At 61.6% G+C, this 55891-nt stretch carries 46 protein-coding genes and 1 tRNA gene; 23 read left to right on the top strand and 24 right to left on the bottom strand.

The window, feature by feature from the left end:
- Positions 1 to 67: 67 nt before the first annotated feature.
- Entirely contained in the window at positions 68 to 853 is a 786-nt protein-coding gene (locus WD767_03245; protein MEX2615091.1) for a glucose 1-dehydrogenase, read from the bottom strand.
- Between the two features lie 138 nt (positions 854 to 991).
- On the opposite strand from WD767_03245, the gene WD767_03250 reads away from it, so the two are divergent.
- The 3 genes from WD767_03250 to WD767_03260 are packed head-to-tail and all read left to right on the top strand — an operon-like array spanning position 992 to position 3633.
- Complete coding sequence (locus WD767_03250) at positions 992 to 1990, top strand: TauD/TfdA family dioxygenase (protein MEX2615092.1); 999 nt, start codon at positions 992 to 994, stop codon at positions 1988 to 1990.
- Between the two features lie 21 nt (positions 1991 to 2011).
- Positions 2012 to 2797: an alpha/beta fold hydrolase gene (locus WD767_03255; GenBank protein MEX2615093.1), complete on the top strand. Its 786-nt coding sequence runs from the start codon at positions 2012 to 2014 to the stop codon at positions 2795 to 2797.
- Between the two features lie 2 nt (positions 2798 to 2799).
- Positions 2800 to 3633, top strand: a complete 834-nt coding sequence (locus WD767_03260; GenBank protein ID MEX2615094.1) for an alpha/beta hydrolase — start codon at positions 2800 to 2802, stop codon at positions 3631 to 3633.
- Positions 3634 to 3641: 8 nt separating this feature from the next.
- On the opposite strand, the gene WD767_03265 is transcribed toward WD767_03260, so the two are convergent.
- The 4 genes from WD767_03265 to WD767_03280 form a co-directional block, all read right to left on the bottom strand.
- Complete coding sequence (locus WD767_03265; protein ID MEX2615095.1) at positions 3642 to 3896, bottom strand: Rap1a/Tai family immunity protein; 255 nt, start codon at positions 3894 to 3896, stop codon at positions 3642 to 3644.
- Positions 3897 to 4014: 118 nt separating this feature from the next.
- Positions 4015 to 4374 (bottom strand): DUF952 domain-containing protein, encoded by a 360-nt coding sequence (locus WD767_03270; GenBank protein MEX2615096.1) that lies wholly within the window; start codon positions 4372 to 4374, stop codon positions 4015 to 4017.
- A gap of 10 nt (positions 4375 to 4384) precedes the next feature.
- On the bottom strand, positions 4385 to 5725 hold the full coding sequence (locus tag WD767_03275; GenBank protein ID MEX2615097.1) for an FAD-binding oxidoreductase: 1341 nt from the start codon (positions 5723 to 5725) through the stop codon (positions 4385 to 4387).
- 55 nt (positions 5726 to 5780) lie between these two features.
- Entirely contained in the window at positions 5781 to 6419 is a 639-nt protein-coding gene (locus WD767_03280) for a YjbE family putative metal transport protein (GenBank protein MEX2615098.1), read from the bottom strand.
- A gap of 197 nt (positions 6420 to 6616) precedes the next feature.
- Between WD767_03280 and WD767_03285 the strand changes: the two genes are divergently transcribed.
- The 3 genes from WD767_03285 to WD767_03295 all read left to right on the top strand — a co-directional run bounded on the left by WD767_03285 (position 6617) and on the right by WD767_03295 (position 10236).
- Positions 6617 to 7315 carry a dienelactone hydrolase family protein gene (locus WD767_03285; GenBank protein ID MEX2615099.1) on the top strand — a complete coding sequence of 233 codons (699 nt, stop codon included), beginning with the start codon at positions 6617 to 6619 and terminating at the stop codon, positions 7313 to 7315.
- Positions 7316 to 7467: 152 nt separating this feature from the next.
- Positions 7468 to 8634, top strand: a complete 1167-nt coding sequence (locus WD767_03290) for a caspase family protein (GenBank protein ID MEX2615100.1) — start codon at positions 7468 to 7470, stop codon at positions 8632 to 8634.
- Between the two features lie 24 nt (positions 8635 to 8658).
- A complete protein-coding gene (locus tag WD767_03295) occupies positions 8659 to 10236 on the top strand; it encodes an AMP-binding protein (GenBank protein MEX2615101.1) in 1578 nt (525 codons plus the stop codon).
- Positions 10237 to 10239: 3 nt separating this feature from the next.
- Here the strand turns inward: WD767_03295 and WD767_03300 are convergent, their stop codons facing one another.
- From WD767_03300 to WD767_03310, 3 genes are read right to left on the bottom strand one after another with little or no spacing between them, the layout of a single operon-like run.
- Complete coding sequence (locus WD767_03300; GenBank protein MEX2615102.1) at positions 10240 to 10995, bottom strand: enoyl-CoA hydratase/isomerase family protein; 756 nt, start codon at positions 10993 to 10995, stop codon at positions 10240 to 10242.
- Between the two features lie 17 nt (positions 10996 to 11012).
- The gene (locus WD767_03305) at positions 11013 to 11984 is read right to left on the bottom strand and encodes an NADPH:quinone oxidoreductase family protein (GenBank protein MEX2615103.1); all 972 of its coding nucleotides are present in this window, start codon (positions 11982 to 11984) and stop codon (positions 11013 to 11015) included.
- Positions 11985 to 12015: 31 nt separating this feature from the next.
- The gene (locus WD767_03310; protein ID MEX2615104.1) at positions 12016 to 13236 is read right to left on the bottom strand and encodes an MFS transporter; all 1221 of its coding nucleotides are present in this window, start codon (positions 13234 to 13236) and stop codon (positions 12016 to 12018) included.
- Between the two features lie 207 nt (positions 13237 to 13443).
- Here WD767_03310 and otsB point away from each other — a divergent pair, with 207 nt between their 5' ends.
- From otsB to WD767_03330, 4 genes are read left to right on the top strand one after another with little or no spacing between them, the layout of a single operon-like run.
- Positions 13444 to 14271 carry a trehalose-phosphatase gene (gene otsB / locus WD767_03315; protein MEX2615105.1) on the top strand — a complete coding sequence of 276 codons (828 nt, stop codon included), beginning with the start codon at positions 13444 to 13446 and terminating at the stop codon, positions 14269 to 14271.
- Entirely contained in the window at positions 14264 to 16075 is a 1812-nt protein-coding gene (locus WD767_03320) for a glycoside hydrolase family 15 protein (protein MEX2615106.1), read from the top strand. Before otsB ends, WD767_03320 begins: the two co-directional genes overlap by 8 nt.
- Complete coding sequence (gene otsA / locus WD767_03325) at positions 16072 to 17463, top strand: alpha,alpha-trehalose-phosphate synthase (UDP-forming) (protein MEX2615107.1); 1392 nt, start codon at positions 16072 to 16074, stop codon at positions 17461 to 17463. Before WD767_03320 ends, otsA begins: the two co-directional genes overlap by 4 nt.
- Positions 17464 to 17467: 4 nt before the next feature.
- A complete protein-coding gene (locus tag WD767_03330) occupies positions 17468 to 18385 on the top strand; it encodes a glucokinase (GenBank protein ID MEX2615108.1) in 918 nt (305 codons plus the stop codon).
- Here the strand turns inward: WD767_03330 and WD767_03335 are convergent.
- Positions 18375 to 19577, bottom strand: coding sequence for an MFS transporter (locus WD767_03335; protein ID MEX2615109.1), 1203 nt, complete (start codon positions 19575 to 19577; stop codon positions 18375 to 18377). The two genes, WD767_03330 and WD767_03335, sit on opposite strands and share 11 nt — an antisense overlap.
- A 6-nt stretch (positions 19578 to 19583) precedes the next feature.
- Positions 19584 to 20864 carry an aspartate aminotransferase family protein gene (locus tag WD767_03340; protein ID MEX2615110.1) on the bottom strand — a complete coding sequence of 427 codons (1281 nt, stop codon included), beginning with the start codon at positions 20862 to 20864 and terminating at the stop codon, positions 19584 to 19586.
- Between the two features lie 215 nt (positions 20865 to 21079).
- Between WD767_03340 and WD767_03345 the strand changes: the two genes are divergently transcribed.
- Genes WD767_03345 through WD767_03370 form a run of 6 tightly spaced genes read left to right on the top strand, consistent with a single transcriptional unit; the run spans position 21080 to position 27360 of the window.
- Positions 21080 to 22795 (top strand): amidohydrolase family protein, encoded by a 1716-nt coding sequence (locus WD767_03345; GenBank protein ID MEX2615111.1) that lies wholly within the window; start codon positions 21080 to 21082, stop codon positions 22793 to 22795.
- 16 nt (positions 22796 to 22811) lie between these two features.
- Positions 22812 to 23822, top strand: coding sequence for a hydroxyacid dehydrogenase (locus WD767_03350; protein ID MEX2615112.1), 1011 nt, complete (start codon positions 22812 to 22814; stop codon positions 23820 to 23822).
- On the top strand, positions 23819 to 24580 hold the full coding sequence (locus WD767_03355) for an enoyl-CoA hydratase/isomerase family protein (GenBank protein MEX2615113.1): 762 nt from the start codon (positions 23819 to 23821) through the stop codon (positions 24578 to 24580). The genes WD767_03350 and WD767_03355 overlap by 4 nt, the downstream gene beginning before the upstream one ends.
- A gap of 9 nt (positions 24581 to 24589) precedes the next feature.
- On the top strand, positions 24590 to 24931 hold the full coding sequence (locus WD767_03360; GenBank protein ID MEX2615114.1) for a hypothetical protein: 342 nt from the start codon (positions 24590 to 24592) through the stop codon (positions 24929 to 24931).
- A 51-nt stretch (positions 24932 to 24982) separates the two neighbouring features.
- Positions 24983 to 26146: an acyl-CoA dehydrogenase family protein gene (locus WD767_03365; protein MEX2615115.1), complete on the top strand. Its 1164-nt coding sequence runs from the start codon at positions 24983 to 24985 to the stop codon at positions 26144 to 26146.
- A gap of 2 nt (positions 26147 to 26148) precedes the next feature.
- Entirely contained in the window at positions 26149 to 27360 is a 1212-nt protein-coding gene (locus tag WD767_03370; GenBank protein MEX2615116.1) for a CaiB/BaiF CoA-transferase family protein, read from the top strand.
- Position 27361: 1 nt separating this feature from the next.
- Here the strand turns inward: WD767_03370 and WD767_03375 are convergent, their stop codons facing one another.
- The 12 genes from WD767_03375 to WD767_03430 all read right to left on the bottom strand — a co-directional run bounded on the left by WD767_03375 (position 27362) and on the right by WD767_03430 (position 48599).
- The gene (locus WD767_03375) at positions 27362 to 28246 is read right to left on the bottom strand and encodes an LLM class F420-dependent oxidoreductase (protein ID MEX2615117.1); all 885 of its coding nucleotides are present in this window, start codon (positions 28244 to 28246) and stop codon (positions 27362 to 27364) included.
- Positions 28247 to 28266: 20 nt separating this feature from the next.
- Complete coding sequence (locus tag WD767_03380) at positions 28267 to 28527, bottom strand: hypothetical protein (protein ID MEX2615118.1); 261 nt, start codon at positions 28525 to 28527, stop codon at positions 28267 to 28269.
- A gap of 523 nt (positions 28528 to 29050) precedes the next feature.
- Positions 29051 to 30421 carry an ATP-binding protein gene (locus WD767_03385; protein ID MEX2615119.1) on the bottom strand — a complete coding sequence of 457 codons (1371 nt, stop codon included), beginning with the start codon at positions 30419 to 30421 and terminating at the stop codon, positions 29051 to 29053.
- Positions 30411 to 31085 (bottom strand): response regulator transcription factor, encoded by a 675-nt coding sequence (locus tag WD767_03390; GenBank protein MEX2615120.1) that lies wholly within the window; start codon positions 31083 to 31085, stop codon positions 30411 to 30413. Before WD767_03390 ends, WD767_03385 begins: the two co-directional genes overlap by 11 nt.
- 201 nt (positions 31086 to 31286) lie before the next feature.
- Positions 31287 to 32924, bottom strand: a complete 1638-nt coding sequence (locus WD767_03395) for a DegQ family serine endoprotease (GenBank protein MEX2615121.1) — start codon at positions 32922 to 32924, stop codon at positions 31287 to 31289.
- Positions 32925 to 32928: 4 nt separating this feature from the next.
- Complete coding sequence (gene treY, locus WD767_03400; protein ID MEX2615122.1) at positions 32929 to 35478, bottom strand: malto-oligosyltrehalose synthase; 2550 nt, start codon at positions 35476 to 35478, stop codon at positions 32929 to 32931.
- Entirely contained in the window at positions 35475 to 37268 is a 1794-nt protein-coding gene (gene malQ / locus WD767_03405; protein MEX2615123.1) for a 4-alpha-glucanotransferase, read from the bottom strand. The genes treY and malQ overlap by 4 nt, the downstream gene beginning before the upstream one ends.
- Positions 37265 to 39052 (bottom strand): malto-oligosyltrehalose trehalohydrolase, encoded by a 1788-nt coding sequence (gene treZ / locus WD767_03410; protein MEX2615124.1) that lies wholly within the window; start codon positions 39050 to 39052, stop codon positions 37265 to 37267. The genes malQ and treZ overlap by 4 nt, the downstream gene beginning before the upstream one ends.
- Positions 39049 to 41136, bottom strand: coding sequence for a glycogen debranching protein GlgX (glgX, locus tag WD767_03415; GenBank protein MEX2615125.1), 2088 nt, complete (start codon positions 41134 to 41136; stop codon positions 39049 to 39051). Before glgX ends, treZ begins: the two co-directional genes overlap by 4 nt.
- A gap of 13 nt (positions 41137 to 41149) precedes the next feature.
- Positions 41150 to 43369 carry a 1,4-alpha-glucan branching protein GlgB gene (gene glgB, locus WD767_03420; GenBank protein ID MEX2615126.1) on the bottom strand — a complete coding sequence of 740 codons (2220 nt, stop codon included), beginning with the start codon at positions 43367 to 43369 and terminating at the stop codon, positions 41150 to 41152.
- Positions 43369 to 46641 (bottom strand): maltose alpha-D-glucosyltransferase, encoded by a 3273-nt coding sequence (gene treS / locus WD767_03425; GenBank protein ID MEX2615127.1) that lies wholly within the window; start codon positions 46639 to 46641, stop codon positions 43369 to 43371. The genes glgB and treS overlap by 1 nt, the downstream gene beginning before the upstream one ends.
- Complete coding sequence (locus tag WD767_03430) at positions 46638 to 48599, bottom strand: alpha-1,4-glucan--maltose-1-phosphate maltosyltransferase (protein ID MEX2615128.1); 1962 nt, start codon at positions 48597 to 48599, stop codon at positions 46638 to 46640. The genes treS and WD767_03430 overlap by 4 nt, the downstream gene beginning before the upstream one ends.
- Between WD767_03430 and WD767_03435 the strand changes: the two genes are divergently transcribed.
- Positions 48492 to 48770 carry a hypothetical protein gene (locus WD767_03435; GenBank protein ID MEX2615129.1) on the top strand — a complete coding sequence of 93 codons (279 nt, stop codon included), beginning with the start codon at positions 48492 to 48494 and terminating at the stop codon, positions 48768 to 48770. The genes WD767_03430 and WD767_03435 overlap by 108 nt on opposite strands.
- 238 nt (positions 48771 to 49008) lie before the next feature.
- Here the strand turns inward: WD767_03435 and WD767_03440 are convergent.
- Positions 49009 to 49082, bottom strand: a tRNA-Gln gene (locus WD767_03440).
- A 267-nt stretch (positions 49083 to 49349) separates the two neighbouring features.
- Here WD767_03440 and WD767_03445 point away from each other — a divergent pair.
- The 5 genes from WD767_03445 (at position 49350) to guaA (ending at position 54890) form a co-directional block, all read left to right on the top strand.
- Positions 49350 to 50426 carry a Ppx/GppA phosphatase family protein gene (locus tag WD767_03445; protein ID MEX2615130.1) on the top strand — a complete coding sequence of 359 codons (1077 nt, stop codon included), beginning with the start codon at positions 49350 to 49352 and terminating at the stop codon, positions 50424 to 50426.
- Positions 50413 to 51147: an RlmE family RNA methyltransferase gene (locus WD767_03450; protein MEX2615131.1), complete on the top strand. Its 735-nt coding sequence runs from the start codon at positions 50413 to 50415 to the stop codon at positions 51145 to 51147. Before WD767_03445 ends, WD767_03450 begins: the two co-directional genes overlap by 14 nt.
- A 151-nt stretch (positions 51148 to 51298) precedes the next feature.
- Positions 51299 to 52762, top strand: coding sequence for an IMP dehydrogenase (guaB, locus tag WD767_03455; protein ID MEX2615132.1), 1464 nt, complete (start codon positions 51299 to 51301; stop codon positions 52760 to 52762).
- On the top strand, positions 52759 to 53343 hold the full coding sequence (locus tag WD767_03460; GenBank protein MEX2615133.1) for a GNAT family N-acetyltransferase: 585 nt from the start codon (positions 52759 to 52761) through the stop codon (positions 53341 to 53343). Before guaB ends, WD767_03460 begins: the two co-directional genes overlap by 4 nt.
- Positions 53340 to 54890, top strand: coding sequence for a glutamine-hydrolyzing GMP synthase (gene guaA / locus WD767_03465; GenBank protein ID MEX2615134.1), 1551 nt, complete (start codon positions 53340 to 53342; stop codon positions 54888 to 54890). The genes WD767_03460 and guaA overlap by 4 nt, the downstream gene beginning before the upstream one ends.
- A gap of 127 nt (positions 54891 to 55017) precedes the next feature.
- Here guaA and WD767_03470 read toward each other — a convergent pair whose 3' ends face one another.
- Positions 55018 to 55521, bottom strand: coding sequence for a helix-turn-helix domain-containing protein (locus tag WD767_03470; protein MEX2615135.1), 504 nt, complete (start codon positions 55519 to 55521; stop codon positions 55018 to 55020).
- Between the two features lie 86 nt (positions 55522 to 55607).
- On the opposite strand from WD767_03470, the gene WD767_03475 reads away from it, so the two are divergent.
- A partial coding sequence (locus WD767_03475; protein MEX2615136.1) for a YciI family protein occupies positions 55608 to 55891 on the top strand: 284 nt, incomplete at its 3' end.

Here is a 55891-nt window from a genome sequence, read left to right on the forward strand (position 1 = left end):
GAGAATTGAATCACGACCGCGCGACGCTGGGAAGGGTTTTTCCGCAGCCTGTTAAATCTGATGTGCACTAATGAGTGATGTACCCGCCGTCGATCACGATATCGGTGCCCTGCAAATAGGTCGCGTCGGTCGCGGCCATGAAATAGGCCAGTTCGGCGATCTCGGTCGCTTCGCCCAGCCGGCCGGCGCGGACATACTGCTTGCGTCCGGCTTCGTAATTCGGATCGGCGGCGATGCGGTCCAGGATCGGCTGGGTGCGGATCGGGCCGGGGCTGATCGCGTTGACGATGATGCCTTCCGGGCCCAGTTCAAAGGCCATCGATTTGGTCAGGTGGATCAGCGCCGCCTTGGTCAGTCCATAGACGGCGCGCTTGTCGGCGGCGACATGCCCCATCTGGCTGGCGATATGGATGATACGGCCACCGCCCTGTTTGCGCATTGCCGGTAATACCGCCTGGCTGGCGAAGAATGCGGCGGTCAGGTTGACGGAGACAATGCGGTCGAATTCCGCGCGGGAAAACGTGCCGAAATCCTTGTTGTCGCGGATGCCCGCGTTGTTCACCAGCACGTCGATCCTGCCGAAGGCGTCCAGCGCCGCGGCGGTCATGGCTTCGGGCTGGTCCGGCTGGCCGAGGTCAAACTGCCCGTATGCCACGCTCGCCCCCGCCTGCGCCAGTTCCCGGCATTCCGTCGCAGCCGCCTGCAACTGTTCCGGCGTGCCTTCGGCAACGAGGAAAAGCGATGCCCCCTCCGCTGCGAAGCGCCGGGCGATGGCGAGTCCGATGCCTTTCGGCGTCGACGCGCCGGTAATGACCGCAACCTTGCCCCTTAGCCCGTCCTTCAGCCCGCTCATGACGATCCTCCTGATTTTCCTGTTCCCGGACAGGTTACGCCGTGCCGGCTGAAATTCGAAGCGGCAATGCGCAGGAGTTGGATGGAGAGGCCGGATTCGCTACTATCCGGTCAGGTGACGATTTTGAGGGTCAGGAAAATGCCGGATACCGGATCGAGAAAACCGATTGGCGGCGCCGCGACATGGCGCGGATCTGACCTCGCAGCATCGACGCACTGGATTCATCCGCTGTCGCCTTCGGCCATCGCGGAAATCGATGCGGCGCTGCCCGGTGCGAGGGGCCGTCCGTGGGAGACGCTGACCGCCGCCGATTTTCCACTGCCGGAGCTTGGTGCGGAACTGCGGGATATCGCGGACGAGCTGGAGGACGGCTGCGGCGTGATGAAGCTGACGGGGCTGCCGGTGGATCGCTATTCGGAAGCGGAACTGCGCGCGCTGTATTTCGCCATCGGATCGCATCTCGGCACGCCGGTGCCGCAGAATGGCGGTCGCGGCCTGATGCGCGACATACGCGACAACAGCCGTAACGGCGGCAAACGCGTCGATTCGGCGGAAGGATTGCCCTGGCATAACGACCGGGCCGATGTGGTGGCGCTGCTCTGTGTCCGGCAGGCGCATAACGGGGGAATCAGCCGCATCGTCAGCGCGACGGCGATCCACGACACGATGCTCGACCGCCGCCCGGACCTGGTCGATACGCTGTTCGAGGATTTCCAGCGTTACTCCCCGGGCGACGAGGTCGGCGCGGTGACGGGCAGCTATCCGCTGTCTGTATTCGGGATGCGGGACGGTTATTTCACCAGCCATTATTCGCGGACCTATATCGAGCAGGCGCAGACCCTGCCGGGGGTGCCGCCGCTGACCGACCGGCAGCGGGAAGCGCTCGACATGCTGATCGATGTCGCCGAGGAACTCTGCTTCGAAATGCCGCTGGCGCCAGGCGATATCCAGTTCCTCAACAACCATATCGTCTATCACGGCCGGACCCCGTTTACCGATGATGCGGGATCGGGCGAGGAAAGGTTGTTGTATCGGCTGTGGCTGTCGATGCCGAACAGCCGCCCGCTGCCGCAAAGCCATGCGGTGCTCTGGGGCAATGTCGATGCCGGCGGATTGCGCGGCGGCGTTCAGACCTGAATTTCTTAAGGAAAACAATACATGCAATGGGTGGAAGCGAATGGCGCGAGCCTGCGCTGTGAGGTCAGCGGCGCCGGGAAGGAAACGGTAGTGCTGATCCACGAACTGGGCGGGTCGCTCGAAAGCTGGGACGTGACCCTGCCGGCGTTCCAGGACCGGTTCCGGGTGCTGCGCTATGACCAGCGCGGGTTTGGCATGTCGGAAAAAACCCGGGGATCGCTTTCCATCAACACCCTGAACGCGGACCTTGTCGCGCTGCTCGATGCGCTGGGGATCGACGGACCCTGCCATGTTGTCGGCATCGCGCTTGGCGGTGGCATCGGCTTGGGTTACGCCATTGCACATCCGGAACGTGTCCGCCGCCTGGCGGTAACCAGTCCAGCCATTGGTCGTCCAACGGCGGAACTGCGGGAACGGCTGCTATCCCGCGCGGAACTGGTGGAAAAGGAAGGCATGCGCGCCGTCGTGGATGTCAGTCTTAACCGCTCTTTCCCGGAAGATATCCGCCGCGCCGTCGTCCGATTTCCGGCCTACTGGCAGCGCTGGCTGACCAACGATCCAAATGGCTTCGCTGCAATCAACCGGATGCTGGCGGAAATGAATTTACAGCCTGACCTGCACCGTATTGCCTGTCCCACGCTGGTGATTGGCGGCGCGAAAGACTCGATCCTGCCGCCATCGGTCATCGAACCGGTTGCGGCGGCGATACCGGGTGCGGTCTATCAGGAACGGGATACCGGGCATTTCATGCATGTCCAGACGCCGGAACTGTTCCTCGATACCGTCCTGCCGTTCCTGAGTGCCTGATCATGGCGGATATCCCGGATTTCACGCCGGCGCCAATGCCGCCGCCGATACCTGTTACGGAAGGATTCGTCGACGCCCAAGGGGCGAAGCTCTGGTACTGGGACACGGGCGGCGACGGGGCTCCCGTCGTGCTGGGCCACTCAAGCACCGGCAGCGGGCTTGTCTGGGGTTATCAGCAGCCGGTGCTTGCCGCCGCCGGATACCGGGTGATCGGCTATTCGCGGCGCGGCCATTACGGATCGGAATCGGGCCCCTTGAGGGACCGGGGAACGGGGGCGGGCGACCTGAAGACGCTGGCCGATCAACTGGAACTCGACCGGTTTCATCTGCTCGGCACCGCAATGGGGGGCATTGTCGCCACTGATTTCGCGCAGGCCTGGCCGGAACGGCTGCGCAGCCTCCTATTGGCCTGCACGCTGGTCGGCGTGACGGACAGTGATTACGAGGCGATGTCGAAAGGGCTGCGGCCCGACGGCTTCGACCGGCTGCCGCCGGAATTCCGCGAACTGGGGCCTTCCTACCGGGCGGCCAATCCGGAAGGTGTCCGGGGCTGGCTAGATCTGGAGCACAAGGCGCTTCATGGGGCGCCGGTGAGCCGGCAGCCCACAGCGACGAAGATTACCTGGCGCACGCTGGAAAATCTGCCGATGCCCGTTCTGATGCTGACCGGCGATGCGGATCTGTATACGCCGCCGGCGGTTCTCGGAATGCTGGCTGAACGCATTCCGAGGCAGGAAACCGTGATCATTCCCGGCGCCGGGCATTCGGCCTATTGGGAACAGCCGGCGGCCTTCAACGGCGCCATGCTCGGCTTCCTGTCACGGGTGGAGAATTGAACAACCTGTTACCGAAATGAGCAGGGAAAAGCGGCCGCCAATGCTTCGGCAACGAGCCCGGCGGCGGGGTCATGCCGGTATTGCTGATGCTCGCTCATCCATTTTGAGACAACCAACCGCAATTGCAGGATCGTGATCTCTTCGGGAATACAGGCGCGATACCGTCTGAATTCGATTCCGCCATTCATTTCATCGGCAATGGCGGCGATATAACCCTGGCAAAAATGAACGTTCACGCCCCGGCAGGCGGAATAAATATGCATGCCTTTCTGCACCTCTGCCCTGGCTTCCGCGCCCGTTGCCACGACCAGAAGCAAAATGGACAGTGCCAGTATCCTGAAAATGGGAATTGCTTTACTCCGTTTCCTTGCCGTGGCGCTGTCAGCGCCCGGCGTCAGCCAGCCCGGTGGGGAATGTATGAACGCCATCGTTCCATGGCAGGGGCGTGACATCAACCGCGGCCGTGACCGGAAGCACCCCGTACAGATGGGGAAACAGCGCGCCGCCACGCGATTCCTCCCATATCAGGGGGGTATTCAGTTTTCCGGTATCGACCGTGACAAGGACAAGGTCCGACTGTCCCGCGAAATGGCGACGGGCGGTTTCCGCGACTTGACCGGCGGTTGAGAAATGGATAAAGCCGTCCTGTATATCCACAGCGCTGCCGGTAAACGCGCCGGTTCGCGCCGCGTCCGCCCATTCCGCCGCCGTGCAGATTTTGTAGATAATGGTATTGGTCATACCCTGTCCCTCAGTACGGGCCCGGCTCGATCGGGCTGCCGTCGAAGAACCGCTGGACCCGGAACCGGGTCAGGTCGTGTCCCGGATCCCGCCCGGTAACGAGATCCGCCATGATCCTGCCGACCGCGGGGCCGATGCCGAAGCCATGACCGCTCAACCCGGTCGCGATGAACAGGCCCTTCACCGTGGCGTCTTCGCCAAGCGTCGGTACGGCGTCCGGGGTCACGTCGATCATTCCGGCCCAGGCTTCCGCGATTTTGAGGTGTTTCAGTTCCGGGAACCGGATCGGCAGACGGGTCTTTATCCGCTTCAGCACCGTGGGCGAAGGTTCCGGGTTCAGCACCCGCATCCGCTCGAACGGACTGACCTCATCGGCGGTCCAGCGGCGGGGTGCGCCCCAGGCGCCGGGATAGCCCTTTGGCGCACCCGGCTTTATACGGACGTCGTTTGCGGAAATTTTCAGAAGTTTCAGATATTTGGAAAAATATTTGAATGAATTGGATGAAAGAAAATGTTCCGCCAGATCGCCGCTGGTGATCGTATAGCCGCCATCGGTGCGGCGGCGCAGAGCGAAGCCGGGCGTCCGGAAATTCCCCGAATACAGTTCCGGGCCGGGTTCCGTCCGCGCTACGGTGGACCGCACCGCAAGCTGCGGCAGGTCGACTCCGGCATTGGCGGCAAAATGGGTCGACCAGGCGCCGCCGGCCAGCACGACCTGGCTGCAGCGCACGCGGCCCTTTTCCGTCATGGCGCCCGTGACTCGGCCGCCTTCCATGTCCAGGGTGCGGACGGCGCAGCCTTCGACGATACTGACGCCCAGCCGCCGGGCGGCGCGCGCCAGCGCCGGGATGGCGACGAAGGGCTCGCCGCGGCCATCGCTTTCGGTGACCTGTCCGCCGACCCAGTTGCCGCCGATATTGGGAAACCGTTCCCGGACTTCCGCCGCGGACAGCATCCTGGTATCCAGCTGGTGTTTTTTCGCGATGTCATGGAAGGCTTCAAGTTTCTTGAGGCCGGCGTCACTGTCCACGAGGTGGATGCTGCCGCTTTGGGTGAAGGCCAAACCCGGCTCGCCGGTTTTTTCCGCCAGACTTCGCCAGATCCGGTTGGATTCCATCATGATCGGCAGTTCGGCCCAGTCGCGTCCCTGTTGGCGAATCCAGCCCCAGTTACGGCTCGACTGCTCGCCGGCGACGCGGCCCTTGTCGCAGAGCAACACCTTCACGCCGCGCTCGGCCAGAAAGAATGCCGTCGCGGTGCCGGCGATGCCCGCGCCGATGACCAGGACATCGACCGCGTCGGGCAACTGGTCCGCGAAGGCAACAGGCGACTGGTCGGTTATCATGGGCATGGCCGAATCCCTGACGGTTACTGATCTGGCGCTGATTCTGCCGGAAATCGCGTCTTTAGAAAAGCACGCCGGCCGTTGCGCCGTAAACCTCGTTCGACCCGCGCCAGATCATCTCCACCGCAACATAGGTAACCACCGCAAGACCGGTATAGGCGAGCCAGCGGTGTTTTTCGAGCATGACGGCAATGTAATTAGCGGCGAAGGCCATCAGCGCCACCGAGAGAACCAGGCCGAAAACCATCATGCCAGGCGCTCCATGCGCCGCACCGGCCACGGCAAGGACATTGTCGAGCGACATGGTAACGTCGGCGACGATAATGCTGACCATGGCGCTGCGGATCGTCTTGGGGGCGGCTGTTACATCGACTTCCGTCGCCTTCTCCGCTTTGATCTGGCTCCGGAGTTCCTGCCACATCTTGTAGGCGACCCAGAGCAGCAGCAACCCGCCGGCGAGCGTCAGGCCGATGATGCTCAGAAGCTGATAGGTAATGGCCGAGAAAAAGATACGCAGGACCGTGGCGGCGACGATGCCGAAGAAAATGGCCCGCCGGCGCAATTCCGGCGGCAGGCCGGCGGCGGCCATTCCAATGATGATGGCATTGTCGCCGGACATGACCAGATCAATGAAAACAATTGCCGTGAACGCTTTGAAATCGAAGGTAAGTAAAATGTCCAGCAATGCGTCAATCGTCATTTTAACCCGGCACTTCCAGTTCTCGTGGAACGGACAGGCCGTTCAGCCTATCGTCTATCTGATAGCGGTTAATATTCTATTCTCAGCGCGGAGCATGTAAATTTTTTTCGAGGCCGACGCAATCAGGAAGGGCCGTATCAGCCTAATTGAGGCATATATGGCGGATGAGATACGACACACAAGGGGGAAATAGCGACATGATTGGCGATATGGTGCGGATCGATTCGCGGGACGGGGGACAGTTCGAGGCCTATATGGCCGCGCCTGCCGGCGGCAAGGGGCCGGGACTGGTTATCCTCCCGGAAATCTATAATTCCAATCACTGGGTACGGGCGGTCGCCGATGGCTACGCCGAGGACGGCTATGTCTGTATTGCGCCGGATATCTACTGGCGGGAAGCGCCGGGCACCTATCTGGACTACACGCCCGAGGGGCAGGAGCAGGGGCGCGCGATGGGATTTGCCCTGGATCTGGACAAATCGATGGCGGATCTGGGCTGCTGTGTCGACTGGCTGCGCGCGCAGGACAACTGCACCGGCCGGGTCGGGTCGGTCGGGTTCTGTCTTGGCGGCAAGCTCGTTTATCTGGGCATGGCCCGCAAGGTGCTGGATGCGGGCGTGGGCTATTATTCGGTGCAGTTGAACAACCATTATGACGAGGCGGACAGCATCACCGGGCCGCTGATGCTGCATTTCGGTTCGCTGGATACGCGGATCCCGCCGGACATGCTGCGCGATATCCATACGCACCTGGACGGCAAGCCGAATGTGGTAATCCATGAATACGAAGGCGCGGATCACGGGTTCAACCGGTTCGGTTATCCGCCGTTCCATGAAGAATGCGCCCATGTCGCGCGGGAGCGGACGCTGGCCTTTCTGGCAAAAGAGCTGGGCTGAGTGCGAATCGGCGGCATTCGCACGGGCAGCGTATTAGGAAACCATATGCGCCGGTAATACCGGTTCGGCGAATTGCGGTGAGAATAATGGTCAGGACATGTCTGTACGGATTTGTTACTGCGACATTTTTCATGCTTTCCGGCGGTCACGCGATGGCGGAGAAAACGCTGCTTGGATCGGCAGCGCTGGAGGCCTTGTTCCAGGGCGGGCTGGTGTTTTCCATTGCCGGCCCCAAGGGAGATGTGACGTTTACATTTTCCGACGGGTTGCAATGGCGTGCCGAAACGCAAGGCGGACACAGTGCCGGAGGCCGATGGAAGATCAGCGAAAACGCTATCTGCCGGAACGAAGCGCGCCATAGCGCTGGTTGGGAAGGGCTGGAACGGAAAAAGACATGTTTTACAATCTTCCAGGAAGGCAATGCGCTGTTTCTCGGCAGCCGGGCGATCCCGATGAAGTTGCGGGACCCGGACGTTGTCTCTCGTCTTGATGTGGCGCCCGAGACCGCCGCATCCGGCTCCAGTCCGGAGTCGGAGCGCGCCAGCCTCGTCCGCCACCCTGACACGCTGGCGGGGGGCAGGGCATCGCCAGTACCGAAAAGCGCAAATATCAGCTGGGGCCGCTATCACGCGTTGGTCATTGGCATCAATGACTACAAGGCGCTTCCGAAACTCAAGACGGCGCTGACGGATGCCAGGGCGGTGGCGAAGGTTCTGCGGGAGGACTATGGCTACACCGTGCGGCTGATGGAAAATCCGGAGCGGGATGATATTATCGACGAATTCGACCGGCTCCGCGATACGCTCACGGAGGATGACAACCTGCTGATCTATTATGGGGGGCATGGCTGGCTGGACCGGCAGTCCGGCCGGGGATACTGGTTGCCCGCCGACGCGGAAGAAGACCGGCGATCACGATGGCTTTCCAATGCCAGCGTGACGGATACCCTGCAGGCGCTGCTGGCGAAGCATGTCATGGTCGTCGTAGATAGTTGCTTTTCCGGAACACTGACCCGCTCGATTGCCGTACCGGAACAGAATTCGTCCTACCTGGCCCGGATGATCGAAAAACGCACCCGGGTCGTACTGTCATCGGGGGGGCTGGAACCTGTGGTGGATGCGGGCGGCGGTAACCATTCGGTCTTCGCCGCACAATTCCTGAAAGCGTTGCGGGACAATGGCGATGTGCTTGACGGGACCCAACTGTTCGAGCATGTCCGGCGTTCCGTCATGCTGAACGCGCAACAGACGCCGCAATATTCGGATATCCGGTTTGCCGGTCATGAAGGGGGCGATTTTATGTTCGTCCGCAATCGATAGACACCAAGCGTACGGATAACAAAAATGGAAAAACCTGCCAGCCGAACCGCGCCGGCCCTGCTGTCGGAAATGGCGGCCCGCTATCCGGACCGGGAATTCATCGTCGACGGCGATATCCGGCTGAGCTACGCCGCCTTCGCGGGTGCCGTCAGGCGCCATTCGAAAGGGCTGTACGCCTTGGGCATGCGGCGCGGCGGCCGCATGGCGATCCTGATGGACAACCGCCATGAATGGCTGGTCGCCTATTTCGCCGCGATGTCGCTGGGTGTCGAAGCCGTCGCCCTGAACACCTGGGCCACGCCGTCGGAACTGGCCTACCAGATGCGCGACGCCGACGTCGAACTGCTGGTCGCGGAGGACCGCCTGCGGTACAAGGCGCTGGACGATGTGCTGGCGGGGATACGGGCGGCGGATGGCGAAATCGCGTGCCTCGGCGGGATCGTCACGGTGGACGGTGCCGTTGCGGAAAACCGTATTCCCTTCGCGTCGCTGCCGGATATGGGGAAGACGGTCACGGATGGCGACCTGGCGGCGAACACGGCGTCAGCCGACGATATCGCCTGCATCCTTTATACTTCGGGCTCGACTTCGATACCCAAGGGTGTGCCTCTGCTGCATCGCGGACTGATCGACAATATGTGGTCGATCGGCGAGCGCATGCATCTTTCGCCGGAGGACCGTCTGTGGCTGGCGGTTTCCATGTTCTGGTCGTTCTCCTGCGTCAACGCCCTGTTCACGGTGATGACCCATGGCGGCACGGTCGTGTTGCAGCATCACTTCGATGCGGGCGACGCGCTGCGCCTGATCGAGCAGGAGCGCTGCACGGTATTCTACGGGTTGCCGAACATGGCGCTGGCGATGACGGCGCATCCGGACCGGGCGTCGCGCAACCTCGGCTCCCTGCGGACGGGCGCCACCATCGGTACGCCGGAGCAGATCCAGCGGATCGTCGATCTGGGCGTGTATGAAATCTGCAATGTTTACGGGCTGACCGAGGCCTATGGCAATTCGGCGGTCATCGATTGCCGGGATCCGCTGGAGCGTCGCCTGCGCTGTTCGGGCAGGGCGCTGGCAGGGCAGGAAATCCGGATCGTCGACCCGGAAACCGGGGCGGTCCTGCCGGCGGGCGCGCGCGGCGAAATCATGATCCGGGGCAATGTGACGCCGGGCTACCTGAACGATCCGGTACGGACGTCGGAGGTTTTCGATGCGGAAGGCTGGCTGCACAGCGGCGACCTGGGCGTTCTGGACGACGACGGATATCTGACCTTTCACGGGCGGCTGAAGGAACTGGTGAAGACCGGCGGGATCAACGTTGCGCCGGCGGAAGTGGAAAAGGTGCTGGTCCGCTATCAGGGCATCGACCAGGCCTGGGTCACCGGTATTCCCGACATGCGACTCGACGAGGCGGTGGCGGCGGTCATAGTGCCGGCTAAGGGCGCGATTCTGGAACCCGAGGCGCTGATCGCCTTCTGCCGCGAGTCGCTTGCCGCCTACAAGGTGCCGCGGCACTACCGCTTCGTGGCGGCGGGGGACCTGCCGCTGACCTCGACCGGCAAGCTGCAGAAAAACCGGCTGGCGGATTTTTTTCGGGACGGTTGACGGTTATTCGTATTCCGGCCGTCGCTTCTCCAGGAAGGCTTTCACGCCTTCGTCGAAATGCGGACCGCCGCGGACGCTGTCGCCAAGTTCCTGGTCCATTGCCTCGCGCGACATGACATGACCGGCAATGGTAGCACTGATCTGTCGTTTCACCGCCTGAACGGCGGACGGACTGTTGGCAGCGATCGTTTCCGCCTTGGCGATGGCCCAGTCCATCAATTTATCTGCCGTGACGACGCAATTGACCAGTCCGAGTGCCGCAGCTTTTTCGGCGGAGATCAACTCGGCGGTCAGCAACAGGTCCATGGCATGAACATGGCCGATCTGCCGGGTCAGCTTCGTCGTCGATCCGCCAAAAGGATAGATCGACCATTTCACCTCGGGCAGCCCGAAGCGGGCATTGGGAACCGCAGCGCGGATATCGGTCGACAGCAGCAGCTCCAGCCCGCCGGCGACGCAGTCGCCGTTCACCGCTGCGACGATGGGTTTCGGGTAGGGGTGGGTCTTCAGCAATCCGCGGTTGATTATCCGCGCCAGTTCCGGCGACGCGCTGAGATCGCCGCCCAGGTCAGCGCCGGAGCTGAAGGCGCGGTCGCCAGCCCCGGTGATGACGATGCAGCGATGGGGGGAGGTTTCCAGCCGGTCCCACAGCCGGGCCAGGTCGGCGATCATTTCCCGCGTCATCGCATTGCGGCGCGGCTGATTGTCGATGGTGATGATGGCGATACGCTCGCCATGCTCGGTCAGTCGGATTTCCATGGATCATGTCCGCCGGATTATGGAGTGACGACGACCTTGCCGAAGGCCTGGCGGCCGGTCAGCAGCTTGATGGCGTCGACGGTCCTTTCCAGCGGCAGGCGATGGGTGATCAGCGGATGCAGCCTGTCTTCCTTGTACCAGCGGAACAGTTCCTCGACGCTCTGGCGCAGCTTGTCCGGCTGGTGCCAGCGGAAGTGGCGCAGGGAACTGCCAAGGGCGGCGCGGTTCTTCACCAGCAGGCGGTTGGCGGGGATCTGCGGGATGCCGCCGACAAAGCCGACGAGCAGGATACGGCCGCCCCAGCCGAGCGAGGACAGCGCGGAATCGAAAAGGTCGCCGCCGACGGGATCGAAACAGACATCGACGCCCTTGCCGCCGGTCAGCGCCATGACACGGTCCTTCAGCGAATCCTCGCGATAATTGATCCCGTCATCCGCCCCGTGAGCCGCCGCCGCGGCCAGTTTTTCCGCCGAACTGGCGGCGGCGATGACACGGGCGCCCATCGCCTTGCCGATTTCCACAGCGGTCAACCCGACACCGCCGGCGGCGCCCAGCACGAGTAGCGTTTCCCCTAGCTGCAACCGTCCTTCCCAGCGGATCGCCACATGGCTGGACAAATAGGCGACCGGGAAGGTCGCGGCGTCCTCGAACGACATGGCGTCGGGAATGACGAAAGTGTCGGTGGTCTTGGCAACCGCCTGTTCCGCGTAGCCGCCATAGGCCAGCATCGCCATCACCCGGTCGCCGGGCTTGCAGTTTGTGACCGTGTTGCCGCAGGCCAGTACGATTCCGGATGCCTCCAGCCCGGGGCTGAACGGAAGGTCCGGCCTGGTCTGGTACTTGCCGGCGATCATGAGGGAATCGGCGAAATTGGCGGACGTCGCCTTGACCTCGATCAGGATTTCGTCGTCCGCCGGCACCGGCGGCGGCACGTCTTCCATTGTCAGGTCGTCAACCGATCCCCATTCCTTGCATATGATGGCGCGCAATGTTCCGTCTCCGTGTTGGTCGCCGGACGCCTCAATGGTTCCAGAGCGACGTCCTGTAATAGATGCCGACCAGCATACTCAGCCCGATGCCGATAAGGCCATAGATCGTCAGGGTCACCGCGAAGCCGAAGGCCTCGATAATGCTGCCCGATGCCATCAGCCCGACCGGCAGGCCGTAAACGACAAGCATCCGTACCCCCATTATACAGCCCCGGAAATGCGGGGCGACGGTGGTCAGCAGGCTGACCGCCAGCGAAATCATCGAAATGCCCTGGGCGATGCCGATCAGGAGCAGGACTACGCTGCCGATCAACTCGTCCGTAATGAAGCCGAAGACGATGATGAGGGCGAACCACAGGAAGATATTCAGCAGGGTAAAACGTTCCGGGCGGCGCGGCGTTCCCAGCCATGCCATCATCAACGATCCGGAAAGGGCGCCGACGGCGAAAAACGCGACAAGCCGGCCGAACCCGTTCTCATCAAGGTGATAGATATCCCGCGCGACATAACCCAGAAGCCCATGCGTGATTGGATAGCCGCACAGGTTGACCAGGAAGGCCAGCCACATCAGCGCCAGCACCTTTGGCGTCCGCCAGCAGTAGACCAGCCCATCCAGCAGGTTGCGCCAGGGCGAGGCAGGCGGCGGGGGCGGCGCACCGTCCGGGCCGTTGTCGGCGCCGGGGCGGTGCCGCGACACGCCGAAGGTGAAGGCGAAGCTGATCGCGTAAAGGGCCGCAATGGCGACATAGGATGGCCCGATGCCAAGGGTGGACAGCAACCCGGCGCCGGCCAGCGAGCCAAGGACGCGCGCGGAATCCTGCGTCGTGCGGGACAGGCCCATCGCGTTGGTCAGCCCGGCCGGGGGCATCGTGTCACCGATAAGCGCGCTGCGCATGGAGATGTCGGACGGGCGCACCAGGCCCGACAGCAACGCAATGGCGAAGACATGGTTGGGGGTCAGGGTATCCGTCAGTCCGAAAATCATCATGGCCACGGCGAGGGCGGCGTAGGTCGCCCGCATCATGCACATCACGGCGCGGCGGCCCATCCGGTCGCCGGCGACGCCGAACAGGGGTGCAATCAGCGTGCCAAGGAAATGTAGCGATCCGACCAGGGCCAGCGACACGACGGAATCGGTTTCGACCAGCACATACCAGCCAAGGATGAGCGTCTCCATTTCGAACGCCCAGGAGGTAAGCAGGTCGGCCGGCCACTGGAAGCGGAAACTTCTGACTCTGAAGGCGGCCAGCATTGCGGTGTCCTTGGATGAAACGGCATCGGGGACCCGATGCGGCGGCAAGACGCAGACAGGAACCTTAGTAGCCGATAAGGCCGCGCGCCAAGACTATCTGCCGCGAAATGGGAGAATTCCTAAATGGCTGGATTTACAGGAATAAGCATGACATTTTGTGCGCGAACAGACGTCATTTGAAAACCGGATCGGGGAAATCGCCTTCTGATGATACCACGCAACGACAGGCCACGGATTGACGCACGGGAAAAGCCGGGCGGCGAATCTTCCACGCAAACGCTGTCGCTGCCGGATGATCCGGACAAGCTTGCCTTGTTTCTCGATATAGACGGTACGCTGCTGGAAATCGCCGAACGGCCGGAACTGGTGCGCGTTCCGCCCGATCTCCTGGGCTGCCTGAAAAGCCTGGCGGCAAGCCTCAACGGTGCGTTGGCGCTTATTACCGGCCGGACGCTTGACGATGCTGATTCCCTGTTCGCGGGGCTTTCGTTTCCGGTTGGGGCGGTGCATGGCCTGGTGCGGCGGACATATAAGGGGCGCGTCGAAACGACCGGTTCACAGGAGTCGCTCAACGGCTTGCGGTCCGATCTGGCCGGTTTTGCGCAGAAACGGCCCGGCCTGCTGCTCGAAGACAAGGCCCGGACGGTCGCGCTGCACTATCGTGCGGTTCCGGAAATGGAGGACGATATCCGGGGCTTTATCGACACCTGCCTTTTGGCACGGGGCGGTTATACGGTTCTGCATGGCAAGATGGTCTTCGAAATCAAGCCCGAGGGGGCGGACAAGGGAACCGCGATCCGCGCTTTCATGCTCGAATATCCCTTTGCCGGCCGTATCCCGGTTTTCCTGGGCGACGATACGACCGATGAATATGGGTTCGCCGCTGTGCAGAAACTCGGCGGGTTCGGCGTATTCGTGGGTCGCGATCCGGATACCGCCGCCCTGGGCCGGCTTGAAGGTGTCGATGCGGTGCACGCATGGTTGCGCGCACTGAGAGTGAAACTGGAACGTAAGGACAGACGTCTCGATGGCTGAATCGGCAATACAGGGCGACTGGCGCGGCTTGAATCTAGGGGTAATCGGGAACTGCACCTTCTCGTCGTTGATCGACGACCGAGGGCGCCATGTCTGGTGCTGTCTGCCGCGTTTCGACAGCGACCCCGTATTCAGCGCTCTGGTCAACCGGCAGCACGCCCGGGATACGGGATTCTGGGACGTGCAACTGTCCCATTTCGCGCGCGCCGAACAGCGCTACCTGCCGAACACGGCGATCCTGGAGACGACGCTCTGGGACGATCATGGCGGGAGTATACAGATTACTGATTTCGCCCCGCGCTTCAAACAGTACGGCCGCACCTTCCGGCCGCACATGCTGGCCCGCCAGATTGCGCCGCTCAGCGGGACGCCGCAGATCACGATCCGGCTGCGTCCCACATTTGATTATGCCCAGACCGCGCCGACGATTACGCGCGGCAGCAATCACATTCGCTATCGCTCGCCGGAGCAGACCTGCCGCCTGACCACGGACTGCGCCGTCACCTACATAGAATTGGAAAAGCCGTTCATCCTGGAAGACACGGTGACAATGTTCTTCGGCGCGGATGAAAGCCTGGAGGAGTCGGTCGCCGGCACCTATCGCAACTTCCTGGAGCGTACGCAGTATTACTGGACAGAATGGTGCCGTTACCTGGCAATTCCCTTTGAATGGCAGGACGTCGTCATCCGTTCGGCGATTACCCTCAAGCTGAGCAGTTTCGAGGAAACCGGCGCGATTATCGCCGCCGCAACCACATCGGTACCGGAATTCGACCGGTCGCACCGGAACTGGGATTATCGGTTCTGCTGGCTGCGGGATTCATATTTTGTCGTCCGCGCGCTCAATCATCTGGGGGTGACCCGTACGATGCAGGGCTACCTGACCTATATCAAGAATATTATTGTCGGGTCGGAAGACGGGTACCTGCAGCCGGTCTTCGGTATCCTGCACGAGAAGATCCTGACCGAGCGCGTGATCGACGGGCTGACCGGGTATGACGGCGCGCGGTCGGTGCGGGTCGGCAACGATGCTTATCGGCAGGTGCAGAATGACGGCTACGGCAGCGTCATTCTCGCCAGCGCCCAGAGCTTTTTTGATCGGCGACTGGACCGGGTGGGCGATATCACGCTGTTCGAAAGCCTTGAGCGGTTCGGCGAGCAGGCGTTGCTACGCTGGGACAAAGCGGATGCGGGTCCCTGGGAATACCGGACCCGCGTGCGGATTCACACTTTTTCAAGTGTCATGTGTTGGGCGGCCTGCGACCGGCTGGCAAAGATCGCCGTTCATCTGAAACTGCCGGACAGGGCACGGGTCTGGGCGGATCATGCCGCCTGGATCAAGGAAGGCATCATGGCGCGCGCCTGGAATCCGGCGCTTCAGGCCTTCACCAACAGTTTCGGGGGCGAGGGGGCGGACGCGTCCCTGCTGATGCTGCCGCAACTTGGTTTCGTCGACGGCAAGAGCGCCGAATTCGCGGGCACGCTGGCATTCATCGAAAAGAACCTGAAGCACGGCAACTACCTTTTCCGCTACCATCAGGAGGACGATTTCGGCGTCCCCGAGACATCCTTCAACGTCTGTACCTTCTGGTATATCGACGGGCTGGCCTCGGCCGGGCGATTGGCGGAAGCCCGTCAGCTGTTTGAGCATATGGTGGAACGGCGCAATCATCTGGGCCTGCTTTCGGAGGATATTGATCCCGAGACGGGGGAGCTTTGGGGAAATTTTCCGCAAACCTATTCAATGGTCGGCCTGATCTACTGTGCGATCCGGCTGTCAAAATCCTGGGAGGATGCCTTTTGAGCCGTTTGATAGTTGTCTCCAACCGAGTGATGGTTCCCGATGGCCGCCGCAAGGAGTCGGCAGGGGGACTCGCTGTCGCCGTACAGTCCGCGCTGGAACGCATGGGCGGTATCTGGGTCGGCTGGAGCGGCGAAACCGTGGAATCCGCTCCCGACGGGCTGCATTTCAAGAAGGTGGGCAATATCACCTATGCAACGCTGGATCTCGCGGCGCAGGATTACGAGGAGTATTACAACGGTTATGCAAACCGTTCCCTCTGGCCGCTGATGCATTACCGGCTGGATCTGACCGAATTCTCCCGCCAGAATTTCAGCGGCTATCACAGGGTCAATGAACTCTTCGCGAAGCAGATTGCGCCCCTGCTGGAGGCGGACGATGTGGTCTGGATCCATGACTATCATTTCCTGCCGCTGGCGTCGGAGCTACGCAAACTGAAATGCCGCCAGAAGATGGGATTTTTTCTGCATATTCCATGGCCGGCTCGCGAGATTCTGCTGGCGCTGCCGAACCACAGGGAACTTGTTTCGGCGCTGCTGGAATTCGACGTGATCGGCTTTCAGACCCGTGGCGATGTCCTGGCGTTCCTGGATTACGTCATTCGCGAAGCGGGAGGCACGGCCGAACCGGATGGTACGGTCCATGTCGGTCGGAAAAAAACAAGGGTGAAACATTTTCCGATATCGATCGATACCGGAGATTTTATCAAGCTGGCTGACGAGGCGGAAAATTCATCCTCCGTCAGGCGCCTTATGGACAGTATCGGCGACAGGCATCTCATCCTCGGCGTCGATCGGCTGGATTATTCCAAGGGGCTGCTGCATCGGATGCAGGCGTTCGACCAGTTCCTGCAAAGCTATCCAGAGCACAAGCGCGGCGTCACCTTCATGCAGATTGCTCCGCCCTCCAGGGAAGGCGTTCCGCAATACCAGGAAATTCGCCACGAGCTGGAAGCCGAAGCGGGACATATCAACGGTGCGCATTCTGAATTCGACTGGGTACCGATCCGCTACCTGAACAAGGGATTCAGCCGCCGGGTGCTGGCGGGCTTCTACCGGCACAGCCGGGTCGGATTTGTGACTCCGCTGCGCGATGGCATGAACCTGGTCGCCAAGGAATTCGTGGCGGCGCAATCCTTTGACGACCCGGGGGTTCTCGTCCTGTCACGCTTTGCCGGTGCGGCGGAGGAAATGAAAGGTGCGCTGTTGGTCAATCCCTATGACATCGAAGGCATGGCGCAGGCGCTGAACCGGGCCATCCACATGCCGGTGGCGGAGCGCCGCATTCGCTGGGGGCAGATGGCGGAACAGCTGATTTCATTCGACGTACACCGCTGGCACCGGAACTGCGTTGCCGAAATCGAAAATTTCGTCCGGGCGTTGGTGCGGTGATCTGATGGCGGCGCATCTCGTCGCGGATATCGGCGGGACCAACGGCCGGTTTGCATTGGCCGGCAGCGGAGAGTCGCCGGTCGTGCTCCCGGTTGCGGACTACGGGGCGGCGCTGGATATGATCCGGGATGGTCTGTGTCACCTGGGGAATCCCTCCATCGGCGCCATTTCGGTCGCGGCCGCCGGGCCGGTGGACAAGACGAGCGTGACCCTGACGAACGGTTCGCTGGTTTTCCGGGCGGATGAAATCGGCGCGGCGTTCGGCGGCGTGCCGGTCCGGGTGTTTAACGATGTGCAGGCGGCGGCGCTGGCGCTGCCGGGGCTGGTGCCCGGGGACCTGCTGTGTATCGGGCCGGAACGGGAGCCGGACTTCGGTCACCCCGTGGCGCTCGCCAATGTGGGCACGGGGCTTGGCGTATCCTGCCTGGTTCCCGGTGTCGCCGACAGTATTCCCGCCCTGGCGACGGAAGGCGGCCATGCGTCGTTGGCGGCCGTCAACGCGGTAGAGCGACAGATCCTGGCGGCAATGGAAACGCGTTTCGGTCATGTCTCGGCGGAGCGGGTCTTGTCCGGCAAAGGGCTGGCCAATCTGCATCATGCGATGACCGGTCAGGATTGGGCGCCCGGGGAAATAGTTCGCTCCGCCCTGTCGGGAGAGAGCGACGCGGTGGCTACCCTGACGCAGTTCACCGCTTTTCTGGGAACCTTCGCCGGGAATCTGGCGCTGATCTACGGCGCCTGGGGCGGCATTTTCATCGGCGGCGGCGTGCCGCCGCGCTTCGCGAATTTCCTCGCGATGTCGCCGTTCCGAACGCGATTCAAGGCCAAGGGGCGTTTCCGGCAAAGGCTGGAACAGGTGCCGACATACCTGGTGCTGAAAGACGATATCGCCCTGGAAGGGCTGGCGTCGCTCAGGCTTTAGCGGGCTCCTGGGAAAGCCGGGCAAGCGGCTGGTCGCGGATCGGCCAGTGCAGCAGGGCCGCTACGAGGCCGAGCCCGATGGAAATCATCCACATCAGGTCGTACGATCCGGTCACGTCGGAAATATAACCGCCGAGCCAGGCGCCGCCAAAAGCGCCGAACTGGTGGCTCATGAACACCACGCCGAACAGCATCGTGAAATGGCGGGTGCCGAAGACCTGGGCGACAATGCCGCTGGTCAGCGGAACCGTCGCCAGCCACAAAAGCCCCATGCAGATTCCGAACAGGATGGCCGTCACGTCATTGATCGGCAGGATCAGCAGCAAGGACATCAGCACCGCACGGCTGAAATAGATGACGACGAGCAGGTTCTTCTTGCCATATCGGTCGCTGAGCCTGCCGAAGAAGTAGGCGCCGATGACATTGCACAACCCGATTACGCCCAGCGCATAGGCGGCGGCCTGCGGCGAAACGTTCTTGTCGGCCAGAAAGGCGGGCAGATGGGTGCCGACGAAGGTGACATGGAAGCCGCAGACGAAGAATCCGAGGGTGAGCAGCACATAACCCGAATGCGATTTCGCTTCGCTGACGGCTTCGCGCAGGGACTGTTTGGGCCCCGCTGGTTCGGCCAGGGGGGCGGCGCGCAGGCCGATGGCGACGAGCGGAATCATGGCGATGGCGGCGGCGGCGACCGAGAAGCTGCCGCGCCAGCCAAGCGTATCGAGCAGCGATTGCGCGCCGGGTACGAAGACGAACATGCCGATGGATCCGGCGGAAATGACAATGCCAAAGGCGGTGCCGCGGCGCTCGTTGGGCACGACCTTGCCGATCGCGCCCAGCACGACGACCTGGGTGGCCCCGCTCAAACCGACGCCGACCAGCAGCCCCATGGAAAGATACAGGTCCAGTGCGGAGGTGCTCATTCCCGCGAACCAGAGGCCCAGGGCATACAGCAGCGCGCCCGCTGTAATCACACGGAACGCGCCGTAACGGTCGGAAAGCATGCCGGCAACCGGCTGGCAGACGCCGAACAGCAGGGCCTGCGAGGCAATCACAAGCCCGAAGACCTGCCGCCCGATATCAAGGTCGATGGATACCGGGTTGAGGAATACGCCGAAAGACTGGCGTAGCCCACCGGCGAACAGCACGATGAGTACGCCGCAGGCGATCATGATATTGGTCTGCCGAGTCATTTATTTTTAGTCCGTCAGCGCCTGTTCGAAAACACGCAGGGTTTTGGCAATATCGTCTGCGTCATGTGCGAGCGATACATAAAACTTGCTGTCGCCCTTCAGGACGCCATGCGATCGCAGATACTGGTTGAAGGCCAGTAGCGGGTCGCGGTTTCCGGCAATCGAATCCCGGTAATCCGCCACGCGGCCTTTTGAAAAGATGATATCGAACAGGGGCGGTTCGCCGATCACCTGCGCCGCCGTTCCCGTCTTTTCGAGAAGGGTGGTCAGGCCGTCCATCAGGGCGCGGCCGTTATCAAATATTTTCTCATAGGCACCCGGGCGTTTCAGCACCTTCAGGGTCGCGAGGCCTGCGGTGGCGGCGACCGGGTTGCCGCTCAGCGTGCCGATCTGGGTAGCGTATTCTTCCGGCGCGACGGCATGCCGGTCGAAATGCACCATGTATTCGTCGCGCCCCGCGACCGCCGCCAGCGGGAAGCCGCCGCCGATCACCTTGCCGAGCGCGCACAGGTCCGGCACGACGCCGTAATACGCCTGGGCGCCGCCATAGGCGAAGCGGAACCCGGTCACCACCTCGTCGAAGATCAGCGCGATGCCGCACTCCGTCGTGACGTCGCGCAGCGCCTGCAGGAAGCCCGGAACCGGCTTGATCAGGCGCTGGAACGGTTCGACGATGACGCCGGCCAACTCGTCCCTGTGTTCGCGGATGATGCTCAATGCGGTTTCGGTGTCGTTGAACGGCGCGATCAGCACCTCGTCGCGGATACGCTGCGGAATTCCCGGCGAATCGGGAATGCTCTGGGGAAAATTGCCGGACCGGGCCGGCGCCATGCTCATCAGCGCGTAATCGCTCATGCCATGGAAGCCGCCTTCGAATTTCAGGATTTTGTCCCGCTTGTGGTGAGCGCGGGCGATTCGCATTGCATAGAGGGTCGCTTCCGACCCGCTGCTGGTGAAACGAACCTTCTCGGCACAGGCGATGGCGTCGACGATTTCCTCGGCGAGCAGGATGCCGGGTTCGTTGTTGACGAAAAATGTCGTGCCGCGTGCGATCTGTTCCTGGACCGCCTCCAGTACCTCCGGATGACCGTGGCCGATCAGCATGGGGCCGGAACCGAGCAGGAAATCGACATATTCATTGCCGCTGATATCATGGACCCGGCCGGCCTTGCCGTCCCGAAGCACGATGTCGAAGGCCACGTTGCCGAAGCCGCCGCCGGGCAGGACATTGCGTGCGCGCTCCATCAGCGCCGTTTCGGCGTCTCCGCGAATAATTTCCGACATCATCTTCCTGCCTCCAACTCTCGTTACCTGTTTTTTATGGACCTGATTCTAGCAGACGGCATCGCCGCCGCAATCATGCGGAATTGTCGGCCTGCCGGGAGCATGTATAGACTGTTTTCCCGCCCGAAGCGTACAGGGGTTTGCGTCTTTGGTACACGGGATCATAATCGGGCAGTATTGACGGCCCGTCGCGCCATCTCACGGAAGGAGATCGAAAAATGTCCGGAATTGCTTCGCTTGTTATCCGTAGCGGCACCGTTCTGGATGGTTCGGGCGGCGACCCAGTTGAGGCGGATGTCGCGATTCGCGACGGCCGTATCGCGGCAATCGGTCGGAACCTGCCAAGGGGCGATACGGAAATCGACGCCACGGGGAAAATCGTGACGCCCGGGTTTGTCGATGTGCATACCCACTACGATGCGCAGGTGACGTGGAGCAACCGGATCACGCCATCGTCGTGGAACGGCGTTACCACGCTGATGATGGGCAATTGCGGTGTCGGTTTCGCGCCGTGCAGACCCGACCAGCGAGACCTTCTGGTCAAGCTGATGGAAGGGGTGGAGGACATTCCCGAAGTCGTGCTGACCGAGGGGCTACCCTGGAACTGGCAGAGTTTCGACGATTATCTCGACCGGCTCGATGCCCGGTCATACGATCTGGATATCGTCACCCAGGTGCCGCATGCGGCGGTCCGGGTCTTCGTCATGGGGGAACGGGCAGTCAATCACGAACCCGCAACGGCTGAAGACCGGGCCGCAATGGCGAAACTGGCGGCGGCGGGTATTGCAAGCGGCGCGCTCGGCTTTTCAACCTCACGAACGCTCAACCACCAGACCAAGGCGGGCAACCCCACCCCGACCCTGCGGGCGGAAGAAGAAGAACTGCTGGAAATCGCCGGTGCGGTCGGCGCGGTCGGGTCCGGTTGGCTGCAGGTGATTTCCGATTTCGACGACCCCGAGGCGGAATTCGCCATGCTGCGCCGGATTGTGGCGCGCGCGGGCCGGCCGATGACGATCACAGTCCTGCAACGCGACGCCAGGCCGGAAGAATGGCGGCGGCTGATGGAGCGTGTCGCGGCGGCCAACGCTGACGGCTTGCCTATTTCCGGGCAGGTTCTGACCCGGCCGACCGGTATCATGATGGGATTCGAGGTCTCGCAGAACCCCTTCCTCGGGCGTCCCGGCTATAACGCAATCGCGGATCTGCCGCTGGCCGAAAAAATGGCGATCCTGCGCCAGCCGGAATTTCGCGCGCGGCTGCTGGCGGAGACCAATCCCGATGCGGGGCTGGTGCGCCGCCTGGAACGCTGGGACCGGATTTTCCCGCTGGGCGATCCGCCCGATTACGAACCGGCGGCAGACAAGAGCGTCGCCGCCCGCGCGGCACGCGAGGGGCGCAGGCCGGAGGACGTCGCCTACGACATGCTGCTGGAAAAGGACGGCAAGGCGATCCTGTACCGGCCGCTCAGTAATTACAGCTATGGCAACCTCGATACGGTGAAGGATATGATCAGCCATCCGAATTCGCTGGTCGGTCTTGGCGATGGCGGCGCGCATGTCGGGGTACTGAGCGATGCCAGCGCCATTACCTATATGCTGACCCATTGGACGCGCGACCGGAAGGTCGGGGCCAAACTGCCGCTAGGCTGGGCCGTTCGCCGCCTGACCCATGATAACGCCGCTGCGATCGGTCTGAACGACCGGGGCCTGTTGCGGCCGGGTTACAAGGCGGATGTGAACGTCATCGATTATGACCGGCTGCGACTCCACGCGCCGGAAGTGGTCTATGATTTACCGAGTGGCGGTCGCCGCCTGATCCAGAAGACCGAAGGCTATGCCGCCACGCTGGTATCGGGCATTGTGGTGCAGCGCGACGGCGTGGAAACCGGCGAATTGCCGGGCCACCTGGTGCGCGGACCCAAAAGTCCTGCCTGAAAGAGAGTATCCGCCAATGCCATCACCCCGCCCCTGGGTGGCCGTCACGGCCACGGAAGACTTGCCCGTATCAATGCAGCCGGTGGAAGCCGCCCTGCGCGGTGTGGCGCCGGTCAAAACCGTGCCGCTGCCTTACAGCAAGCTGACGGCGCAGGAAGAAAACCGTTTCGCGGAAATGTTTCAGGGTGCGTCGGGCATGCTGGTGCGCGCCGGTTACGTCACCCCGACGCTGCTGGATCAGTTACCGGACATGAAGATCGTCGCAGTGCACGGTGCCGGGGTGGACCAGGTGGACGTGGCGGCCTGCACCGAACGGGGCGTGCTGGTCACGAACGCGCCAGGTGCAAATGCGGATGCGGTGGCGGAAATGACCTTCGGGCTGATGATCAGCCTGGCGCGGAAAATTCCGTCGGCGGTGGAACAGGTGCATAACAAACGCATCTGGGGAGACGCCCGGCATACCGGCAGCGAGTTGAAGGGGAAGACGCTGGGGCTGGTCGGCATGGGCCAGATCGGCCTTCGGGTGACCCGGATCGCCACGGCATTCGGCATGAAGGTATGCGCCAATGACCCCGGGCTGACCGCGGCGGAAATCCGCAACCGGGGCGCGCGTCCGATGAAGCTGGAAGCGCTGCTTGCGGCGTCGGATTATCTGTCGCTTCATGCGCCGCATATCCCGGCAACGCATCACATGATCAATCGCAAGGCGCTCGCCACGATGAAAAAGGGCGCCTTCCTGATCAATGCGGCGCGCGGCCAACTGGTCGATGAGGCGGCGGTGGCGCAGGCGCTGAAGAGCGGGCGGCTGGGCGGTGCGGCGCTGGATGTGCTCAGCGGCGAGCCGCCGGATCCGAAAAGCTCGATCTTCGATGCGCCGAATATCCTGCTGACGCCGCATATGGCAGGCTCCACCCAGGAATGTCTCGACACCATCGCCGGGACCGCCGGCGCGGATATCGCCCGTTTCCTGCAGGGCAAACGCCCGAAATTTCCGGTCAACAAACCCGTAAAGAGGAAACCCGTATGACATCGGTAAAAACTGAAAAACATGGCGCGGTCCGGACCATAACGCTGGCGCGGTCCGAAAAACGCAACGCGCTGGACCTGGCGATGCTGGAAGCGCTGTGCAACGCCTTCGCCGATACGCCGGACAAGACCGAACGGGTGATCGTGCTGCGCGCGGAAGGTCCCGTCTTCTGTGCCGGGATCGATCTGGCGGAGCGCCAGCGCAACCCGGCCCAGCGCGGCGAAAGCCCCATCGAACGGGTGCTGGAAGCGATGGAGCACAGCCCGCTGCCCATCGTCGGGGTGGTGCAGGGGGCGGCGATCGCCGGCGGGTGCGAACTGGCGCTGCACTGCGATTTCGTCGTCGCGTCGGAAAGCGCGCGGTTCGGCATGTCGCTGGCGCAGATCGGGCTGGCGCCGACCTGGTTCCTGGCCAAGAAGCTGGTGGAAATCGCCGGGCCGGTCGCCAGCCGGGAAATCCTGCTGCTGGGCGATGCACTGCCCGCCGCCAGGATGCTGGAACTGAACATCATCAGCCGCGTGGCGCCGCCGGACCAACTGAATACCGAAGCGCAGAAGATCATCGACCGGCTGTCGGCCAATGCGCCGCTGTCGCTGAAGGCGATGAAGGCGCTTCTGGTGCGCGAAATGGCCTTCCGGGGCGGCATCGATCATGATGATATCGACGACATGATCCAGGCGGCGCGGGAAAGCGCGGACGCGAAGGAAGGCATTGCCGCGAAGCTGGAAAAGCGTCAGCCCAACTTCACGGGCGAATAGGGGAAAGCAATGGCCGTACGGCTCGACAAACCATGGGTTCCGCTGACGGCGGATCATGTAAAGGAACTCGCCGGGCATCTGGGTGTCTACCAGCTGGCGAATGATGCAGGCGATATCGTCTATATCGGCGTGGCCGGTGGGCGGTCGCTGTTTGGGTTGAAGGGGGAGCTTGAAGCGAAGTGCAAGTCCCCCCCGGCCGGCGCGACGCAATTCCGCGTCGAAGTGAACATGGCGTATTTCACGCGTCACAAGGAACTCCTTGGCGCGTATCGCAATGATCATGGCGGCGACCTGCCCGTTGCAAATACCGACGTCGATGTCCGCTTGCTCGGCCGGTTGAGCCCCGGCTGACGCAGCGGTTGCGACATAAATCAGAAGAACCAGAAAGAAGGAATGAAAGTCATGGACCTCGCCCTCTCCGACGAACAACGGATGATCGTCGACATGGTGCGGCGCTTCGTGCGCGAGGAAATTCTGCCGCTGGAGGAAAGCCTGGACCCGGATGCGGATGAACTGCCGCCGGAGGAACTGGCCCGCCTAGTCGAAATCGTCAAGGAAATGGGCCTATACGGCCTCGATACCCCGCCGGAATATGGCGGCCCGGAGATCGACCTCGTGACCCGTTCGCTGATCGCCATCGAATGCAGCCAGCATCGCGCGGGTCTGTATGCGCCCTGTTACTACGCCTTTGGCGGCGCGCGGCAGGCGCAGATGTTCGAGGCGACGGAAGCGCAGAAAGACAAGTATCTGTATCCGATGCTGCGCGGCGAAAAGAAGGTGTTCTTCGGCCTGTCGGAACCGTCCGGCGGCAGCGATCCCGCCCGCGCGATCCAGACCCGCGCCGTGCGCGACGGTAACGAATGGGTACTGAACGGCACCAAGCTGTGGATCAGCGGCGCTGACCGGGCCGATTACGGGTTGCTGTTCGCACGCACCGGGGGACCGGGACGCAAGGGCGTGACCTGTTTCATTGTCGAAACCGACTGGCCGGGATTTCATGTCCGGCGAGTCGTCCATACGCTGCGTTCCGCCAAATATGCGACGGAAATCCAGTTGGAAGATCTGCGCGTGCCGCATGAAAACATCCTGGGCAAGGAAGGCGGCGGATTCGCCATCGCCAGCGAACGCCTGTCCCGCCAGCGCATCCCTTATGCCGCCGAATGTATCGGCGTCGCGGTGAAGGCGAACGAGATGGCGGTGGAATATGCGAAAATCCGCGAGACCTTCGGTGCGCCGCTTTCCTCGCGGCAGGGTATCCAGTGGATGCTGGTCGAAAACGAAATCGACCTGCGCACCGCCCGGCTTTTCGTGCTGGACGCCGCCGACAAGGCAGACCGGGGCGAGCCCTACCGCATGGAATCCGCACTGGCCAAGCTGATTGCCTCGGAAGCGAGCGGTCGGGTCGTCGACCGGTCGATGCAGATCCACGGCGGCCTGGGTGTTGCCAAGGATCTGCCGCTGGAACGCTGGTACCGGGAATTGCGGATCCGCCGGATTGGCGAGGGGCCGAGCGAAGTGCAGAAGCATGTCATCGCGCGGGAAATCTTCGGCTCGGGACTGCACTGAACATGACATCGGAAAAGGCGCCGCGCTGGCCCCTGGAGGGGCTGAAAGTGCTGGATCTGGGGCAGATTTATAACGGTCCCTATGCGGGTTTCCTGTTCGCCCATGCCGGCGCGGACGTGGTCAAGGTCGAACCGCCCGATGGCGAGGCGCTGCGCAAGCGCGGCGGCGGCATGGGCCTGCCGCTGTCCTTCGCGATGCTCAACACCAACAAGCGCGGAATCGCCATCGACCTGAAATCGGACGGTGGCAAGGCGCTGCTCGTCGAACTGGCCGGCGAAGCCGATGTCCTGCTGGAAAACTTCGCGCCCGGTGCGCTGGACAGGCTGGGCGTCGGTCCGGAGGTCATGATGAAGGCCAATCCCCGGCTGATATACGGGTCCAGCACGGGGTACGGATTATCCGGTCCAGACCGCGACAACCTGGCGATGGACCTCACGATCCAGGCGGTCGGCGGCGTCATGAGCATCAACGGGCTGGAGAACGGGCCGCCGCTCAAGACCGGCCTGGCAATCTGCGATTTCCTGGGCGCGGTGCATCTTTATTCGGGAATCATGACGGCGCTGTACGAGCGCAGCGTCACCGGGAGGGGCCGGTTGGTCGAGGTTTCGATGGAGGAAGCGCTCTACCCCGCGCTGGCCAGCAACCTTGCCAGCCTGCAGCGCGGCGGCTGGAAGCCGCCGGTGCGGCGCGGCAACCGGCATCCGACCTTCGGTTCGTCGCCTTATAATGTCTATCCCTGCCGGGACGGGCATATCGCCATCATCTGCGTCCGCGAAATCCACTGGATCAATCTGTTGCAGGTCATGGGCCGGCAGGATCTGGCGGGGGAGAAACGTTTCGCCACCCAGGCGCTGCGTGCGCAGCATGAAGACGAAATCGACGCCATCGTCGAAAACTGGCTGAAGGACCTGCCAAAGGCCAAGGCCACGCAAATCCTCAAGGATAACCGCATTCCGGCGGCGCCGGTGCGGGACCTGGTGGAGGTGACGGCGGACCGGCATATGCGGGAACGCGGCATGCTGCACGATGTCGATCATCCCGAGATGGGCCATATCGTGCTGCCGACCAGTCCGCTGCGCTTCGGCGACAGTCCGGAACCGGAACTGCGCCCGGAGCCGGGTATCGGCGAGCACAATGCGGACGTGCTGGCAGACTGGCTCGGTTACGACGCCAAACGGATCGCCGCGTTGACGGCGTCTGGTGTCCTCTGCTGAATTAACCGAGTTCCTCCTTGAAGCGGCGCATGGCGTCGATATGCGCGTCCGGGGTTGAAAGCCCGGCGCGCATGGTGTTGAGGCTGATATGCGTTGCGCCCAGTTCGCGCCATGCCTCGACCTCGGCGGCGCATTCTTCCGGCTTGCGGTTGCCAAGCGTGATCCGCCCGTCGATCTGGAAGGCGTCCGGGTCGCGGCCCGCATCGGCGATATAGCCGCGCATCTTCTGGATATAGTCTCGGCCCGCGGCGTTGACGGTTTTGCCGTCCGCCTCGAAGCCGCCGAATTGCGGCAGCCAGCCATCGCCCAGCCGCGCCGCGCGGCGCAGTACCGGGTCCGCCATGCCGCCGAACAGGATCGGAATTGGCCGTTGTACCGGCAGCGGGTTCAGCCCTGCATCGGGGATGCTGTGCCATTTGCCGTTGTAGGTGATGACGTCCTGGGTCCACAGCGCGCGCAGCACCTCGACCTGTTCTTCCGAGCGCTTGCCACGATTGTGGAAGTCCTCGCCCAGCGCTTCGTATTCCACCTCGTTCCAGCCGATGCCGATGCCCAGCCGTAGCCGTCCGCCGCTCAGCACATCGACCGCGGCGGCCTGTTTGGCGACCAGCGCGGTCTGCCGCTGCGGCAGGATCACGATTCCGGTGGTGAAGCCGAGCGTCGTGGTCTGCCCGGCCAGAAAGCCGAACAGGACGAAGGGTTCATGGAACAGCGAGTCATGGTCATAGGGTCCGGTCCAGTTGCGGGTGCGCGAATTCGCGCCCAGCACATGGTCGAAGGCGAGCAGGTATTCAAAGCCCATGGCCTCCGCCGCCTGGGCGTAATCCCGCACCACGATGGGGTCCGGGCCGATTTCGATTTGCGGAAATACGATGCCTATCTGCATTCCTGTATCCTCCCGATATGTTACAGCCGGTATACCCGCGCGCCCATGTCATGGAACATCGCGGCGCGTTTGCCGACGGTATACCCGGTTGTCAGTTTCTTAAACACCGCGTTGTCATGACCGATGACGTTGACGAACGGATGTTTCCTGTATGGGTTCTTGGGAATATTGTTTTTCTCGGTGCCACCGAAGGCTTCGGCAAGCTGGACCGTCGCGGCCGCACCGATGATCGCCGCCAGCCGACGCAACCCGATGGGCCATAACCGGGTGTCGTCGTTCATCGCTTTGGCTTCCGGAACATCGTGCGACTACCTGCACCAAGCCGTGACGAAGCTTTGAAATTGCCGAATAAATATTTTCCCGGTTCCACCATATTCCGTTCATGGCTAGTCTGCCCTGAACAATTCTGGTCAACAGTTCCACCGTCCCTATCCGACCTTCCCTTCTTCATATCCAGCAGCGCTGCAATCGCCTTGGGCGCTTTTTCGCGTCCAGGAACCGGATAGCCGACACATGAAACGTCCGGTTCAACCATTTTCCCAGAGCGGCTTCGGTGCCCTTTTTATCGGTATATTCGGACCATAGTTTTCGGATCAGCGACACCTGGGCAGGCGTCGGCATTGGCGGCAAGGTGAAAACGCCCGTGGCGCGGCGCGCGGCCCCCGATCTATTCCATTTTATCCGGATTTATCCCGTTTAAAACCCAAATAATTGCAGCCATGACCATATAATTAATACCAGCGCAACGTTGCAGGCCGTCGAAAGCGGATTCAGACAGATCGGATCCGGCTGACGGGGCGACGGTTACGGCGCGGGGAATGCCAGCGAAATCCGCAGGCCGGGTTCATTATCCTCAAGCGACAACCGGGCGCCATGCAGTTTGGCCACCGCCGCAACCAGGCTCAGGCCAAGACCGCTGCCCGGAATATTCTGGCTGTCATCCAGGCGCACAAATCGTTCCAGAACCCGTTCCCGGTCGTCCGGCGGAATGCCGGGGCCCGTGTCGCACACGGTAAGGCGCATCGAATCGACGTCCGGCTCAAGAGATACCGTGACACGCCCGCCCGCCGGCGTGAACTTGATTGCGTTGTCCAGCAGGTTTGCGATGGTCCGGGCCAGCAGTTGCCGGTGACCGTCAATAGCGACGGTCGGGGAAATAGCAATGGCCAGATCCAGTCCCGCGTTTTCGGCAATGGGCTGGTACAGCTCGGCGAGATCGTTCACCAGGCCGGAGAGGTCGATCCGGTCGAGCATGAGTTGCCGGCTGCCGGCTTCGGCCTGGGCGATGCTGATAAGCGCGTCGAAGGTGCGCAGGATCGTTTCCAGTTCGGCTTCGGTCTGGGTGAGCGCCCGCCGGTAGGCCTCCGGGTCGCTTTCGTGGCGCAGTGCCTGTTCGATGATGCTTTTCGTGTGGGTCAGGGGGCTGCGCAGATCATGCGCCAGACTGTCCGTGACCGCCCGCATGCCCGTCATCAGCGAGTCGATCTGGTCGAGCATTATGTTGATGGTCTGCGCCAGCCGGTCGAACTCGTCGCCGCTGCCGGTCAGCGGCACCCGCCGCGACAGGTCGCCGTTTACGATATCCGCGCTGGTTGCGCGCACAGCGTCCACCCGCCGCAGGCTGTACCGGCCGATAATCGCGCCGCCGACCAGACCGAGCAGGAGCACCGGAGCCAGCGCCCAGGCGAGGGCGTCGACCATGGTGCTGCGGAAATTGTCCCGCACCTGGGTATCCCGGCCGACAAACAGGTTGTAGCCGCCCAGCAGGCTAAAGGCCCGGCCCCGGATCACATGCAGCGCGCCGCTGGCATCGTCGCGCCGCTGGAGATACGCTTCGACCCAGCCGGATTCACCGGGCTGGATATCCGGCCAGGCCGACAGGTTGCCGGCGAGGGGCTCCAGCCGTCGGTTGGCGAGAAGGTAGACTCCGAGCGGATTTCCCCGTGGGCCGCTGCGTTCGCCAATGACGGTCAGCAACTGCGCCAGGCCTTCATCGCGATATTGTTCGGCCAGCCCCCGGATTTCCGCTTCAATGGTTTCGTTCGTCTGCCGGTCGATCAACTGAGCGGTCGACCAGTAGACGAAGGAGACCAGCGCCAGCAACGTGACGCTCAGCAACAGCAGGTAGAAGAGGGCGATCTGAAAGCCGGAAGTCCGGAGGATTCTAATTTGCACTGATCGAGTATCCGCCGCCCCGATGTGTGTGTATCAGCGGTTTGTCGAAACCCCTGTCGATCTGCTGTCGAAGCCGGCTGATATGGACATCGACGACGTTGGTCTGCGGATCGAAGTGAAAATCCCATACGCCTTCAAACAGCATGGTGCGCGTCACCACCTGTCCGGCGCGCCGCATCAGGTATTCCAGCAGCTTGTATTCCTGGGGCCGCAGATCGATGGGCTGTCCCGCCCGCGTTACCTTCCTGGCCAGCAGGTCCATCGTCAGGTCGGCGACCCGCAGTTCCGTCTGTTGCGCCATGGCGGATGGCCGCCGGAGCAGCGCTTCCAGGCGCGCATGCAGTTCGGAAAAGGCGAAGGGTTTGGTCAGGTAGTCGTCGCCGCCGGCGCGCAGACCCATAACCCGTTCGTCCACATGGGCAAGGGCGCTCAGGATGAGCACGGGTATGCCGATACGCGCGGCGCGCAGGGACCGGATGATCGACAACCCGTCCAGTTCGGGAAGCATGCGGTCGACGATAATGGCGTCGTACCGCTCCCCAATGGCCATCCGAAGGCCATCCGGGCCTGTGGCGGCATGATCCGATGCAAAACCCGCTTCACCGAGCCCCTTGATGATATAGTCGGCTGTTTTCGGGTCGTCTTCGATAAGCAATATTCGCATGGAGCCGCCAATCGGGGTGCTGTGCCAGGCTTCGTCAACATCGGTGTTAGTATATGGGGCGTCTTTCATGACTGTTGCAATCCTCCGTGCGCTTCGTGGGCCAGACAGCCGGAAGCGGGCGGTTCGACGGATGTTCGAGCCAGCCCGCTCCCTTGTAGTATCGTGTTTTGTTTTGTGACAGGCGATGCGACAGGCGACGTGTCAGGCGACGCCTGGCTTCAGGGCGAGAAACAGATCGTTCCCCTGACGGCTGACCAGCAGGAGAACCGCCGCATTTTCAGTTCTGGACGTGGTTTCCTTGACCAGCTTGTCAACTTCGACGGGCGAGTTCACGGGAACGTCGCCCACTTTCTTGATCACGTCGCCCGCGCGAAGCCCCTGTTCGAAAATCGATTCGTCCTTCACGTCGAGAACCAGCACGCCGGTTTCATCCTCGGGAACCCGGTATTCGGCGCGGCGTTCCGGCGTCAGTGCTGCCAACTCGGCCTTGAGGGCCGACGAGTGAAGGCTGCCATTCTTCATCGCATCGGGTGAAGTTGTCGCAACCTGCTCCTGGTTTGGCTGTTGGCCGGTGACGACGGTCAACTCCATTTCGCGTTTTTCCCGCCAGATCGTGACATCCGCTTCGCGTCCGACCTTTTCGCCGGAAACGATGATTGCAAGCTGGCGGGGGCCATCAACCGGTTTGCCGGCAAAGGACAAAATGATGTCGCCCTGCTGCAATCCTGCTTTCTCGGCCGGACTGCCGGCCATGACCTGCGTGACCATCGCGCCGCGCGTCGTATCGAGATCGACGGCCTGGGCGATCTCCGGCGACATTCTCTGAATATGTACGCCGAGCCAGCCACGCTCGACCTTGCCATGTTCGCGGATCTGCGTGATCACGTTTTCCACGATATTGGAAGGAATTGCGAAGCCGATGCCAACGCTGCCGCCGGTAGGGGAATAGATGGCGGTATTAACGCCGATGACGTTGCCGTCCATGTCGAACAGCGGACCACCCGAATTGCCCCGGTTGATCGAGGCGTCGACCTGCAGGAAATCATCATACGGCCCGGATTCGATATTACGGCCGCGCGCGGAAATGATGCCTGCGGTGACCGTCCCGCCGAGACCGAACGGATTGCCAACAGCCATGACCCAGTCGCCGACTTCGGCCGTGCTGGAATCGCCGAAGGACACGGCCGGCAACGGCTTGTTCGTATCGATTTTCAACAGGGCCAGGTCGGTTTGGGGATCGGTACCGATAATCTTTGCGATGTAGACCGAATCGTCGTCCAACCGGACCTTTACCTCACTGGCGTCGTCCACGACATGGTTGTTGGTTACGACATAACCGTCGGGGTCGATAATGAAGCCCGAACCCAGTCCAATCGATAGATTGGGCTGGGTGCGTTCGTCGCCACGCTCACCCTGGTCCATCCTGTCCTGGAATTGCCTAAAGAATCGTTCCAACGGCGACCCTGGGGGCAGGTCGAACGGCAGTTCCGGAATTGTAGCCCGGGGGTGTTCCGACTTATGTGCAGAGGCAATATTTACGACCGCAGGTGCGACCTTCTTGGCCAGGCCGGAAAAGCTTTCCGGCACCGGTGCGGCGGTTGCCATGCCGCTCCATACCAGCAACGAAGCTGCCGCAACCCCTGTCGCGAGGACGCGAATAGCATTCGGTCGTTCGCCGAGTTTCCGAATAATCGTCATCTCCATCTCCATAATGTTGCGGCTCATAAAGATTTTGCCGCCTGACAGAAGAGTGGGGTGTGGGGATGGATTGTTCGATTTCAGGAAGATGAACTCCCTGTCATGTTTTCCTGGCTGCCCGGAAAGATCGACATGGACCAAGAGTTCAGTCCATCGACTCCGCCTGCATGACAATCACGGGACTCTCCCGGAAGGCGTCGAAGGAAAATACCGTATTTCCCGTACGCACAACGCCGGCATCCGGATAAACGGACCTCAACGTCATCGACTTCCAGCTTTCGGGCAAAGTGAAGCGAGCCTGACCGTCTGTTTCCGCTTCCGCCGCCGCACAGTCGCACATGACCAGCAGGCCCTGCCCCGCAAAATCGCGTACGAATGCGAAAAAACCCGCTTGCTGCGCCATGGGCTGATCGAGCGGAAGAAAAGATCCCTCGGCAAAAAGTTGCGGCCACGATTTTCGCAGGCGCAGGAGGCGCAAAAGAAGGGCCAGCTTTGATTGTTCAAAATCGCCGCCTGGTGTCGGTTCGCTCGCCAGCGCGCTATCGTGCGCCGGAAAATCGACCGGCCGGCGGTTGTCGGGGTCGACGAGACTGAGGTCCGCGCGCTCCGTCCCCTGGTATATATCCGGGATGCCCGGCAGGGTGAGCTTGAGGGCGAGTTGTACGAGGCTCTTCCGTTCGCCCACCGCGATGAATCGCGCGGCAGCCGCCGAGAAGCGTTCGGGAAAAGGGCTGTCGGCCGACAATGCCTGCGCGACGAATTCGCCGAGCCGGCTTTCATAACCGTCATCAATACGCGCCCAACTCGTATTGCGCTTGGCTTCTCGCGCCGCCTTCAGCATGTAACTGGACAGGCGCTCGCGCAAATCATCAAGGTCGCCGGTTGTCCAGACGCCGAGCAGGGCCTGGTAAAAATGCCATCGCATTTCCGGGTCCGGCACCTCGTCAATTTCGGATGCCAGCAGAACATCCCACTCCTTTACAGCTCGCACCCAGGCTTCGGGATAGTCGGCAATGGCGGCGATGCGCATTCGCGCGTCTTCGCCACGCTTGGTATCATGTGTCGCCGTTGCGTTGAGCCCGGCCGGCTGGCGCCGCGCCCGTGCCGCGATGGCGTCGGCGAACACCGCTTCATCCGATCCGATCAGCGCAGGCGTCCCGCCGACTTCGTTGGCTGACAGAAGCCGGCTGGAGCGGTAGAACAGCGTATCCTCCATTGCTTTTGCCATCAGCGCACCGGTGGTCTGCTGGAAGCGCTGGCGAAAATAATGTGCATCGTCGCCTTTCGCCTCTACGAACAGCCGCAGTACGTCGGAGACGACATGGGGATCTTCGAGATCGTATATCTGCACCGCCTTGCGCGCCACAAGGGCGAGAACAGCATCGTCTTCGGGAGACAGCGCCGTTGGAGCAAGATAGGTCCGGTACACGGGCATCGATACTGCGATTGCGATCAGCGCGCGCCGCAATGTATCCGGTCCCCAGTCGCGGGCCTGCGGGTCGAGAGCGGCCATGCGGACCAGCAGGCGCTGCAACAACATAAGCTCTCCAGCCAGGTTGCGCGTCAGGATCTCGTGCTTTGCTTCGGCCAGCATGGCGGCAACGTTGGTCGAACTGCCGGTGAATGCTCGATAGCCATCCGTGACTGTATCGATCCCGTCCGAGTTCATAAGCAGATCGCCGACCAGCACGGCAAATTCATAACCCGTGGTTCCCGCTACAGGCCAGTCGTCCGCCAGCGCTTCGTTATCCCCCAGTATTTTCTCGACCCACACGGGTGGATTGCCGGGGGCCGTCTCCTTTAGTCGATGGAGATAGCCTGACGGGTTGCTGAGCCCGTCCACATGATCGATGCGAAGCCCATCGATATGTCCGGCTTCCAGCATCTCGAACAACAGCCGGTGGACATCGGCGAACACCGACTCGTCTTCGACGCGTACGCCGACCAGTTCGGATATTTCGAAAAACCGTCGATAGTTCAGCATGTCCCGCCCGGCCCGCCAGTAGGCGAGGCGCCAGTGCTGCGCATCATGTAGCCTCTCAAGAAACGCCCGGTCACTGCTTAACGCGCGAAGGGCTTCGTCCAGGCGTTGCTTGTTCGACAGGTCGGATAGCCATGCCGGCAATCGATCGGGTGACATTACGCCGGGATCTGTCCCTTTCGGCAGGGCCTGTGCCAGAAGATGCCAGCTCTCCGGGGCGATCGGAAACCTCGTGCCCCGATAATCCCAGCACGGGCCGTCCGTTTCACATTCGATTGAAAATACGCCATCCTCCAGGACAGACTGGAATGATGCTTCGAGCACTGCAAGGAGCACCCGCGGCATCGACCAGTCGACATCGAAATGTTGCGCGTAACGGCTGGCGCGGCCATTGCGCAGCAGGTCGCGCCACCAAGGGTTGTGCACCGATGCCGCCATATGGTTTGGCACAATATCGAGGATCAGTCCCAGGCCTTCGGCTTTGAGAGCGGCCGCGAGTCGCAGAAAGCCGTCCAGTCCCCCGAGGCTCTCGTCGAATCGGTTGTGATCGGTTACGTCGTAGCCATGCGTCGATCCCGGCGTCGCCTGGAATAGCGGCGATGCGTAAAGGTGGCTGACACCGAGCCGGGAAAAATAGGGCGCAAGTGACGCGGCCCGGTCAAAATTCATACCCTGGCGGAACTGCAGGCGGTAGGTTGCGGTTGGCAGGCTCATCGTGGTCGGGCCCGGGAAACTGCCGCCGTATGCGCCTGAAAACCCGGATGGCTCGCGATATGTTCGATGGAAACCGGGAGTCGGCGGCGCCAGTTCGGATGTTCGTCAATAGTCGTAGGGATGTTGACCTGCTCGACCAGTCCAAGAGCGTCTTCGACCTGTACGGCGAAAAGACGGCAGGGACAGCGGGCGGCGAAATTATGCAGCTTTGGAGAAAGCACGGCAGGGTCATTGCTTGCTTCACCCAGCAGCCGCTGCAGCGCCTGCCGTTCCGCCACGCGCCCTGTCCGGGTGTCTCGCAACGACTTGTCCGTGAGCAATCCCAACGATTCGCGCATATCCAGGTCGCGCATCGACCACCAGCCCGCAAAGGTCGGCATATCGTGCGTCGCAATACAGGCTAGCGCGTCTGTCGACCAGTTTCCGGAATTGAATGCGCGGTTCGCATCGAACTCGAAATAGAAAACACGATAGCCGTGGAAATGACGTCGGGCCATCAGCGTTCGGAAGCCTCTGGGGACGACGCCGAGATCCTCGCCAATGACAATGCAATCATTTTGACAGGACGCTGCCGCCAGTTTCGCCAACAGTCGCATTAACGGGTACCGTACATAGGCGCCGGCGCGCGCCGGCATGCCGTTCGGGATCAGCCAGAGCCGCGCCATGCTCATGGCGTGATCGATCCGCAGGGCCCCTGCATGCCGCATTACCGCAGCCAGGGTATCCGCAAACGGCTCTCCGTCGTATTCCGCCAGCAGGGTCGGCGACATCGGCGCCAGTCCCCAGTCCTGTCCTCCTGTGCTGAAGCTGTCGGGCGGTGCGCCGACGGACAGGTTCGGGATCACCAGGTCCGGGTCCGTCCAGGTTGCCGAGCCGTCGGCCGACACGCCTACCGCAAGGTCGAGATAAAGTCCGATGCGCATACCGGCTTTGCGAGCCGACTTGCAGACGCGGGCAAGCTGCCGGTCCGCCTGCCATTGTAGCCAAAGGTGATAGCCGACTTCACCGGCGTCGTCGGCGATAATCTGGCGGACCGTCTCGCCATGTCGGTTCCGCAGAGCCTCGGGCCAGTCCAGCCAGCCGGCGCCGCATCCTTTCTCCACCATCGACCAGGACACTGTTTCAAACCAGGCATGGGTCAGTAATTGTTCTCCGCCCCGGTTGCAGAAGGCATCGTATTCCGAACGCGAAACCCCGGTCGCCTGAAATCGGGCGAACAACCGCCGCAGGATACCATCCTTCAGTTTCGACACGGCCGGATGATCGACCAACGCGGTCTCCCGCAGCCGCGCCGCCTCATAGGCTTCTTCGTCGCGCAACCCGCAGAAGCCGTCGATCCAGTCGGCCGCGAGGTATAGCGGATTGAGCATATTCCGGTTCGATGGCGAGAAAGGGCTGTAACGGCTCGGATCGCTCCAGAACATTGCATGCAGCGGATTCAGGCCGATGAAATCCGCTCCTGCCGCGCCGGCAATCCGGCACAAATCTTCGAGATCAGCGAAGTCTCCGATTCCCAGGTTGCGCGCTGAAGCCAGGCCTTGAAGCTGGCAGGTCAACCCCCAGGCCCGTGACAGTGTCAGGGTGTCCGGAACGTAACACTGCGGTGGCGTGGCCTCCAGCAATGCCTCGTCGATGCCGGCAGGCGGTTTCGCGGCGGGCGCCTTTATGCCGAACGCGTCGACCAGCGCCCGCAGGGTTTCGTCCGATACGGTGCGCTCAATCCCGTCGACGTCCACATAGGTGGTCTCGATGCCGTACGACGTGCAAAGCCGGACGATAGAATCGGTCATGGAGCAGATCTCGCGATTGCAGCCCGGAGGGCCCATGGGTCTGAAGCCGGGTCGCGCAGATCGAAGATCGCGCGGCCGTCAGGCACGCACTCGAATGTTGCGCCGCCAAGGTTTACGACAAGGTTCAGGCGGGTGCCGTCATCAAGCAGCCAGCTTACGGTAATTCCTCTTTCGCCTACGGAAGCGATACTCGTGTCCATTCTTTTTATTCCCGGAAGCCGCGGCGCGACCTCCGCCGCGCGGACCCGAAGCAACTCCCGGAGCAATGTCCGGCGAGCGCGCCCCTGGGGGCTTTCGGCATACGCCCAGTCCAGTCGTGACCGGTCAAACGTGGCCGGATCATTGGGATCCGGGATCGTCTCGCGCGTCGTCTTATCGGCAAACTGCGCCCAGCGCGAAAACTCCCGCCGCCGTCCCTCCCGCACCGCATCCCCCAGCGCGCCTTCGAAGTCGCAAAAGAACTGGAATGGCTTTTTCTCGCCCCATTCCTCGCCCATGAACAGCAGCGGTACGGTCGGTGCCAATAGCAGCAGCGCGGTCAATACCTCGACAGCCTCCGGTTCAGCCAGCATCGTCAGCCGTTCGCCGAAGGCCCGGTTCCCTGTCTGGTCGTGATTTTGCAGGAAATTGACGAAGGCAACCGGCGGCATATGGGCTGAAGGTTCGCCGCGCGGCGAACCGTTGCGGTAGGGCGATTTCCGACCTTGGTGCACGTAGCCTTCGCCGAGCGCCGTCATCAGGTCGGCACGCGGGTCGTCCGCATAATCGCCGTAGTAACCGTCCGTTTCGCCAGTCGCCAGCACGTGGGTCACATGATGGAAGTCGTCGTTCCATTCCCCATCATAGAGAAGTGGCCTGTTGTGATTGTCCCGCGCATGCAGGAAGCAGACATTGCGGTCGTCTTCGGTGGTGAGGTGGACGGTCCGACCGAAGTCGGTCCGCCGCACCGTTCTCGCCAGTTCCTCGAGAACGGATACGGCGGACGGATCGGTAATCTGATCGATCGCATCGAGCCGCAGGCCGTCGATTCGGTATTCCTGTAGCCAGTACAACGCGTTCTCGATGAAGAAGTTGCGGACCGCCGGCTCTTCGAAGGCGATAGCCGCCCCCCAGGGCGTCTGTCGCCCGGGATCGAAGAATTCCGGCGCATAGAGATGCAGGTAGTTTCCGTCCGGCCCGAAGTGGTTGTAGACGACATCGAGGAAAATCATCAGGCCGCGTTCGTGTGCTGCGTCCACCAGCCGCTTTAGCCCCTGCAGTCCGCCATATTCCGGGTGCGGCGCATAAAGAAGCACGCCATCATATCCCCATCCTCGCTCGCCTGAAAACTGCGCGACGGGGCAGAGCTCGATGGCGGTGATGCCGGTTTCGGCGAGGTAATCAAGACGCTCACGCGCGCCGTCGAAGTTGCCGCCTGGCGAGAACGCCCCGACATGAAGCTCGTAAATCACCGATTCATGCCATGGCCGGCCTTTCCAGTCGCAGCGCCACTCGAAGTCCCTCGGATCGACCAGTTTCGATGGACCATGAACATCACCGGCCTGCGCGCGGGCCGCGGGATCGGCCACAGCATGGCCATCGGGTAATATGAATGCGTAAGTATCGTCCGGGTCGGCGGGGAATTCGCCCTCAAACCATCCGTCCCGGGTCCGGTCCATCGGGTGATCGACGTTCGCTAGCCGGACCCGCAACTCAGACAGTCCAGGCGCCCAGAGCCGAAAGCGCCAGCGGTTGTCCCCCACTGGTTCCGCACCCCAGTTCTTCGTAAAATGCGACACGCTCACGGCAGCGGCTCCAGTGTTTCGAGCAGTGTCAATGTCCGCGGGCCGACCTGGAATTCGACGCCCGAAGGGAGGACGTCCTGTATTTCAGGCGCCCCGTCCACACCGCTATCCAAAAGGACACGCCAATTTATATCCGTCTCGCGCGCGGGGAGCCGGAAACCCTCCGCTTCGGCGGTTGGATTGAAGATGAGCAACAATGATTGCTGGTGTGCGCCATTGAGCATCAGGGCAAGCTGGCATTCGTCCCCGTTTGTCCAATCATCGGTATTCATTGTCTCGCCGTCCGACCGAAGCCAGACCACGTCCGGGAACTCCGCCTCGCCGACCGGTTTGCCGTGCTGGAATTTTGCCGATCGAAGCAGTGGATGGGATCGGCGCAAGGCGCTCAGCCTGCCGACGAAATCGGCAAGGGCGGGATCTGCCGGCGCAGACCAATCGAGCCAGTTCGTCTCGTTGTCCTGGCAGTAGGCGTTGTTGTTTCCGTTCTGGCTGCGCCCCCATTCGTCGCCCATAAGCAACATCGGCGTTCCGTGGCTGAAGAACAGCGTCGCCAGACAGGCGCGGCGCAGGCTCTGCCGTATGCGCAGGACCTCAGGGTTATCGGTTGATCCCTCAACACCACAGTTCCAGCTGAAATTATGATCGTGACCGTCCAGATTGTTTTCCTGGTTTGCTTCGTTATGTTTCGCGTTGTAAGCCCAAAGGTCGGCCAGGGTAAAACCGTCATGGGCGGTAACCAAATTGACGCTGGCCCACGGCCGCCGCCCGCGATGATCGAACAGATCCGCCGAGCCGAGCAGGCCGGTTCCGAGTCGCCGGCGCGACCCCGGGTCGTCCTTCCAGTAGCTACGCAGATTATCGCGATAGCGGTCGTTCCATTCTGCCCAGCCAGGGGGAAAATTGCCAAGTTGATAGCCGTCCGGCCCGACGTCCCATGGTTCCGCGATGAGCTTCACCTGCTGCAGGACCGGGTCCTGGGACAGCGTATCGAAAAATGTTGCGTCCGGATCGAAACGGTCCCAATCACGCCCCAGCGCCGAAGCCAGGTCGAAGCGAAACCCGTCTACGTGGCACTCCTGCACCCAGTACCGTAGCGAGTCGGTTATCATCTGCAGCACCCGTGAGTGCCGCAGGTTCATGTTGTTTCCGCAGCCGGTCGTATCGAAATAGTAGCGCGGATCTTCCGCCAACGTGTAGTAGCTGGCGTTGTCAATGCCCCGGAAGGAAAGTGTCGGTCCCAGGTGGTTGCCCTCGATCGTATGGTTGTAGACGACGTCAAGGATCACTTCGATGTTCGCCTCGTGCAATCGCTTCACCATGAATTTGAACTCGCTGGTGCCGTGTCCGGGGGAGATGTAGCGATGCGCCAGGGCGTGAAAGCCGACAGTGTTATAGCCCCAGTAGTTCTTCAGGCCCTTCCGGATCAGAGAATGTTCGTCGAGGAAGGCCGTCACCGGCATCAGTTCCACCGCAGTGACGCCAAGCCGCACGAGATGGTCGATCACCCGTGGATCGGCAAGACCGGCGAATGTCCCCCGGACCTGCTCGGGCAGGTCGGGGTGCAGCGCTGTCATTCCCTTGACGTGGGCCTCGTAGATGATGGTCTCCGACCAGTCGCGCCGTGGCCGGATATCCTCGCCCCAGGTGAAGGCCGGGTCGATAACCACGCATTTCGGCATCACCATCGCACTGTTACGTCTGTCAATGGTCAGGTCTTTGCGAGGCGATGCGACACGATAACCGAAACACGATTCATGCCAGCGAATGTCGCCGTGAAGCGCCTTGGCGTAGGGGTCGATAAGAAGCTTGTTGGGATTAAAACGATGGCCGTTTTCGGGTTCGTAAGGACCGTGCACCCGGTAGCCGTAGAGTTGGCCGGGCCGGATGTCCGGGAAATAGCCGTGCCAGACTTCATGCGTTTGTTCGGGCAGGTCGATACGGTCGGTTTCGCGTCTGCCCTTGGGGTCAAAAAAGCAGAGTTCGACGCGCGTTGCGTTGGCGGAAAAGAGCGCGAAATTGACGCCTGATCCGTCCCATGTGGCTCCTAGCGGATTTGGTAGACCCGGGAAAACCTGCACGTCCATCGTATTGCTCCCATCATTCGGATATAGGTTCGAGAACGAGCGTTGCCAGCGGCGGCAGGGTAAGCCGACACGATGCCGGGCGTCCGTGTATCGACGTATCAATAGCCATGACTCGTCCCCCGTTTCCGATGTTGGAGCCACCGTAGATCGCTGAATCTGTATTCATCTTTTCCCGCCAGGCCCCCGCATGTGGAACACCGATTGTGTAATCGTGCCGGACGACGGGCGTCATGTTGCAGACGACGACCATGTTCTGGCCCGATTTGCCGCGCCGCTCGAAGGAATAGACGCTCTGCTCCGTATCGCCGCCTTCGATCCAGGCGAATCCCGCAGGATCGCAGTCAAGCGTGTGCAGTGCCGGGCATTCGCGGTACAGCGCGTTCAGGTCGCGCACCAGCCGCTGCAGGCCGGCATGGTCCGCTTCGCCCAGCAAGTGCCAGTCCAGCGACCGGTCGTGGTTCCATTCCCGGTCCTGGCCGAACTCCCCTCCCATGAAGAGCAGTTTCTTGCCCGGATGCGTCCACATGAAACCATAGTAGGCGCGCAAATTGGCAAATTTCTGCCACCGGTCGCCCGGCATTTTTGCCAGTAGTGCACCCTTGCCATGCACAACCTCGTCGTGGCTGAGCGGCAGGATGAAGTTTTCGGAGAAGGCGTAGTCGATCCCGAAAGTCATGAGGTGGTGATGGTGTTTCCGATGCACGGGATCCTGTTGCATGTATTCCAGCGTGTCATGCATCCAGCCCATGTTCCATTTGAAATCGAAGCCCAGCCCGCCTTCTGCCGTCGGCCGTGACACGCCCGGCCACGCGGTCGATTCCTCGGCAACCGTAATGCGGCCCTGGCAGCGCTCCGAGACCAGATTGTTGAACTCGCGCATCAGTTCGACGGCTTCCAGGTTCTCGCGTCCGCCGTAGCGGTTGGGGACCCATTCGCCGGGCTGACGCGAATAATCTAGATAGAGCATTGAGGCGACCGCATCGACGCGCAAGCCATCAACGCCGTAATGCTCCAGCCAGAACAGGGCGTTTGCCGTCAGGAAATTGGCGACTTCTCGTCTGCCGAAATTATAAATCAGCGTGCTCCAGTCCTTGTGAAAGCCGAGCCGCGGGTCCTCGTGCTCGTAAAGGTGCGTACCGTCGAACCGCACAAGTCCATGCGGGTCTGAAGGAAAATGCGCAGGCACCCAGTCGACGAGCACACCGAGGCCGGCGCGATGACAGGCGGCCAGCAGGCGCGCGAAGCCCTCGGGCGGACCGAACCGCGCAGTGGGCGCATACAGCCCGATGGGCTGGTATCCCCAGGAGCCGGAAAAGGGATGTTCGGATACAGGCAGGAATTCGAGATGCGTGAAGCCCATATCCACCGCATAGTCGACCAGGTTTTCGGCAAAAGTATCGTAGTCTAGCATGCCGCCATCCACGCCGCGGCGCCAGGATCCCAGGTGAACTTCATAGATCGAGATCGGACTGGACTGTGCGTTGCGCGCCGCCAGCGCCTCCGTCCAGTCGGCAACCTCCTCATGCGAACCGAGCCCATGGATGACCGAGGCGGTAGCCGGCGCCAATTCCTCCTGGAAGGCAAGCGGATCGGCCTTGAGAGGCAGTAATTCGCCCTGCGGACCGACTATCTCATACTTGTAGCGCGCGCCAACCGTTACGTTAGGTATAAAAATCTCCCAGACGCCGGCGCCGTGTCGTAACCGCATGGGATGACGCCGGCCGTCCCAGAAATTGAAGTCGCCGGTGATGCTGACCCTGCGGGCGTTTGGCGCCCATACGGCGAACGTCGTGCCGTCGACGCCCTCGTGGCCGCGCGGATGCGCGCCGAGACACCGATAAAGCTCCCGATGTTTGCCCTCGCCAATCAGGTGCAAGTCAAGGTCGCCCAGTATCGGGCCGAATGAATATGGATCGTGTCCGCCCCAGTTCTTGCCGTCACCATGAAAAGCGAAGCGATAATCGAAGCGCCGCTTGCGCCGCTTTAACAGGGCGGCGAACACGCCGGCTGGGTGCACGCGTTCCAGGTTCGCCACCGTCGTTCCATCGGCATCGGTAAGGCGCGCTTCGGCGGCACCGGGATCAAAGCAAACGGCGCGAAGCCCGGCGGGCGTCTCGTGCAGACCCAGCCAGGTGAACGGATCGTCGAGGCGGCCTTCGGCTATTGCCCGACAGATATCTTCTGACAGAACCGGCGGATCGGATATCGTCGGGGTTTTTCGCCGTGCCGCCATCAGTTCCCACTCTCGTCAAGCAGTGACAGGACGCCGCGCACGGGGACTGACAGCCAGGCCGGTCGGTTCGCCGCTTCGTATCCGATTTCGTAGAACGCTTTCTGAAACATGAAGAGGAGTAACAATTCATCGCTTTTCGGAACTGTTGCCAGACCGACCGTCGCGTTGGAATAACCCTCGCGGAAGCGGGCGATCGACCGGTCACGCCAGGCTTTTGCAATCGAATCCGCTACTTCCGACTGGCCGTGTCTTGATCGCGCGCGGTCGAGCGCGGCGAACGCCGCATAGTCGAAGCTGCGCAGCATGCCTGCGAGATCGCGCAACGGGGATGACTTGACCCGGCGTTCATCCAGCTTGCGCCGCGGTTCGCCCTCGAAATCGATGATGTAGATGTCAGCCTGGCTGATCAGGATCTGACCCAGATGATAGTCGCCATGAATTCGCGACTTGTCGCCGCCCGGAACGCGGTCGCTAAAACTGCGGATCAGCGCTTCGATTTCATGTCGCCGTGACAGGAGCTGCTCAATTTCCTTTGTCCTTTCCATGGTCACCAGCCGGCGGAACGCATCGTCAATCTGCGTCAGCGTATCGGCGACCCAGTCAACGACATCGCGCTCGCTGACCGGCTCGGTGCCGAATGCCGGGTTATCCGTGGGCGCCGCCAGTGCGCGATGCAGCTCGCCGGTGCGTCTGCCGATAATATCGGACAGGTCGAGCGGATAGGGAAACTCTTCTTCGACCGCCTCGTCCAGTGCGGCGCCGGGTTCGTCCAGCATCCTGTCTTCGATCTCGCGTTCCAGCGCATCGACCATGGCTTTCCAGCCGTCGCCCTGATTAGGCACGAAGGCGAAACAGGCAGCGACCGTATACGGCTCCATGTCGGCGCGTGTCAGCGTCATTTCACCCAGGAACTCTGGCGTGTTGGCGAATTCCTGGGATTCGTTCAGGAAGCGCGCAACTTCGATGTCAGGCTGCCGGCCAGCCTGAAGGCGGCGGTAGATTTTGAGGATGCCCTTGTCGGCAAAGACAATCGAGACATTGGATTGTTCGACGCCGAGCGCCCGGGTCTCGTCGACTTCCTCCAGATTCTCGAGGTTCGCCATACCCTCTGCCCGCAGTGTCATGCCGTCAGTTTCAAGCACTGTACGGTCGCGCATCGCACGGACTATCGCCTCGGCAAGGCGCGGACTGGTCGCGGCGTCCACTAACGCGCCAAGCCTGTTGGTGCGTCGCAATCGGGCCAGCGTCCCAGTGAGCGTAGGCGCATCGAATTGCAGATGTTCCTCACCCCACAGTGTGGCGAAGGGCATGAAATAGCTTTGTCGCCCGCTTTCAGTCGAAACCTCGACGATGGATAGCTGATATTCCGAGCTGATTTCCGGTCCGTTCAGCACTCGCGTCTGTCGAATGGTTTCACCCTTGGCGCCGAACCAGCGCTGCAGCGGCAGGAATTCCGGCAGCACTTCCTGCTCCAACCGCCGCAATGCGTCGCCAGAAAGGACTGCACCGATCTCGGCGCTGCGGCAGGTGAGGGTCGCCAGTTCCGGCAACAACTCCGGCAACGGTTGATGCCAATCCGGCAGCGCAGCCGTTTCGGCCAGTTGGAACCAGTAGAAACCATATGGCGGCAAGGTCAGAAGATAGGGCAGATCGCCTATCGGAGGAAACGAGACTCCGCCTTCGAGTTCGACCGGCACCCGGCCCCGAAATTCCGACAGGTTCAGTTCCACCGCCTGCGCACTGCGGCTGACATTGAATACGCAGAGCACGATCTCCTCGTCATGGCTACGGGTATAAACCAGAACTTTCCGGTTGCGCGGATACAGAAAATCTAGCCTGCCTCGTCCGAGAGCCTTCTGCCGTTTCCGGATCCGGATCATCCGTTTCATCCAGTTCAACAGCGATCCGGAACTCCAGCCTTGCGCTTCGACATTGACTGCCTCGTAACCGTAGACGGGGTCCTGGATGATCGGCAGATACAGTTCCTGAGGATTGGCGCGGGAGAATCCGCCATTGCGGTCGGCTGACCATTGCATCGGCGTACGCACACCGTCGCGGTCTCCCAGGTAATAATTGTCACCCATGCCGAGTTCGTCACCGTAATATATAACCGGCGTGCCCGGCATCGAGAACAGGAGCCCGTTCATCAGCTCGATCTTACGCCGATCGTTGCCGAGTAGCGGCGCGAGGCGGCGGCGGATACCCAGATTGATGCGCGCGCGGCGGTCCGATGCGTAGAACGACCACATGTAGTCACGCTCCTTGTCGGTCACCATTTCGAGGGTCAGCTCGTCGTGGTTGCGCAGGAAGATTGCCCACTGGCAACTGTCGGGAATGTGGGGTGTCTGGCGCAGGATGTCGGTGACCGGATGCCGGTCCTCTTGCGCCAGGGCCATGTACATCCGCGGCATCAGCGGGAAATGGAACCCCATGTGGCATTCATCGCCGTCGCCGAAATAGGTCCGCGTATCCTCTGGCCACTGATTGGCTTCGGCCAGTAGCACCCGGTCCGGATAATGCGCATCGAGCTCCGCACGGATCGTCTTCAGGACGCCATGCGTCTCAGGCAGGTTCTCGTTGTTTGTGCCTTCGCGTTCGACCAGATAGGGAATGGCATCCAGACGCATGCCATCCACGCCCATGTCCAGCCAGAAATGCATGACGCGGAGTACTTCCTTCAGCACTGCCGGATTATCGAAGTTCAGATCCGGTTGGTGCGAATAGAAGCGGTGCCAGTAAAAGGCGCCCACTTCCGGGTCCCAGGTCCAATTGGATTTTTCGGTATCAAGGAATATTATCCTTGTATCGGCGAATTTTTCGTCAGTGTCGGACCAGACATAAAAATCCCGTTCCGGACTGCCCGGCGGGGCTTCGCGGGCCCGCTGGAACCACGGGTGCAGGTCCGAGGTGTGATTGATCACCAGTTCGGTGATCACCCGCAGGCCGCGGCTATGCGCCTCTGCGATGAATCGCTGGAAATCATCGATATCGCCATAGCTTTGGTTCACCGACTCATAGTCGGCGATGTCGTAGCCATCGTCACGCAACGGTGAAGGATAGAACGGCAGTAGCCAGATCGTATCGACGCCGAGTTCCTGAATATAATCCAGCCGCTCCATCAGCCCACGGAAGTCCCCGATACCGTCATTATTGGCGTCGCGGAACGCCTTGACGTGAAGCTGGTAGATTATCGCGTCCTTGTACCAATCGCTGTCGCTGCGATCGATCGTCGGGACGGCGACTGCCGCATGTAGGGATACGTTACTCGTCATTCCGTCTCCGGATCGTGCAAGGCAGCCGGATTATGCAAAGCCCAGATTGCGTAGGGACGGTCGTCGGGTGTCAGCCAGACATGCTGTATCTTGCCGTCCCACCGGAATTTATCTCCCGTGACCAGATCGGTCCCCTCGATGGAGCCTTCATCCGGCAGATCGAATTCCCAAAGCGGGACCTCAATGGCCGCGCCCTGTGGATTCGCCGGATCAAGGTTGACAGCGAACATGACGAAGTCCGACTGGTCCGGCGTGAACTTCGCGTAGTAGAGGATGTGATCGTTCCAGGCGTTGTAGAACTTCAGCCCCGAAAACTGCTGCAGGGCAGGGTGCCGGTTTCGAAGCGCGTTGATCAGGCGGATGTCGTCCTTGATATGACCGGGCCGGTCGAAATCCCAGACGCGAAGCTGGTATTTCTCGCTATCCAGATATTCTTCCTTGCCTGGAATCGGCGTCGCCTCGCAGATCTCGAAGCCGTTATACATGCCATAATTCGAGGACAATGAAGCCGCGAGGATCAGGCGCACCCGGTGCCCCGCCCGACCGCCGGTCTGCAGGTGGTAGGGATTGATATCCGGCGTATTCACGAAGAAGTTCGGCCGCATGACATAGGGCACGTCGCCGGTCGTCAACTCCGTGAGGTATTCGGCCAGTTCCTGCTTGTCGTCGCGCCATGTGAAATAGCTATACGACTGGGTGAAGCCAACCTTGGCGAGACGCTTCATCATCTTCGGTCGCGTAAAGGCCTCGGCAAGAAAGATGGCGTCCGGGTGTTTCGCCTGCACCTCTGCGATCATCCATTCCCAGAACGGCAGCGGCTTTGTGTGCGGGTTGTCGACCCGAAAAATCTTGACGCCATGCCCGATCCAGAACAGGACGATGTCGCGTAGCGCCTCCCACAACGAGGGAATAGCGTCGCCGTAAAAATGGACGTTAACGATGTCCTCGTATTTCTTCGGCGGGTTCTCGGCGAACCTGATGGTGCCGTCTGTCCGCCAATCGAACCATTCCGGATGCTGCGCAATCCATGGGTGATCGGGCGAGCACTGGATCGCAAAATCGAGCGCCACTTCGAGACTGTGCGACTTCGCGGCCTCGACCAGTTTCTCAAAATCATCGAAGTTTCCCAAATCCGGGTGAATTGCATCGTGCCCGCCTTCGTTCGAACCGATTGCGTAGGGCGATCCGGGATCGTCGGGCGCGGCAGTCAGGGAATTGTTTCGTCCCTTGCGGTTCGTCTTGCCGATGGGATGGATCGGCGGAAAATAGAGCACGTTGAAGCCGAGGTCTCTGATATAGGGCAGTCGCTCGATCACATCGTCGAAGGTACCGTGACGTTCGGCGTCAAACGACATGGAGCGCGGCATCAATTCATACCAGGCAGAGAACAGCGCCCGTTCCCGGTCAACCCAGACCGGAAGCGGTTCCGGCAGGGAGGAAAGATCGGTCCGCGACACAACGCGTCGCATCAGCTCCGTTGTTTTGCCGGTCATCAGGAGGCTGAAGAGTTCACCTTCCGACTCCGTCCCATTCAGCTTTGCGGAAAGTGTCTTTAACTTCGCCCTGTCTGTCCGGGTCGGATTTTTCGCCTCTTCGATTGTGCGCATGACCAACATACGGCCTTCCGTCAGTTCGACGCCGATAGGCACGCCAGCAGCGTGTTTCGTTGCGACTTCGGCCTGCCAGGAGGCGAACTCGTCGCGCCAGGCCATGATGGTAAACTCGTGCGGACCCACCTCATCGAAGTTCTCCGTCCCGCGCCAGCGGTCGTTTTCCAACAACTGCATGGGTGTTTCGCGCCAGTTCCTGGCGCCGCGCCGTCGCGTCAGGACAGCCGCGTCAATTTTGTCGTGCCCGTCGCAGAATATGTCAGCCTCGACAACGAAAAGATGCCCCGCAACGGCTTTGGCCGCGAACCTTCCGTTGTCGACGGACGGCGAAACAGCTTCAATGACAATGCGATTCTCGGCCAGTTGCAGAAGGCGCGCCCTTGCGGCTCGTGTATTTGCACTTTTACCGCCTGTGGCTTCCGCCATGCGCCGGTCTGTCCGGGTCACGATACTCCCCTCGATTTTCATCGGCAGTTCGGTTTCGACACATCGACGTTATCGATCATTCAAATAAAATAACGTGCGAAACAGTCAATGGTTCCATTGCGCGTCGCGCATTCACCCGTCCGGTGATCGCGCCCGTCAGTCGGGGCGGGGCGCGACGATTCAGTTTAAGAGTGGACCATGGTTCGATGGTGTCGCGCTGCTGCGATAGACCCGGCCTGTCACGATGAACTGCCGAATTCCCTTGATTGGCCGCTTAATGTCATGATGTCATGGCGCGCCACAAAAATATCAAGCAAACCATTGAAATCGTTGGCTGGGGACGGAGGGCTCGAACCTCCAATACCTGATTCAGAGTCAGGCGTGATACCATTTCACCAGTCCCCACCGACGCGGCCGACCCTGCGACGGGGGCAGAAGGCGCGCTTGTTATCACATCGGATCGGGTTTGTGTAGCGTTTCGCCAGACGAACGTCGTTTTTCATGGCCGGAATTCGCATTTCTTCGCTTCGCAATTGCGTGACATTCAGGTTACGATTCTTCGCTTCGCAATTGCGTGACATTCAGGTTACGATATGTTTACACAGGGAATACGGGCAGGCAGGTATCTTTTATCGGGAAAGGGCATGACGATGGTAAGGGCGTCGGAAAGCGATGGCGATTTACGTCAATCCGCGACGGCACGGTAGGGAGCGGCAGATTCCCGGGCGCCCGGATTTTGACGGTCGGGAGATGCATGTCTATGCGGCCATCGATCTGGGCACAAATAACTGCCGCCTGCTTGTAGCCCATCCTACCGAGGATAATTTCCGCGTCGTTGACGCCTTTTCGCGGATTGTCAGGCTCGGCGAAGGATTGAGCGATTCCGGTGTGTTGTCAGAAGAAGCGATGGCGCGCGCCATCGGCGCATTGCGGATCTGTGCATCGAAAATGCGCCGCCGCAGGGTCGACCGGGCGCGGCTGATCGCGACGGATGCGTGCCGGCGGGCTTCGAACTGTCCGGAGTTCCTTGATCGTGTCGAATCGGAAACCGGATTGCGGATCGAGACGATTTCGTGTCAGGAAGAGGCGCGGCTCGCGATGCTGGGCTGTGCGCCGCTGTTCGATGATGAAAAGCGCCGGGCGCTGGTCTTCGATATCGGCGGTGGCAGTACGGAAGTGACGGTTGCAGACACGAAGGCATGCAAGAATTCGGACTGCCGCAATGAATCGGGCGCCACGAACTGGATTTCGCTGCCTTTTGGCGTGGTCGGTCTGAGCGAACGCTACGGCGATGCCGCGATGACCCGGGAATGCTACGTGGCGATGATCGACGATGTCGACCGGGAACTGGCGCCGTTCTGCGCCCGTAACGATATATCCGGGTCAGTGCGCCGGGGGGAACTGCAGATGCTGGGTGCGTCAGGAACGGTAACGACGCTGACCGGCGTTTCGATGAAACTGGCGCGCTACGACCGTGGACTGGTCGACGGCGCCTTTCTGGAATTCGATGAAATCCTCAAGATCAGCGACGAATTGCGCGGTATGAACTGCGCCGAACGCGCCGCTCATCCCTGCATCGGCTCCGACCGGGCGGATCTTGTCGTCGCGGGCTGCGCCATCCTCGAAGCCATGTGCCGGCGCTGGCCTGTGGGCCGGTTGCGTGTCGCCGACCGGGGCCTGCGCGAGGGTATCCTGCTCGACCTGATGAATGCGGCCGAACGGGAAGGGCAACCCATTGGCCGATCGTAAGGGCGGAAAGGGTGGCCGTCGCGACGTATCTGTCAGCCGCGATGAGACGGTTCGGTTGCGTCCGGGCAAGGGGCGCAAGGTCTCGTCCCGGCGCTGGCTTGAGCGGCAGCTGAACGATCCCTATGTGGCCGAAGCCCGGCGGCAGGGCTATCGCAGCCGGGCGGCGTTCAAGCTGCTGGAACTCGACGAAAAATACCGGCTGCTGAAGAAAGGCGCGCGCGTGGTCGATCTGGGCGCGGCGCCCGGCGGCTGGACCATGGTGGCGCTGGAGAAGGTTGGATCCTCGGGAAAGGTCGTCGGCATCGATATCACGCCGATCGACCCGATCAGCGGCGCCGTTATTCTTGAAGGGGACATGCACGACGCAGGTACCGCCGAACGGCTCGTTCGCGCACTTGGCGGTCCGGCGGATGTGGTCCTGTCGGATATGGCGGCGTCCGCCAGCGGCCACACGGCGACGGATCATCTGCGGATCATCGGGCTGGCCGAAGCGGCGCTGGATTTCGCCGAGGATGTCCTGACGCCCGGCGGCGCCTTCGTGGCCAAGGTGCTGCAGGGCGGCACGGAGCACGGGTTGCTGAGCCGCCTGAAACGCGCGTTCCGGCGGGTGGCGCACGCCAAGCCCCCCGCCAGCCGCAAGGAATCGGCGGAGATGTATGTCGTGGCGATCGGGTATCGGGGTACGCCCGCATTCTCCGCTTGCGACAAAAAACCACAATAATTGCAGTTCCAGAGCCAGAATGTGACCGCAGTGTGCCCGAAACGGGCATTCACGACCGCAGTGTGTGCATTTTGTGGATAAATACGAGATAAATATTTAGCCACACTGCATGCCGTGATATAACGGCGCTCCACTGGCCGGAGAAATGATTATGGAAATCCGCGAAGCGCTCACATTCGACGACGTCCTGCTCCTGCCTGCCAGATCCTCGGCGCTGCCCAAGGATACCGATACAAGGACAAGGTTCACCAATAAGGTGCCGCTGGGCATTCCGCTGATTTCGTCGGCGATGGACACGGTGACGGAAAGCCGCCTCGCGATAGCCATGGCGCAGGCCGGGGGGCTCGGCGTCATTCACAAGAACCTGTCGATTGAGAAACAGGCGCAGGAAGTCCGGCGGGTAAAGCGGTTCGAGGCGGGCATCGTCGTCGACCCGATCACGATCACGCCGGACAGGACGCTGGCGGATGCCCTCGCTATCATGAGCGCCAACAGTATTTCCGGTATCCCCGTCATCGCGAAGCGCAGTGGCAAGCTGGTGGGCATTCTGACCAACCGCGATGTCCGTTTCGCCAACGACCCGAGTCAACTGGTCCGGGAGCTGATGACGCGGCGCGGGCTGATCACCGTGCGCGAGGGTGTCACCCATGACGAGGCCAAGCGGCTGCTGCATGAAAACCGGATCGAAAAGCTGCTGGTGATCGACGATGAACGCCGCTGCGTCGGGCTTATCACGGTAAAGGATATCGAAAAGGCGCAGCGTTTTCCCGATGCCAGCAAGGATGAACATGGCAGTCTGCGGGTTGCGGCCGCGGTTGGTGTCGGCGCGGAAGGGGTGGAGCGGGCGGCCGCCCTGCTGGAAGCCGGCTGCGATGTTATCGTGATAGACACGGCGCATGGCCATTCCGTGGGCGTCCTCGAAACCGTCGACAGCGTCAAGCGGCAGAGCAATTACGCGCAGGTCGTCGCCGGCAATGTCGCGACAGCGGACGGCGCACAAGCCCTGATCGACGCGGGCGCGGATGCGGTCAAGGTCGGGATCGGTCCGGGCTCGATCTGCACCACGCGGATCGTCGCCGGCGTCGGCGTTCCGCAGCTGACCGCCATCATGGATGCGGTCGAGGTCGGACAAAAGCACAATATCCCGGTTATCGCCGATGGCGGCATCAAGTATTCGGGCGACCTGGCCAAGGCGATTGCCGCCGGCGCCAGCGGCGCCATGATCGGGTCGCTGTTCGCCGGCACGGACGAGGCGCCGGGCGACGTCCATCTGTATCAGGGCCGGTCCTACAAATCCTATCGGGGCATGGGCTCCGTCGGCGCCATGGCGCGCGGTTCGGCGGACCGCTATTTCCAGCAGGACATTACGGACTCGCTCAAGCTCGTACCGGAAGGCATCGAGGGTCAGGTACCCTACAAGGGGCCGATTGCCAATGTCGTGCATCAACTGGTCGGCGGCCTGAAGGCGGCGATGGGTTACACCGGCTGTGCGACGATCAGCGAAATGCAGCGGAACTGCGGATTTGTGCGGGTTACCGATTCCGGGCTTCGCGAAGGCCATGTGCATGACGTGACGGTGACGCGCGAGGCGCCGAACTATCGCACCGGGTCGTGAGCAGTATCCGGATCCGCGCCGCCCGTGGGGGCGAAGGCGCCGCCATCGCAACGGTCTATATTGACGCGTGGCGGGCAGCCTATGCCGGCATCCTGCCGGATTCAGTTCTCGTGCGGATGTCGCCGGCGCAGCAGCAGCGTATCTGGACGCATCATATTAACAGCCTGGATACGGTGCTGGTCGCGGTTCATCCCCGGCATGGCGTGGTTGGCGTCGCCAGTGGTGGACGGTCCCGGGATCGCCGGTTCGCCGATGGCGGCGAGATATTTACCCTGTATGTCGCCCCGGACCATCAGGGGCAGGGTTATGGCAGGGCGCTGCTGCTGGAAATGCAGTGCGCGTTGCGGGACGCCGGGCACGAATTTGCCGTGTTGTGGGTGCTCGCGGAAAATCAGGCACGGTTCTTCTACGAGGCAATGGGCGGTATCCGGGCCGCGGAACGGCACGAACGCCTGTGGGGCGTGACGCTGCCGGAAATCGCCTATCAATGGCGTCCTTTGCAGCCATCCGCCCGGCCGGGCCGGTTCGGCGCGCCGAAGGGCAGGTATTTCTTTTCCAGAAATGGCGACAATAACGCATGACCGACCGTATCCTGATCATCGATTTCGGCAGCCAGGTGACTCAACTGATCGCGCGTCGCGTGCGGGAAAATGGCGTTTACTGTGAAATTCATCCCTTCAACCGCGTGGATGCGGAAAGTCTCGCGGCATTCGGGCCAAAAGCGATCATTCTGTCCGGTGGCCCCGCCAGCGTGACCGCGCCGGGCGCGCCGCGCGCGCCGGACGTGGTCTTCGAGTGCGGATTGCCGGTGCTGGGGATCTGCTATGGCCAGCAGCTGATATGCGCGCAACTGGGTGGCCATGTGGAACCGTCCAGCCACCAGGAATTCGGCCGGGCGTTCATGCAGGTCCAGCAGGATTGCGCGCTGTTTCACGGTTTATGGGATGTCGGCGCGCGCGAACAGGTCTGGATGAGCCATGGCGACCGCGTGACGGCATTGCCGGAAGGCTTCGTCTCGGTCGGCACCAGCGATGGCGCGCCGTTTGCGGCCATTGCGGACGACGCGCGGCATTATTACGGCGTGCAGTTCCACCCCGAAGTCGTGCATACGCCGCAGGGCGGGCGGCTGTTGCGGAATTTCACCCATCAAATCGCCGGCTGCGGCGGCGACTGGACGATGCAGGCGTTTCGCGCGCAGGCGGTGGAACGCATCCGCGAGCAGGTCGGCGACGGCCGCGTGATCTGCGGCCTTTCAGGAGGCGTCGATTCCTCCGTGGCGGCGGTCCTGATCCATGAGGCCATAGGCGAAAAACTGACCTGTATCTTCGTCGATCACGGTTTGTTGCGGATGGGCGAGGCCGAACAGGTCGTTACCCTGTTCGGCGACCACTATAATATCCCGCTGGTGCATCGTAATGTCGCGCCGCTGTTTCTCGATGCGCTGGAAGGGGTGTCGGATCCGGAGGAAAAGCGCCGCATTATCGGCGGGCTGTTCGTCCAGGTGTTCGAAGAAGAGGCTCTCAAAACCGACGATGCGCGGTTTCTGGCGCAGGGCACGCTCTATCCGGATGTCATCGAATCCGTCTCCGTCATCGGCGGGCCGAGCGTGACGATCAAGTCGCACCACAATGTCGGGGGATTGCCCGAACGGATGAAGCTGGCGCTGGTCGAACCGCTGCGCGACCTGTTCAAGGATGAGGTCCGCAACCTGGGCCGCGAACTGGGTCTGCCGGAATCCCTGGTTGGCCGTCATCCGTTTCCGGGGCCGGGGCTCGCGATCCGGCTTCCGGGCGGCATTACCCGGGAGAAGCTCGAAATTCTGCGCCAGGCCGATGCGGTGTATCTGGAGGAAATCCGGAATGCCGGGCTTTATGACGCCATCTGGCAGGCCTTCGCGGTGCTGCTGCCCGTGCGCACCGTCGGGGTGATGGGCGACAGCAGGACCTACGAATATGTCTGCGCGTTGCGGGCGGTGACGTCCAGCGACGGCATGACGGCGGATTCTTACCCGTTCGACCACGCGTTCATCGCAGCGGTCGCAACCCGGATCATCAATGAAGTGCGCGGAATCAACCGCGTGGTCTATGACGTGACGTCGAAGCCGCCCGGCACCATCGAGTGGGAGTGAGGGAGAGTATTCTGGCGTGGTAGCGGATAGTGTGGGATGCCTCGTTCGATATTTTCCGAACGAACGATGTCGATAGTTCTCGGCTTTTTCTCTCGCCGTTGTCAAAATTTCGGTAAGCTACTCCTTGTCAGGCTTGCGATCTTGCCTTCGCTCTGGCTATCGCAGCCTCGTAGGTTGCCTGTAACTGAGCGAAGATTGAGACCTTGGGGCGTGGTGCGCCTAAATGGAGGTGCTGCAACTCCTTCATGAACTGGGACCAAAGCACCGGGCCGCCTTCCTCGAGAACCTGTGCGCGCACCGAAAGGTCTTTCGAGACCGGTGTGTGACGCCGGCCCCATGCCCCTATATGTGCGAGCAGAGGAACGAGCTCGATCGCCGCTTCGGTCAAGCTGTAGATGGCCTTCTGCTTATGGCTTGGATCATCGCGGCGCGTTACGAGGCCGGCTTTCTCCAGCCGTCTCAGCCTATCGACCAGGATGTTCGAAGCGATTCCTTCCTCCGATTGCGTGAGCAACTCCCGGAAATGGCGGCGATTTCCAAACATCAGGTCGCGGATGACAATAAGGCTCCACCGGTCGCCGAGCATCTCCAGCGTTAGGTTGATCGGGCATCTTGAGCGATTGGCGTTCATGCTGACCCTGAAAAAACTGATTGCAATATAAAACCGGAATTGCTAATTTGCAACCAGTTGTGAAATGCAACCATAGAGGCCAAACAATGCCCAAGTTCGTCACGATCGGATATGGCGATCAGGCTGGATACGACCGCACCTCCCAGGCTGTCAGAGACGCCGCCCACGAGCAGGATGGTAAACTGCGCTCGGAAGGCACTCTGATTGGCATTGCCGGCAGACCGGTGCAGGTGCGCAATCCGGATGCGGTCGGCCTCGAAACGCGCGATGGTCCCTTCATGTCATCCGCCCTACCGATCGCCGGATTCGCTGTCATCGAAGCCGCCGATCTTGCCGAAGCCATCGAAAAAGTCTCGTGCGTTCCGTGCGC

Source organism: Alphaproteobacteria bacterium (assembly GCA_040905865.1).
In the GTDB taxonomy this organism is placed as follows: Bacteria; Pseudomonadota; Alphaproteobacteria; order UBA8366.

Coding starts and splice junctions, on each gene's coding strand:
- WD767_03245 (MEX2615091.1), bottom strand. CDS start 853: ATGAGCGGGCTGAAGGACGGGCTAAGGGGCAAGGTTGCGGTCATTACC.
- WD767_03250 (MEX2615092.1), top strand. CDS start 992: ATGCCGGATACCGGATCGAGAAAACCGATTGGCGGCGCCGCGACATGG.
- WD767_03255 (MEX2615093.1), top strand. CDS start 2,012: ATGCAATGGGTGGAAGCGAATGGCGCGAGCCTGCGCTGTGAGGTCAGC.
- WD767_03260 (MEX2615094.1), top strand. CDS start 2,800: ATGGCGGATATCCCGGATTTCACGCCGGCGCCAATGCCGCCGCCGATA.
- WD767_03265 (MEX2615095.1), bottom strand. CDS start 3,896: ATGCATATTTATTCCGCCTGCCGGGGCGTGAACGTTCATTTTTGCCAG.
- WD767_03270 (MEX2615096.1), bottom strand. CDS start 4,374: ATGACCAATACCATTATCTACAAAATCTGCACGGCGGCGGAATGGGCG.
- WD767_03275 (MEX2615097.1), bottom strand. CDS start 5,725: ATGCCCATGATAACCGACCAGTCGCCTGTTGCCTTCGCGGACCAGTTG.
- WD767_03280 (MEX2615098.1), bottom strand. CDS start 6,419: ATGACGATTGACGCATTGCTGGACATTTTACTTACCTTCGATTTCAAA.
- WD767_03285 (MEX2615099.1), top strand. CDS start 6,617: ATGATTGGCGATATGGTGCGGATCGATTCGCGGGACGGGGGACAGTTC.
- WD767_03290 (MEX2615100.1), top strand. CDS start 7,468: ATGGCGGAGAAAACGCTGCTTGGATCGGCAGCGCTGGAGGCCTTGTTC.
- WD767_03295 (MEX2615101.1), top strand. CDS start 8,659: ATGGAAAAACCTGCCAGCCGAACCGCGCCGGCCCTGCTGTCGGAAATG.
- WD767_03300 (MEX2615102.1), bottom strand. CDS start 10,995: ATGGAAATCCGACTGACCGAGCATGGCGAGCGTATCGCCATCATCACC.
- WD767_03310 (MEX2615104.1), bottom strand. CDS start 13,236: ATGCTGGCCGCCTTCAGAGTCAGAAGTTTCCGCTTCCAGTGGCCGGCC.
- otsB (MEX2615105.1), top strand. CDS start 13,444: ATGATACCACGCAACGACAGGCCACGGATTGACGCACGGGAAAAGCCG.
- WD767_03320 (MEX2615106.1), top strand. CDS start 14,264: ATGGCTGAATCGGCAATACAGGGCGACTGGCGCGGCTTGAATCTAGGG.
- WD767_03330 (MEX2615108.1), top strand. CDS start 17,468: ATGGCGGCGCATCTCGTCGCGGATATCGGCGGGACCAACGGCCGGTTT.
- WD767_03335 (MEX2615109.1), bottom strand. CDS start 19,577: ATGACTCGGCAGACCAATATCATGATCGCCTGCGGCGTACTCATCGTG.
- WD767_03340 (MEX2615110.1), bottom strand. CDS start 20,864: ATGATGTCGGAAATTATTCGCGGAGACGCCGAAACGGCGCTGATGGAG.
- WD767_03345 (MEX2615111.1), top strand. CDS start 21,080: ATGTCCGGAATTGCTTCGCTTGTTATCCGTAGCGGCACCGTTCTGGAT.
- WD767_03350 (MEX2615112.1), top strand. CDS start 22,812: ATGCCATCACCCCGCCCCTGGGTGGCCGTCACGGCCACGGAAGACTTG.
- WD767_03355 (MEX2615113.1), top strand. CDS start 23,819: ATGACATCGGTAAAAACTGAAAAACATGGCGCGGTCCGGACCATAACG.
- WD767_03360 (MEX2615114.1), top strand. CDS start 24,590: ATGGCCGTACGGCTCGACAAACCATGGGTTCCGCTGACGGCGGATCAT.
- WD767_03365 (MEX2615115.1), top strand. CDS start 24,983: ATGGACCTCGCCCTCTCCGACGAACAACGGATGATCGTCGACATGGTG.
- WD767_03370 (MEX2615116.1), top strand. CDS start 26,149: ATGACATCGGAAAAGGCGCCGCGCTGGCCCCTGGAGGGGCTGAAAGTG.
- WD767_03375 (MEX2615117.1), bottom strand. CDS start 28,246: ATGCAGATAGGCATCGTATTTCCGCAAATCGAAATCGGCCCGGACCCC.
- WD767_03380 (MEX2615118.1), bottom strand. CDS start 28,527: ATGAACGACGACACCCGGTTATGGCCCATCGGGTTGCGTCGGCTGGCG.
- WD767_03390 (MEX2615120.1), bottom strand. CDS start 31,085: ATGCGAATATTGCTTATCGAAGACGACCCGAAAACAGCCGACTATATC.
- treY (MEX2615122.1), bottom strand. CDS start 35,478: ATGAGCCTGCCAACCGCAACCTACCGCCTGCAGTTCCGCCAGGGTATG.
- malQ (MEX2615123.1), bottom strand. CDS start 37,268: ATGACCGATTCTATCGTCCGGCTTTGCACGTCGTACGGCATCGAGACC.
- glgX (MEX2615125.1), bottom strand. CDS start 41,136: ATGGACGTGCAGGTTTTCCCGGGTCTACCAAATCCGCTAGGAGCCACA.
- glgB (MEX2615126.1), bottom strand. CDS start 43,369: ATGGCGGCACGGCGAAAAACCCCGACGATATCCGATCCGCCGGTTCTG.
- treS (MEX2615127.1), bottom strand. CDS start 46,641: ATGACGAGTAACGTATCCCTACATGCGGCAGTCGCCGTCCCGACGATC.
- WD767_03445 (MEX2615130.1), top strand. CDS start 49,350: ATGGCGATTTACGTCAATCCGCGACGGCACGGTAGGGAGCGGCAGATT.
- guaB (MEX2615132.1), top strand. CDS start 51,299: ATGGAAATCCGCGAAGCGCTCACATTCGACGACGTCCTGCTCCTGCCT.
- guaA (MEX2615134.1), top strand. CDS start 53,340: ATGACCGACCGTATCCTGATCATCGATTTCGGCAGCCAGGTGACTCAA.
- WD767_03470 (MEX2615135.1), bottom strand. CDS start 55,521: ATGAACGCCAATCGCTCAAGATGCCCGATCAACCTAACGCTGGAGATG.